The organism is Bacteroides faecium (assembly GCF_012113595.1).
Taxonomy (GTDB): domain Bacteria; phylum Bacteroidota; class Bacteroidia; order Bacteroidales; family Bacteroidaceae; genus Bacteroides; species Bacteroides faecium.
In genome coordinates this window covers 5,478,787-5,536,457 of record NZ_CP050831.1, presented here as the reverse complement: position 1 = coordinate 5,536,457, position 57,671 = coordinate 5,478,787, and the positions used below count along the sequence as shown (strand labels likewise).

Genomic DNA, 57,671 nt, shown 5'->3' with positions numbered 1-57,671 from the left:
TCAAGAAAATCTTTATCAGCGGGTAGTTTTCTTGCTGCAAGAAAGTCATCAATACTCGTATAACTGGTCTGGAAGGCAGCGCCACCATTAGTCTTTATATCATAGCGGTGAATTGCAAAATCCCACTCCTCGGGAATTTGGCTTTCGTATTCTTCCCCGATTGGTACGGTTGTTACCTTGCGGTTGGAGAGGTCAATGTATGCCCATTCTGTATATTCAACGGTCTTGACCTGTGAGAAACTATTTTCCTTGATTTCCATCTCAGTTTCGATGGGGGCGTCATAAATATTTTCAAATAATCCATTACAAGCTGAGAGCGACATAGCCGCTCCCAGTATTATTGTATATTTGAAAATAGCGTTACTGCTTCTTTTCATTTCTTTCATTTGAATTGTTTATTCTGCACTTGCTGTATTGCTTCCTGTAAAGACTGCGGAAATAGCCATTGGCATACTGCCCGGTCTGAAATCAGTGTTGATGGTAGCTGTACCGTCTGCTGCGATTGTGCCGCTCAGGCTTTCTCCTGTGATAGCCCTTTCAGTACTGTCGGTAGATTCATATTCTCCCAAGCTAAGTGAATAAGTTCCGTTGGCTTCGGCTGTTACATTTACCCCGCTGATAGTGAAATCACCTAAATTCATACCACTACCACCACCTGTTAAATTAGCAAAGCCATTCAGAGTAATGTCAACCGTTGTGTCCGATGCACGTTTGATAACAGCCTTGCACTCATCGGTCGAACCGTAGGATGAACCCATAACACTGATAGATAATGAACTGTTATACTGATAGGTGGCAGCTATATTATAAGTTATCGGTGTTTCTCCCTGCACGAACACGATTTCCATCTTTCCCATAGGTACCGGAATATCTACATTAGCTTTCAAGGTTAATACCTTGGATTCATTTACACTACCTTCCAGTGTGTAATCATAGCTACTACCTGTGCCACCGCCCATTGACATCGCAACTTCACCCGAACCACTGAATGATTTGGAAGAAAGTTTTAAATTATTCAAGGTGAAATCTCCTGAACCGGATTTATATACCAAATTGATGGTACCGTCTTCGTTCGCAGTTATTGTTGCGGTAGATTGATTGCCCAATAAATAATCAGAGAACATATTACATTCACCGACCGAATATCCATTATAAATGCCGGCAATCTCTTTTGCAAGATTGGTATCATCGTCGTTGTCACTGCAAGAAACAAATGTAGTTGAGAATGATAGTGCCATGATGGCGACCATCCAAAAGTTTAAGATTTTCATACTTAATTTTGATAGATAATGATTAATTAAATTTCCGGTTGCAAAGTTACAGGGAAGTGTAAAGTGATAAAATACCTAAAAGAAATGAAAAAGAGTTGGGCTGTTAATCATATGTAGGTATTATGAAAAAGTTTGAACCAATTCTTTTGCAGAATGTTTTCTAAGTAAAGAATAATAGCTGTATAATATGGAACCTCATCATCATCACGAACATAATCATCGGTTGACATCGCTCAATAAAGCCTTTATTATAGGTATCGCTCTGAATATTGCTTTCGTCATAGTAGAATTCGGAGTCGGGTTTTATTATAATTCCCTCAGTCTGCTTTCCGATGCCGGGCATAACTTGGGCGATGTAGCAAGTCTTGTACTTGCCATGCTGGCTTTCCGGCTGGAAAGAGTTCACCCCAATAGCCGCTACACTTACGGATATAAGAAGAGCACCGTGCTTGTTTCTTTATTAAATGCAGTGATATTATTAGTTGCTGTCGGCATAATTATCGCCGAGAGTATAGACAAATTATTTCACCCGGTTTCCGTCGATGGTTCTGCCATTGCCTGGACAGCCGGAGTAGGGGTGATAATCAACGCGCTCACCGCCTGGCTTTTTATGAAAGACAAAGACAAGGACCTGAATGTGAAAGGGGCTTACTTGCATATGGCAGCGGATGCGTTGGTATCTGTCGGTGTAGTTGTCTCCGGGATTATCATCATGCATACGGGATGGAGTATTATCGACCCGATAATCGGACTCGTGATAGCCGTTATCATTATTATTTCTACCTGGGGACTGCTCCGTGATAGTCTCCGCCTATCATTGGACGGCGTCCCGGTAGGCATTGATGCACAAAAGATTCAGCAATTGATAATGGAGCAACCCGGTGTAGAAAACTGCCATCATTTACATATCTGGGCGTTGAGCACCACAGAAACCGCATTGACTGCCCATATCGTCATTGATAACGTCACACAAATGGAAGAAATAAAACATCACATCAAAGAAGCGCTCGAAGGGGCAGGCATCCATCATGCCACGTTGGAATTTGAAAATGAAGAAGCCACTTGTAAGATGGAATGTTGTGCGGATTGAAATAAAATCCGTACCTTTGCGCCCTTAAAACTAACTAACCTTTATTTTTATGTTTACTGACTTGTTGCACTCCTCTTATTTCTCCCTTTTCCTGATTGTCGCGTTGGGATTTATGCTGGGAAGAATTAAAATTAAGGGGTTATCTCTCGATGTGTCGGCGGTAATCTTTATCGCGCTTCTTTTCGGGCACTTTGGCGTCATCATTCCCAAAGAACTGGGAAATTTCGGTTTGGTACTTTTTATTTTTACCATTGGTATTCAGGCAGGGCCCGGATTCTTCGATTCTTTCCGCAGCAAGGGAAAGACGTTGATTCTCATTACCATGCTTATCATCTGTTCCGCCTGTCTCACGGCAGTGGGATTGAAGTATGCGTTCGACATCGACACTCCCAGTGTGGTAGGTCTGATTGCCGGAGCATTGACCAGTACACCGGGTTTGGCAGTCGCTATCGACAGCACACATTCATCTTTGGCTTCCATCGCTTACGGTATCGCATATCCGTTTGGAGTTATCGGTGTGATTTTGTTTGTCAAACTGCTGCCTAAAATCATGCGGGTGGACTTGGATAAGGAAGCACGTCGCCTGGAGATAGAACGCCGCGGACAATTCCCGGAATTGACTACCTGCATCTATCGTATCACCAATTCAAACGTATTCAACCGTAGCCTGATGCAGATTAACGCACGTGGTATGACGGGAGCTGTTATTTCCCGTCTGAAACATAGTGACGAAATATCTATTCCTACCGCCTCTACTGTGTTGCACGAAGGAGATTATATCCAGGCAGTAGGTAGCGAAGAATCACTCAATCAGCTTGCTGTATTGGTAGGCGAACGCGAAGAGGGTGAACTTCCTTTGGACAAAACACAGGAAATAGAATCCCTGTTGCTGACCAAAAAGGATATGATAAACAAGCAACTGGGAGACTTGAACTTACAGAAAAACTTCGGTTGCACAGTGACCCGTGTCCGTCGAAGCGGTATCGACCTGTCCCCATCGCCAGATTTGGCATTGAAATTCGGTGATAAACTGATGGTTGTGGGAGAGAAAGAAGGACTTAAAGGCGTAGCCCGTCTGTTGGGAAACAATGCAAAGAAACTGTCCGACACAGACTTCTTCCCGATTGCAATGGGTATTGTGCTGGGAGTATTGTTCGGCAAAATAAATATCTCTTTCTCTGAAAGCCTGTCATTCTCGCCGGGATTGACGGGGGGAGTCCTGATGGTAGCTCTCGTACTGAGTGCAATCGGTAAGACAGGACCTATCATCTGGTCTATGTCAGGGCCGGCGAATCAGTTACTGCGCCAATTAGGTCTGCTTCTTTTTCTTGCCGAAGTAGGAACTTCCGCCGGAAAGAATCTCGTAGCCACTTTCCAGGAAAGCGGATTATTGATGTTCGGAGTAGGAGCTGCCATTACGTTGGTGCCGATGCTTGTTGCAGCCATTGTAGGACACTTTGTATTTAAAATCAGCTTGCTTGATTTGCTGGGAACCATTACCGGTGGTATGACCAGTACACCCGGTCTGGCTGCTGCCGATTCGATGGTAGACAGTAATATCCCCAGTGTGGCATACGCAACCGTTTATCCGATTGCTATGGTATTCCTGATTCTCTTTATACAAGTGATAGCGTCAGCCGTATATTAACAGTATTCTGTAGAAGAATTGATTGTTAAAAAAATAGTTTGTATCTTTGCCGTCCCAAAGTAAAAATGAGGTGAAACGATTGCTCCTGAATATAACACGCTATTTCTTACCGATACTCTTTGTGTCGTATCTGGTAAGTCTTACATTCTTTGCCCACGTACATGTGGTCAATGGCGTGACAATCGTCCATTCGCACCCGTTTAAGAAAGGGGCGGCACATCAACATTCAACAGTCGAACTGATACATATTCATTTCCTGTCTCATCTGACGACGGACGGTGCGGCTGTTATTTTTGCTCTTTCCCTTTTCATCCCTTTTTTATTATGCCTGTTGCTTGGTCGTCCGCAGCATACACATTCTCATGCTCCTTATCATGGGGTGACTGCACTCCGTGCTCCACCTGCCATTCGTTTTTCCACTATTTGATTTAACTGATGACATTCTGCCTTGTTCGAGGCAGGGTATTATCTGCTTTTTCACGTGAATGCTTAACGAAGAACGAATTACAAACGAAAAATGAAGAAATACATCTTTTCGCTTGTCTTCTTGTGCTGTGCACTGTTGCCTGCCCTCGGAGGACAAGCTCATGAACATCCCAATCATCCGGAATTGCGTAAGTCGGATGCCAATATTATCGGTCATATCCTTGATAAAAACACGAAAGAACATTTGCCATATATCACAGTGGCATTGAAAGGTACTACCATCGGAACCGTAACCGACGCGACCGGACATTACTTCCTGAAGAATCTTCCCGAAGGAAATTTTGTCCTCGAAGTGAGTTCTGTCGGCTATAAAACGGTAAGACGCAACGTGACACTGAAAAAAGGACGTACTTTGGAAGAGGATTTTGAAATAGAAGAAGACGCTGTGGCATTGGATGGTGTGGTAGTATCTGCCAACCGTAATGAAACCACCCGTCGCCTAGCTCCGACATTAGTCAACGTGGTTGATTTGAAAATCTTTGAGAATACCAACTCCACAACTTTGGCTCAGGGACTGAGCTTTCAGCCCGGAGTGCGTGTGGAATCCAACTGTCAGAACTGCGGCTTTCAGCAAGTACGTATCAATGGGCTGGACGGTCCTTATACACAAATCCTACTGGATTCACGCCCTATCTTTAGTGCTCTTTCCGGTGTATATGGCATCGAGCAGATTCCCGCCAGTATGATTGAACGTGTAGAGGTGATGCGTGGCGGTGGCTCGGCACTGTTCGGTTCGTCTGCTATTGCGGGCACAATCAATATCATCACCAAAGAGCCGATTCGCAACTCAGGCATGTTGTCTCATACGATAACGGGAATCGGTGACGGAGATGCTTTCGACAATAGTACTGCCCTGAATGCTTCATTGGTGACAGACGACCAACGTGCCGGTTTATATATCTTCGGACAGAACCGCCACCGTTCCGCCTACGACCACGACGGAGACGGATACTCTGAAATCCCCAAAATACATGGGCAGACAGTCGGTTTCCGTTCTTTCCTGAAAACAAGCACTTACTCCAAACTGACTTTCGAATATCACCATATGGAAGAATTCCGCAGGGGAGGAGACTTATTAAACCGTCCGCCTCACGAAGCAAATGTAGCTGAACAGACGGAACACTCGATTAATGGTGGAGGTGTGAAGTTCGACTATTTCTCACCAAATGAGAAACATCGTTTCAATGTGTTTGCATCTGCACAGCATATCAATCGCGACAGCTATTATGGTCCAGGTGACAGAGACCCTTTGGATGCTTACGGAAACACCACTGACTTGAACTGGATGGCAGGCTCACAGTATGTCTACAGCTTCGGCAAATGCATCTTCATGCCTTCCGACCTGACTGCCGGAATAGAGTTCAATCAGGACAAACTGGAAGATAACATGTGGGGATACAACCGCACGGTAGACCAAAAAGTAAATATCGGTAGTGCTTTCCTTCAGAATGAATGGAAGAATGAGCATTGGGGATTCCTGATTGGCGGTCGTCTGGATAAACATAACCTGATTGACCATGTGATATTCAGTCCGCGTGCCAATCTGCGTTATAATCCGACGGAAAATATCAATCTTCGTTTCAGCTACTCATCCGGCTTCCGTGCTCCGCAGGCTTTCGATGAGGATTTGCATGTGGAGAATGTAGGCGGTAATGTGGCGATGGTTGAACTGGCCGATAATCTGAAAGAAGAAAGATCACAGAGCTTGAGTGCTTCGGCAGATATTTATCATCGTTTTGGTGCGTTTCAGGTTAACTTCCTGGTAGAAGGATTTTATACAAAGTTATCAGATGTATTTGCCCTTACCGACGGAGAGGTAGTGGATGGAATCCTGACACGTACACGCTACAATGCACCGGGAGCCCGTGTAATGGGACTGACATTGGAAGGAAAGATGGCATATCTGACTAAAATCCAGGTTCAGGCGGGAGTCACTCTGCAACAGAGTCATTACAGCGAACCGCATGTATGGAATCCAGACGCTCCGGCTGTGAAGAAAATGATGCGTACACCGAATACTTACGGCTATTTTACGGCAACTTATACCCCGATAAAACCATTATCCATCGCCCTTTCGGGCACCTATACCGGTTCGATGCTGGTTCCTCACGAACCCGTTCCGGGATTCCTTGAAAATCCGATAACGGTGAATACCAAAGACTTCTTCGACATCGGTTTGAAAGCTGCTTATGACTTCAAACTTTACAAGTCGATGAACCTCCAGGTGAATGCCGGCATACAGAATATTTTCAATGCCTATCAGGACGACTTCGACAAAGGAGCTGACCGTGACTCCGGCTATATCTATGGTCCGTCACTTCCGAGAAGCTTCTTTGCCGGGGTGAAGATCAGTTATTAAGATTCGGTTAAGATTTAAAATCGTTATAAATAGGGATTGTTTTGCATGGAGACAATCCTTATCTTTGCAAAAAAACAAACTAAACCCTGACTTTACTGCACAGAATAGATGTGCAAGATTACCGGATGAAACAATTGTACCTACATATAATGAAGTGGTTTTTGCCTGTACTGTTTATCTCGTACATGGCAGGAATCACTTTATTTACTCACTCCCATGTAGTAAACGGGGTAACGATTGTCCATTCGCATCCATTTAAAAAAGGCAGTGAACATAGCCATACGACGGTTGAATTCCAACTCATTCACCTGTTGAATCATGTATTGGTGACAGACAGCGGATTAATACCTACATTCGCGGTCGCTGCTTTATCTCTATTATGTATCCTGTTTATCCGCTCGCAAGTTGAGCCATATCACCGTTCTTGTCCGGGCGTCATATCTCTTAGAGCACCTCCTGTCGCTTAGTCTATCTTTTCGGGAACAGTATTCATCAGTTAGGAACAACGATTAATGATCGCTGCTTCCCTTTTCCTTATTCTTATTTTTGATTTTAAACATTAAAAGACTAACGACAATGAAGAAATATCTTTTAGTCCTGGTCGGCCTGTATTGTGTCCTGTCATACGCATCGGCTGAACATCCGGACTACCCTGAACTGAAAAAATCCGATGCGAACATCATAGGCCATGTACTGGATAAGAAAACGAAAGAGCACCTTCCTTACATCACCATTGCACTGAAAGGAACAACGATAGGAACCGTGACCGACGCTACCGGACATTATTTTTTGAAGAATTTGCCGGAAGGTAACTTTATACTGGAGGTTAGCTCGGTCGGCTACAAGACCGTGACCCGCAATGTGACTCTGAAAAAAGGAAAGACACTGGAAGAAGATTTTGAAATAGAAGAGGACGCGATTGCTTTGGATGGGGTAGTGGTTTCCGCCAACCGGAGTGAAACGACGCGTCGTTTGGCTCCTACTTTGGTAAATGTCGTCGATCTGAAGCTATTTGAAACGACTAACTCTTCCACTTTATCGCAAGGGCTGAACTTTCAACCCGGTGTACGTGTAGAGACAAACTGCCAGAATTGTGGCTTCCAGCAAGTTCGCATCAATGGATTGGACGGACCGTATACGCAGATTTTGATAGATTCCCGTCCCGTATTCAGTGCCCTTTCCGGAGTGTATGGCTTGGAACAGATTCCCGCCAGCATGATTGAACGCGTAGAAGTGATGCGTGGGGGAGGTTCCGCCTTGTTCGGCTCTTCCGCTATCGCGGGGACAATCAATATCATCACCAAAGAACCTTTGCGTAATTCCGGTCAGCTATCGCATACCATCACTTCCTTAGGCGGAAGTTCCTCATTCGATAACAATACCTCCCTGAATGCTTCATTAGTGACGGACGATCATCGTGCCGGACTGTATATCTTTGGTCAGAACCGTCACCGGTCCGGATATGATTATGACGGAGACGGATTCACCGAACTACCTAAATTGAAGAATCAGACAGTGGGCTTCCGCTCTTATCTGAAAACAAGCACTTACTCCAAACTAACCTTCGAATATCACCACATGCAGGAATTCCGTCGGGGAGGGGATATGTTGGACCGTCCTCCTCACGAAGCCCATATTGCAGAGCAGTTGCAACATTCGATTGATGGTGGAAGTTTGAAGTTCGATTATTTCTCGCCAGATGAAAAGAACCGTCTAAGTATCTTTGCGTCAGCCGCCAATACAGATCGGGACAGTTATTACGGACCGGGTAACGATCCTCTGAAAGCCTATGGAAAAACAACGGATTTAACCGCTATGGGCGGCGCGCAGTATGTACATACGTTTGATAAGTGTTTTTTTATGCCTTCTGACCTCACGGCAGGACTTGAATATAACCGTGATCGTCTGAAAGATAATATGTGGGGATATGACCGCCACACGGATCAGACGGTAAATATTTACAGTGCTTTTCTGCAGAACGAGTGGAAGAACGACCGTTGGGGCATTCTGATCGGTGGTCGTCTGGATAAGCATAACATGGTAGATAATGTCATCTTTAGCCCCCGTGCCAACTTGCGTTTCAACCCGACACAGAATATAAACCTGCGTTTGAGCTATTCATCCGGATTCCGTGCTCCGCAGGCTTTTGATGAAGATATGCATATTGAAAATGTGGGCGGAACAGTGGCAATGATTGAGCGTGCGAAGAACTTGAAAGAAGAGAAATCCCAAAGTTTCAGTGCGTCCGCAGATATGTATCACCGTTTCGGAGTATTCCAGACGAATTTCTTGATCGAGGGCTTTTATACAAGACTGACAGATGTCTTCGTGTTGGGCGAACCTTATGACCGTGGCGATGGGATATTGGTAAAAACACGCAGTAACGGTCCCGGCGCGAAAGTGATGGGGCTAACGCTGGAGGGCAAAGTGGCTTATCTTTCCATCTTGCAAATACAAGCGGGACTCACTTTGCAACGCAGCCGATACGATGAACCTCATAAATGGCATGACGACGCACCGGCAGAAAAGAAAATTTTCCGTACTCCCGATACATATGGTTACTTCACAGCTACTTATACTCCCATCAAACCTTTATCCATTGCCCTGTCAGGAACTTATACCGGGAGAATGTTAGTGCAACGCATGGATATCACCGCCGAGAACGCCGAACTGGGCGCAATGCCCGAACGAAAGGCGGAAGCCATCCGTACACCCCGTTTCTTCGATTTGGGAGTGAAACTGGCTTATGACTTCAAGCTATACAAAACAGTCGATTTGCAACTAAACGGCGGAGTTCAGAACCTCTTTGAGTCTTATCAGAAGGACTTTGATAGAGGAGCTAATCGGGATTCCGGCTATATTTACGGGCCTTCTCTGCCGAGAAGTTTCTTTGCCGGAGTGAAGATTAGCTATTAGGTTGTTTCTATACGATTTTGCAGACTTGTCGAGTTTTACAGGGTGTAACTAGTCGGTTTCTCGTCAAGATTCATTAACTTTGTCGGGAAAATAAATGCTAAGCAATGGATATACCGGCTTTACACACACTAACAAACGGCATTATTATCGGAATATGTCTGTCTATATCTTTCGGTCTTGTCTGCTTCAAGCAGATGGCGCACGCCATTAATCCCAAATACAGGCGTGCATGCCATTTCTTCATCGCTGCTTCTCTCATTATCGCTGCCGGTCATTTGGCGGAGTTGCTGGTTGACGGGTTCGGCGTATACCGGTCGTTGGACTTATTCTCAATATTGGTGTTGGTGCTTGCTTCTTCGCAGGCGTTGATGTTCACGTTTATGTTGATATTGCTGTTCGACAGCAGATACGTCACTTTTGCCAATGTGATGAAGCATGCGGCGCCTTCGCTCGTTTTCATTCTGCTGTATGTGGTGAGTTGCTGCATTGAAGCGGACGTCTGTGTATATTCTTTAGCAGAATGGCGTGCGTGTGTCGTTCACAATCTCCCGTTGGCAGTGCGGACCTTGTTCGGTGTCACCTATACCGTACAACTGTTCGTTTACGTCCGCCTCTTTTTCCGTAAAAAACACCGCTACATCACGCATTTAAAAGAATTGACCGGAGAGTGTATCTCAAAACTGGAACTCCGGTGGACGATGCGCGCTTTCCTTTATGCGTTGAGTATCGGCATTGGCGCATGGGTTTTACTTGTCTGTCCGGGACCGATACCCGAGTTTAGTTTCAGTTTCCTTATCGTGGTTTTCTATCCTGCTTTTGCATGGCTGTACACTAACTATCATTACACTTACGAGATGCTACGCCGTTTTATCGTTGAACAGGATGGGAAACTGCCCCAACCACCGCTCGAAGCCGATATGGGCGACCTCATCTGTTACCTGCAATCCGGCGATAGCAACCACTTGTTTGAAGAGCTCGAAGCCTATCTGCAGAAAGAACAACCGTACCTCGACTACAACTTCAAGCGTGACGACCTGATTAAAGCTCTTGGCACAAACGAGCGTAATCTCTCCGCCGCTGTGGGGCGTGCCACAGGACTGACCTTGCAAAATTATCTTCTCCGCCTGCGCATCCGTCATGCCATGGACTTGCTCCTGCTTCCGGACTACGCGAACCACACAATTGAAGACATTGCCGGAGCGTCGGGCTTCAAGGCAATGCGCACCTTCAACCGCAATTTCCGCGAATTGGTAAAAATGACTCCTACCGAGTTCCGCCGACAAAAGTCTGTACTTTAAAGGAGAAGGCGATACTCTTTTATCATCAAATGCTGTTGTTTCCATCAATGCATAGGTAGAAGTTTCTCCGAACAATGGAATTTCCGGCAATCCTGCAAGATTTGCAGGATTTTGGCTATACAATGCAGGATTTTGGCTATACCTTTTCGTTGTTGCATATTACTTTTGTCCGAAAAGAGAACACGATTTATTCACCCTTTTAGAAAGACAAAAGAAGTATGAAACAACTAAGAATCTTTTTCCTCTGCCTTATGGCAGCAACGTTGGCAACCGCCTGTGGCGACGACAACAATGACGACAACTCTGTGCCCGTAGAGAGCATCACCCTCAATCATGAGACTCTGACCCTGAAATCGGGAGCGACCGAAACGCTGGTTCCCACCATTGTCCCCGACCGGGTGACTGCCGAATCCGTAGTATGGAGCAGTGACAAAACTTCCGTAGCCACCGTAAGTAAAGACGGACTGGTGACCGCCGTAGCTGAAGGAACAGCTACCATCACCGCCACCGCACGCGAAAAGTCCGCCACCTGCCTTGTGACGGTCAGCAACAAGACGCTTGTCACTACCGCAGCCGAACTGAAAACCGCTATTGAAACGGCAGACGGCACTGCGGATGCACCAACACAAATCATCCTCGGTAAAGGCTTTGAGGTTGCTGCGGATGCAGAGCATTTTGCCTTTTCAATAGACGGCAAACACATTGCTATCGACGGCGGAAATAATCCTATCAGCGGCGATAATTATAATATTTCCCGTACCGCTAGCGACAAAAGCCTTTTTGAGCTAACAAACGGCGCGTCATTGAAGCTGACCAACCTCAACATTTATGGAAATGCTGCTGCCCATTCAGCTGATGAAGTCGCCTGCATATTTGTTAGGGCGTCTTGCAAACTAACGCTGGGTAACGGCTTCGAACTATATTCCGGCAATGGGAATGATAATGACCAGCTAATTGGTATCTCTGTCGGTGATAATGCCACGCTCATTATGGAAGGCGATGCTGAAATCTCCAAAAGCATAAAGGGGCAGGAAGTGCTTGTTGCCCCTACAGGAATACTGCAACTGAAAGGCGGAAAAATAAAAGCAAGGGAGGAGGGAATGTATGGGAGTGAACGGAGCCTCTGTCTGCAAGCTGCGATTAATGGCAATCAAGTGACCATCCCCACCGTTACGGTTGAAAACGAACTTCCGGCGGATTCTGATTTTAGATTAGATCTATATGATTACGTGTTGAATAGTTTCACTGTCCGGCCAGGAGCCGAAACCGTTGTTAAGGGAACCGACAGCTACACCTTGACTGACAGTGATCTTATGAAGTTCCATCTGATGACTAATACTACTGGGGGCATGACATATTATGACAGTTATTTCGAACTTTATCTGGACGGTAATGCTATCAAGATACGTGCGAAATGACAAGCAGCACAGAACGTAACTAATAAATAGATATTCACTTTCCTTAAAACAATCATTATCATGGCAACAAACGAAAAAATCACGCTCAATGTTGACCTTTACGACAACATCATGACCGAACAAAAAGGCGACTACACCGGACGCGCACGCATCACAGGCAGTCTGCACAACAAAGAAATCGCAGCACGCATCATCAAGGAGCGTACCGAGTACCGGCAGGAAACCATCGAGAACATCCTCGACCTTGCCGACCAGAAGAAGGTGGAAGCCATCGCCGAAGGGAAGAGCGTGGTAGACGGTGTGGGACAGTACATCGTCACCGTACGCGGTTCGTTCCTCGGGGAGAACGCCCAGTTTGACGCCACGAAGCACTCGCTCGGTGTGTCCTACACACCGGGACAACTGCTGCGCGACCAGCTCAAAGCCGTAAAAGTAATCTGCAACGGGCTGGCACAGACGGGGCCGGTCATCAACTCCATCACCGACTCCGTGACGAAGAGTATCAGCCAGGTCATCACTTCCGGCGGTCCTGCCGTTATCAGCGGAAGCAACATTAAAATCCTCGGTGACGACCCTTCGGTCGGCATCTATCTCACCAAAGACGAAGAGGGAGCCGTCCCGTTGAAAGTGTCCGTCATCGTTCACAACGCACCGTCACAACTCACCATCATGCTACCTGCCATAGAAGCCGGAAAGCTCTATGCGCTAAGCGTCACGACACAATATAGCGGAAGCAACAAGGCATTGAAAACGCCACGCTCTTACCGTTTCCCGATTCTGCTGGGTGACGAAAACGCGGGTGGCGGCGGTGGCGGCGAAGCGCCCGACCCTGAAATCCCCGGAGGAGGTGAAACCCCCGACCCGGCTGCATAAAGAAGCAGGTCACGAATGAGGGCGGACAGTCCGGCTGCAGACAGCGCATCCGTCCTCATGGCAAACAAAAAAGGCGGCAGCCTTTCATAATTTACCATTTTAAAGAAAACAGAAAGACGCATGAAACAACTAAGAATCTTTTTCCTCTGCCTTGTGGCAGCAACGTTGGTAACCGCCTGCGGCGGCGACGACAAAGACAACTCTACACCGGTAGAGAAAATCACCCTTGACAAGGAAACACTCCTGCTGAATTCCAACAGCTCGGAAACACTGACCGCCACCGTAACTCCTGCCGGCGCAACGGAAAACACCGTGACATGGAGCAGCGATAAGACCACCGTGGTCACCGTAGACCAAAACGGGAAAGTGAACGCCCTGACCGAAGGAACCGCCACCGTCACGGCAACGGCAGGCGGTAAGTCGGCAACCTGTGTCGTAACGGTATCGGATGCTGTAATTATCAATACTCCCGAGCAACTACAAACTGCGTTCGAAGATGCTTCCACCAACCCCGATAGCCCTACGAAAATCAGGCTGGGAGCAGGGTTTGAACTCGGACTCTGGTGTGGAGAGTCTTCAGACCCGCACCGGTATATCGAACTGGATGGCGGTGGATTTACTTTGTCTAATGTAACAGGCTCAGACGTCATCGCTGTAGAATCAACCACCCTGAAACTCAGCAATATCAAGATGAATACCACTGATGACTCAAATTGTGTGATAGCGCTTTATCGGACGAATTCGAAGTTGATACTTGGCAGCGGGGCAAAGCTTGATAATCCTACCGGCCGGGCTGTTTATGTCTTTGAGGGATGCCAGCTTATTATGGATGAAGGTTCTTCCGTGAACGGGAGAATCGTATTGCAAACAAATGAATATAACAGTGATGAAGGCGGCAGCTTCTTCTACAAAGGGGGGACATGGGAGAACGCCGAGCTTATGTTCTCCTATGATAACGCAAGCACACTGATGCCGATGACTCTGACCAAAGCACTTGCCAACCCGTACAAACTGACGTTTGTGGCTCAATGGGTGATGCGGCCATCCCATTTTCCCGAAGGTGGATTCACGGTGGTGAAAGGAGACGGATACACCTTAACTCAACTCGATCTTGAGAAAATCACCTCATTGGAAATGGACGTCACCGGTAGTTATGTAACCTCTGAAAACTGCGAACTGGTACTGGATACAGCCGAAAATGCCATCAAGCTGCGTATCAAAGCAACAGCCTATTGAATACGTAAAACCGGAACGGCGGAAAGGGATGTGTGCCGCAGTAGGTTGGGGAGACGTGCCGCAGCAGGCTAGGGAAGCATGCCATAGCAGGCTAGGGGAGCATGCCACAACAAGTTAGGGAAACGCACCACAGCAAGCTGTGGCAATACACCCTAATTTCCCGGCTACGACAGCACAGAACACGCAAAAAGGCAGCAGTTACTCACAGACGAGAGCAACTGCTGCCTTTTTCACGTGTCACAACCATATCCTTGTCTACTTCAAGCAAGTGGCGTACGCTGTTAATCCGTTTCGATTTTCCAGTTTCCAATCGTTCTCGTGGTACTGTCGAAGTTGATGCCGACCTTCACCACTTTCCGGTGGTCTGCCTCATAAGGAATCGCATACCCTTTGCTGTTAATCTGCGCTAAAGCCTCTTCTGCGGTGCCGTCCATTTTAAATTCAAGTACATAAATGACATCCTGCATTTTGATAACCACATCCGCTCGTCCGACAGCGCTTTTGACTTCGGTATCCACATATTGTCCCATCAAGCGGAACAGAAGATAGAATATAGTTTGATAATGTTTTTCCTCTTTGTTGTTCAGGTCGTTCGGAATAGAGGAGAAGAAAGACCGGGTGCGTTCAAGGCAAGATTCAAGGTTTCCCTTCATTAAATCACGCACAAAGGACACTACATAAAAGTTACTTTCGCGCGTTGGTTGGTAAAGATAAGAAGGGATGAGCGACTCGATAAAGCCGATTCTCACTTCCTCGTTCGGGTAGCCTAATGTATAGGTACGGAAGAAAGTATCGTACGACTTGATTGTGAGATAACCGCTTTGGTAGAGCACTGGAATGGGGTCGGTGAGACAATCCGTAGCCTTGTCGAAGTCTTCCGGCTTGGCGTCCATACGGTCGAGCAGACGGATGTCAAAGTTCATTTGTTGCAGGAGTTCTATCAGAAAGGTAGGGGTACCGGTAGAAAACCAGTAGTTCTCATAGCTCTTTTGGGCAAAAGCATTAATCAAGCTGAAAGGGTTGTACACGTCCACACAGGATTTACTGAAATGATATCCGTCATATTGCTTCTTCAAGTGGGCACACGCCTCTTCATACGTTTCATCGTTGGCTTGTGCCATCTGTTCGACATCAATTTTCATCTGTGTCAGCAGTTCCTGTTCGGTGATACCGCAGATAGTGCTGTAATTATCGCTCATGCTGACGTTCTGAAGATTATTCAGTTCGCTGAATATGCTCATCTGGCTGAATTTGCTGATGCCCGTCAGGAAGAGGAAACGGAGATATTTGCCTGACTTTTTCAAAGGACTGAAGAAGTCGCGCATGATACCGCGGATTTCACGTTGCAAATCATGGTTGTTGTTACTGTCCAACATTGGGGCATCATATTCGTCCACCAATACGACAACCTGCTGCCCGGTTTGTTCATAAGCGCGGCGGATGATACCTTCGAGTCGCAAACTAAATGTGTCTTCGCCTTCCTGACGTCCGTAGATGTTTTCCCAAAGTAACAGCTGAACATTGATAGATGCGCGAAGTGACTCTGCTTCCATATATTTACTTCCGCTAAAGTCGATATGTAATACCGGATACACTGTCCAGTCTTTCTCCAACTGCTCCATGTCGAGCCCGTTGAAAAGTTCTTTCTTTCCCAGAAAATAGGCTTCGAACGTAGAGATGAGCAGACTCTTTCCGAAACGACGGGGACGACTCAAGAAATAAACAGTGTTTGTACTGACAAGTTGATAAATCAATGCAGTTTTATCAACATAGATATATTTATTGTTGCGCAACTGTTCAAAATCCTGTATCCCGATAGGATAGCGCCTGAATGTTCCTTCTTCCATATCAAATTTTTATTAAAATGTGAACGATGAATGCAAAGTTAAGAAAAAGAAGCGGAATAGCTTTCTTTGTTGCCGAAGATTTTCACGTGTCACACCATATCCTTGTCTACCCCGAATTTCTCATCCGTCTGACACTCCCCGGCAGGTTCCACATGCACCAAAATATCATAGACATTATCAATCGAGCTTTCGATACTTTTCTCCACCGCTCCGGCAATCTCATGCGCCTGTGTAATCGTAATCTGCGGATTCACCTCTATATCGAGCGTAATTATATACCGGTTTCCTATCATTCTCGACCTGACCCGGTGCGGATTACTTGCTCCCGGCACTTTCTCGACAGCTTCGAATATCTTATTATACACATTGACATCCTTCACGCCATCCATAAGCTCCACATTCGAGTCGAGGAAAATGCCGATGGACGACTTGATGATAAAGAGGCTGATTATCAATCCCGTTATCGAATCGAGTATCGGCAATTTGAATATAAAAGTAAAAATCAACCCTAATAAAACTCCTGCCGAAATGACAACATCATTACGCATATTTATCGCATTCGCCGTCAGCATGGAACTGTCTATTTTCTTTCCCTGCTTGTACTGGTACGAAGCCAGCAGCAGTTTGCCGACGATAGAGAATATAGTCACATAAATAGCGATAGCCGATGGGATTTCTTTCACTTCATCCGAAAAGATGCTTGTGACGGACGACAGTAACATTTGCATACCGGCATAAAATATCACAAGCGACAGAATCTTCGTCGCGATGCCTTCCGCTTTCTCATAGCCGAACACGTATTTCTTTGAAGGCGGGCGGCTGATGACCCGTGCCGTGAAAATCATGACGACAGAGATAATGACATCCGTTGCCGAGTCGATACCATCGCCAAGTACCGCCAGACTTCCGGCTAACAAACCAATAATGATTTTTGATGCAGACAGGATTGCATTACCTATGGTGCTAATCCATGAGGTTTTGATTAAGATATTCTCTCTTGACATTTAAGCGGGTCTTTATCCTTATTTGTAGTGATAATTGGGTTCAAAGATAATCATTTATGGCAATTTGTGAACCCAAGACGCAAAAAAGTTTTCATTCCCTTTTAGTAGTTTGCCTGTTTTAGTTGTATTATATATAGATAGTCAATTAAAAACAGGACAAATCATTTATTAAATAGTTAACCTCATGTTCAAACAACTAAGTACCTCTCTGCTGATTGTATCAGCTTGTGTGTTTTCTGCTTGCACGTCTGTTGTCAAGCAGGAAGTCGCAATTTTGCCTACCCCCGTAAGTCTGACCGAGCAGTCGGGCGCTTTCGTTTTTAAGGATGAAATGAAGATAGGAGTGTCCGACCAGTCCCTCTTTCCGGCAGTCGGCTACCTGCAAGAGATTCTTCGAAACGTAGTGTCGTCTTCTGTCGAAGTCACTGCTGATAAAAATCAGGTAGATGTCTATTTCCAGTTGGGGAATACCGGAAATGCCGGTAATACCGACGGGAAGCCCGGTTCTTACAAACTCCAGTCTACACCGGAATTTATCCGGGTGGAAGCCAATGATTATTCGGGTATTATTTCCGCCATTACTACTATCCGCCAGCTACTTCCCGCCGAAATAGAAATACAGGGTGCGAAGCAGGCTTACTCCATTCCTGCCGTACAGATAGAGGACGCTCCCCGTTTTGAGTGGCGCGGATTTATGCTGGACGCTTCCCGTCACTTTTGGAATAAAGAGGAAGTGAAGCACGTGTTGGACTTGATGTCTTTATACAAACTGAACAAATTCCACTGGCATCTCACCGACGACCAGGGCTGGCGCATAGAGATTGAGAAATATCCGTTGCTGACGGAAAAAGGAGCATGGAGACAGTTCAACAAGCACGACCGTGGCTGTATGGCACGTGCGATAGAGGAAGACAATACGGACTTCCTGATTCCTGAGGACAAGCTACGGATTGTGGAAGGCGACACGTTGTATGGCGGTTATTACACACATGATGATATAAAAGAGATAGTGGCTTATGCTGCACAGAGAGGGATTGATGTGATACCTGAGATTGATATGCCTGGACATTTCCTGGCAGCTATCAGCCAGTATCCGGATTTAGCTTGCGACGGACTAATCGGATGGGGTGAGATATTCTCTTCTCCCATCTGTCCGGGCAAAGATGCGACTTTAGAATTCTGCCGGAATGTCTTCAAGGAAGTTTTCGAACTTTTCCCTTATGAGTATGTGCATATGGGTGGAGACGAAGTGGAAAAGAACAACTGGAAAAAATGCCCCCGTTGCCAGAAGCGTATCCGTACGGAGAAACTCGGTTCGGTGGAAGAACTTCAAGCATGGTTCGTACGTGATATGGAGAAATTCTTCCATGCCAACGGAAAGAAACTTGTAGGCTGGGATGAAGTGGTGAAGGACGGATTATCTTCGGACGCTGCCATTACGTGGTGGAGAAGTTGGGCGAAGGATGCATTGCCCACGGCAACAGCGCAACAGCAAAAAGTGATTGCCTGCCCGAACGAATTTTTCTACTTCGACTACGCCCAAGACCAAAACTCAGTAAAGAAAATACTGGCATTCGACCCGTATGCAGACGACAGACTGTCGCCGGAACAGAAAGAATATATCTGGGGTGTACAGGCCAATCTTTGGGCGGAATGGATTCCGACGATGAAGCGCATCGAATACCTGATTGTTCCCCGCATGATAGCATTGAGCGAAATAGCCTGGGCAGAGCCGGCAGCCAAACCGGGACTTGACGAGTTCTACCGTCAGCTTGTCCCGCAATTCAAACGCATGGACGTGATGGGAGTGAACTACCGTATCCCCGATTTACAGGGATTCTACAAGGTGAACGCATTTATTGATGATGCTACGGTGAATCTGACTTGCCCGCTGCCCGGCACTGAAATCCGCTACACAACGGATGGAAGCATGCCTGATAAGCAATCGTCTCTTTATGACGGCACCTTGAAAATAAAGGAGACAACGGACTTTACTTTCCGTACTTTCCGCAAGGATGGTTCTCCTTCGGACGTGGTACGTACCAAATATGTCAAAGCCCCTTATGCGGAAGCAATAACAGCTCCGGCTTCTTTGCAACCCGGACTGAAAGCTGTATGGCACAACTTCCGCGGAAATCTCTGCGCGGATATTGACGCGGCTCCCGTAAAAGGAGAATACGTCGTAGAATCCGTATCTATCCCCGAAGGAGTGAAGGGAGACATCGGTCTGGTACTGACCGGCTATCTGGAAGTTCCTGCCGATGGCATTTATACATTTGCCCTTCTCTCGGACGACGGCAGCACGTTGAAACTCGACGGCGAATTGCTGGGAGATAACGACGGCGCACATTCTCCGGTAGAGATTATCGTGCAGAAAGCATTGAAAGCCGGATTGCATCCGATGGAAGTACGTTACTTCGACTGCAATGGCGGTGTGCTGCAAATGGAATTGGTAAACGATAAAGGTGAAAAGACTGTTCTTCCGAAAGAATGGTTGAAACATGAATAAAAATGTTCTCTAATAATCAGTTTTCATTAGTTTTGTAATATTAGGTCAAGTTTAGGTTAGGTCAGAAGCGGGTGAAAGTAGTGATACTTTTATCCGCTTTGTTCTTTTCATCGTAATCCGCAGGCTGATAAATAGCTATAAATAAGGAACGGATACTTATAGAATCAGTATTAATAGGTATTGCCCGGAAGCGTCGTTTGGACTACTTTTGTTGCGTTATATATTCACACTGACTCTATGCAAATCTTAAAAGGAGATATACAGGAAAAAATGATACATGCAGCCGAAGAGGTATTCTTGGAACGAGGTTACAAGGATGCCTCTATGCGTGAAATTGCATCGAGGGCGGGAGTGACGGTCAGCAATATCTATCATTATTTCACTAATAAGGACGAGATATTCCGTACGATTCTGAAACCGGTATTGAACGAACTGTATGCCATGATTTACAATCATAATGCCGAACAGATGACAATAGATGTCTTTATCAACCAGGATTATCAGAAGGCATCCGTACAGGAATATATCGAACTGGTTTCCGTACACCGGGAGCGCCTGCACCTGTTGCTTTTCCAGGCACAAGGTTCATGCATGGAAAACTTCCGCTCCGAATATACAGACTTGATGACGCGTACGATTTCAGTTTTCTTTCAGGGAATGAAGCAGAAATATCCGCATATCAATATAGCGATAACCGGCTTCTTTATTCATCTGAATACAGTATGGCTCTTTGCCTTACTGGAAGAGTTGGTATTGCATCACATAAAGAAAGAGGAGATGCAGAAATTTATAACAGAATATATAGCCTTTGAAACGGCTGGTTGGAAGGAGCTCATGAATGTATGAGCTCCTTCTTTTTTTGAACGAATCGGAATATTATTCCTTTTTAAAAACTTAGATATATGATGAATGAAAGAATGAAAAAGAAAAGTGGTGTAGCCCGTTTGTTCGAGATAGCGGGTGAAAAGAAAGGGTTGCTGGTACTGGCCGGGATACTCTCGGCGGCTAGTGCTTTATGCATGTTGGTGCCTTATTGGTCGGTGTACCAGGTGTTGAGAGAACTCTTATTGCATGGCAGTAAGATTAGCGAACTGGATAGCGGGATTCTCGTCCACTGGGGATGGGTTGCGTTTTCCGGCCTGGTAGGAGGATTGCTTCTGCTGTATGCGTCATTGATGGCATCCCATGTAGCGGCGTTCCGTATTCTTTACGGGTTGCGTATCCGGTTGTCGGAGCATATCGGACGCTTGTCTTTGGGATATCTGAACGGTACTGCAACAGGAACCATTAAAAAGATAATGGAACAGAATATCGAGAAGATTGAGAATTTTGTTGCCCATACCATTCCTGATTTGGTAAATGTGCTGGCAACAGTTGTTTTGATGTTTATCATCTTCTTCTCCTTGAATGGATGGATGGCGGTGATTTGTGTGGTATGCATTGCTTTGAGTATCGGTTTGCAATTTATGAACTTCTTCGGTAAGAATGCGAAAGAGTTTACGAAAATCTATTATGATACACAGGAGCGAATGAGCGCTTCGGCTGTGCAATATGTACGTGGGATGCCCGTGGTGAAGATATTCGGTCAGAGTGTGCGTTCGTTCCGGCGATTTAATGCCGAGATTGAAGCATATAAAAGCTATGCGTTGAGAGTTTGCGATACCTATCTGCCGGCTATGGTTGCTTTTACCGTATTGCTGAACTCGCTGATAACTTTTATCTTGCCGACAGGCTTATTGCTTTTGAGCAGAGAACCGCAGAACATTGGTCTGGCTGCCATTTATCTCTTTTTTATCATTATGGGACCCGGAGTTGCTTCTCCTATTTATAAGTTGATGTATCTCGGTTCGAGTACCAATGAAATCGACGAAGGGGTGAAACGTATCGACCGCATATTCGATGAACAACCACTTGCCGAACCGGAAATCTCACATTTGCCTTCGTCCTATGATATTGAATTCCGTCATGTCTCATTTGCTTATGAGAATAAAGCGGAAGCTACACGCACTGAAGCATTGAAAGATTTGTCCTTTACGGCACGCCAGGGCGAGATAACCGCTTTGGTAGGTCCGTCCGGTTCAGGAAAGTCTACGGTAGCTAATTTGATTCCACGTTTTTGGGATGTCAATGAAGGAGAGATTCGGATAGGCGGAGCCAATATAAAACAGATAGCGAACGGAGACTTGATGAGTCTCGTGTCTTTTGTCTTTCAGGACAACTTTCTCTTCTTTGACACGCTTTATGAAAATATCCGCGTGGGGGATGCTTCGGCTACACGGGAGCAAGTGATAGAAGCTGCACGTGCTGCGCAATGCCATGAGTTTATAGAGAATCTGCCGGCCGGCTATGATACCCGCATCGGTGATAAGGGTGTATATTTGTCGGGTGGAGAAGCACAACGTATCTGCGTGGCAAGAGCCATTCTGAAAAATGCTCCTATCCTGGTTTTGGATGAAGCGACGGCTTTTGCCGACCCGGAAAATGAATATAAGATGCAGCAGGCCATTCAGCAACTTATCAGGAATAAGACAGTCATCATTATTGCTCACAGGCTTTCATCCATCATCTCTGCGGAACAGATTCTTGTATTGAAAGAAGGGAAACTGGTGCAAAGCGGACGTCACGAGGTACTGAGTACGACAGAAGGAGTTTATAAAAAAATGTGGGATGCCTATACCAGCGCATTCCGTTGGCAATTAACTATCAAGAAGGAGGAAGTAAAATGAATGCAATTAAAAATATAACGGTGGGACATACCGAACGTTTACGTAAACCGGTAGGATATACGATGCTCGCCAATTTCGTGAATATTATCCCGTTTTGCCTTTCTATCGAAGCTGTCAATGTTATATTCCGTACATTCGATGGTAGCGGTATTCCATTGGATACCAACAGGCTTTGGATGATTTTTGGTATCTTGGTGGTATATATGTCGGTGATGGCTGTTGCCGAATGTGCCGCTTATAATGCCAATTTCCGCGGCGCTTATGAAATGAGTGCCGAAGGACGTATTAATCTCGCCGAACATCTGCGTAAATTATCATTAGGATTCCTGTCCCGTCGCGACCCGGGCGACCTTTCTTCGATGTTGATTACTGACTTTACGATGGCCGAAACGGGTATTTCGCATCATTTACCCCAATTGATGGGGGCATTGGTGATGCCTATACTTGCCTTCCTGGGCTTGCTTTGGATTGACTGGCGCATGGCGGTGGCTATGTTTATCGCCCTTCCGCTTGCGGTTGCCGTTCTTTTGCTGAGTAGTGCCATTCAGCATAAATTGAGTAGCCGGCAGATAGAAGCCAAGATTAATGCGGGCAATCGCCTGGAAGAATACCTGCAAGGTATCCGGGTAATGAAAGCGTATAATTTGATAGGCGGTAAGTTCGAACGGTTGAAGAATGCCTTTAGTGAATTGCGTCGTGCCTGTATCCGGCAGGAAGCGCTTATCGGGCCTTTTATACTGTTCTCGGTCACGCTAGTCCGTGCCGGATTGACATTGATGATACTTTGCGGTACTTATCTGCTGATTGGCGGTGAACTTTCATTATTGACTTTCGTCATGTTCCTGGTAGTAGGTTCGCGTGTATTTGACCCTTTGACGTCTGCTCTGACTAATTTTGCCGAGTTCCGTTACTTCTCCATTGCGGGTGGCCGTATCCTTACCCTGATGAATGAGCCTGAAATGAAAGGTACCCGTGAAGTGTCCGAAAGCGGGGACATTACATTTGACCATGTATCATTCGGCTATCAGGAGAAAGAGATATTGCATGATATTTCCGTAACGCTGAAAAAAGGTACGCTCACAGCTTTGGTGGGGCCTTCAGGAAGCGGCAAGAGTACGATGCTGAAACTTTGCGCACGCTTCTACGACCCGCGGAAAGGTGCGGTCTATTTCAATGGAATGGATATGAAGGAACTGGAACCGGAATCCTTGATGAAGCATTGTTCCATGGTCTTTCAAGATGTATACCTGTTTCAGGATACGCTGAAGAACAATATCCGTTTCGGCAAGACGGATGCTACGGATGAAGAGATTATAGCGGCAGCCAGGAAAGCCTGTTGCCATGAGTTTATCATGCGGCTGCCAAAAGGGTATGATACGATGGTAGGAGAGGGTGGCTGTACGCTTTCGGGTGGAGAGAAGCAACGGATTTCCATTGCCCGTGCTATTCTGAAAGAAGCTCCGGTCGTTTTGTTGGATGAGGCTACTGCTTCACTCGACCCGGAGAATGAAGTGGAAGTACAACAGGCCATTAATACTTTGATAGCAGGACGAACGGTAGTTGTAATTGCCCATCGGCTGAAAACGGTTAAGAATGCTGATAAGATTATCGTGCTTGAAGAGGGGAGAATGGCCGAACAAGGTACGCATGAAGAACTGTTGAGCCAGCCCGGACTGTATGCCAGGCTTTGGAATATACAAGAACAGACATTGGGATGGAAATTGTAACTAAAGAAAACGTCCGGCTTTCACAAGCCGGACGTTTTTGCCTCTTTTAGAATATGTCATCTATTCATATTCCAAAATGAATACATTATATGGTTTTTTCAACTTAACAACCAAATAGGGGAAATGCGGGTGAATCACTTCGGCCGATTCCTATGTATTTTTAATGTGGCTACGTAATATAATTATGACTAATTAATTCAATTCTGATACTGCAAAGATAGGGGCTTTGCGCTGCTCCCGCAATCCCTAGAAGTGGGTATTCTTATAAGACTTAGTAGCTATATATAGGGTGAGAACCTCTCTTCCATCTCTTAGTAAAGCTATTTCGCAATTAGTTTCAACCCTATTTGAAACTAATAGTTTCACACCGAGAAACAAAGTGTTTCACTGCTTGAAACGAAGTGTTTCACACCGAGAAACGAATAGTTTCACTAGGAGAAACAATTTTGAAACTAATTGTTTCCAGGTGAAGAGGCGGTGAAGTTGCCACCCTGCACCCGCAAACCCTTTATTCATCGGAGAGACAGAGAAAAGGTAAAAGAGGGAGATAGAAAGATTGAAAATAAATATCCAGCGGGAAAATACATACAGTTCTGTAATGATTATGTACCGTGCGGATAAGAACTAATTTAATTCATTTCCATACAGGATAAGCTCATTTCACATCGTTTTGATTTTATCTCTAAGAGTGGAAGTCAGCCGTTTGCGTAGCTATGCATTCCGCCTAAGACATAGTTGACTCCAAAATAAGTCATCAGGACTGTAAGGAAAGCTATTATCATATAGACATGGAAGAATAAAGGTTTGCGGAAAGCTTGCAGGCTTTGCGAATGGAAGGCTGCTCCATACACAAGGAAAGTGATTAATGCCCATACCTCTTTCGGGTCCCATGCCCAATAGCGTCCCCAGGATACGTTTGCCCAGACTGCGCCGAGGAAGATTCCCGCACCCAGGAAAAACACGGCAGGATAGAGTAACAGGCGGCTGAGTATAGTCAGTTGTTCCACCCGGTCATTTTGCCTGGTGTGGCATAATGCCAGTATTCCGTTCAGCATAATGAAAGCAAACAGTGCGTAAGACATCATAATCAATGAAACATGGATACTTAACCAGGGAGAGACGAGAACTGGCATCAGAGGGGTTATCTGGGGATTCATTTGTCCCAGATAGGAAACCAATAAGGCAAAGCCGGAAAGTAGGAATCCGAATGGAAGCATGAACGTGAATTTCCGGTAGAGCAGACAGGCTACCAGGAGAATACAAAGTGCCATAAACTGCATGGTTTCATAGCCGTTGCTCAGTGGAATTCGTCCGCCGATGTACCAACGCAGGCAGTATCCTGCCAGATGGAAGACAAAGACTGCATAGAGTGCAATAGAAAAAGAAACTCCTGCTATGCGTGAGGCTTTCTGTGCTTTCGGTGAAAGTGCGTTTCTCCGCAGGCTGTTGTTAAGTAAAAGTAGAAAAGCCGATATTCCCAATGCCAGGTTCACCATAAAGAGAATCTTGCTGAATGGGATATGATTGTAAAGCAGTTCGGCTTTCACTTGCCGTTCAGAGAGTGGCTGCACACTGCCGTCGGTGGGTAGCGGATGAATCAATGTTCCTTTTTCCAACATAAGAATCAATCCCACTTTCTCGTCAGTTTCCTGAATGGCTTTTGCCAGTTTGCTTTGTTTGCCCTGTTCACGTTGCCAGTGTTTCTGCAGGCGGTAAACCGAACCGTCGAACAAATCGGTCAGGCGTGCATGGGATGCCGGCAGGTTGAGCAAATGACGTAGTTCTGCATTCTTTATATAGATTAACGGTTCGTTTCTCCATACTTCGGGATAAAGCAGCCAGCCGCCTATTATCTGTTCGGGAGTCAGCCCTTTGTAGAAGGCTTCTCCGGTCAGTTTTTGGATAAAGTCGCGGGCCAGCGTATTGAAAGGCACTACCCGGTCATGGTAAATCACTTGTTCCCGTGCCAGACTGTCCGCTTGTATCCGCTTTAGTGCGGGAAGTTGTTTCCTCTGTGCTTGCGCTGTGCCTGCGAGACAGAAAAGGAACAGGATAAACACGCTTCCTTTTTTTAATAAAGGATGATTCAACAGGCGGCGGAATTCACCGCTGCGGGAGAATAGTAACCAAAGCATGGAGATTCCCAGCAGGATATATCCTGCATAAGTCACTCCTGTCCCCCAAGGGTCGTAATTCACACTCAGCCAGCTTCCCTGCCGGTCTTCATCGAAAGAAGATTGGTAGAAACGGAAACCTTGTGCGCTGAATATCCGGTTCATTGAAATTTGCTCATGTGATGGGGTGTTCCCGTTGTCGGTGGGAGAGCAGGTGATATAGCTGACATAGTCTGTCGGAGCTTCCGTACCCGGATAATATTCGATACGAAAACTATCCAGTTGCATGGTAAATGGCAGGTCTATGCTTCTTCCGCTTTCCGGTTCCTGAAAACTATTCACTGCCGTGCCGGGAACTAAATGCATATATCCTTTTTCGCTGCTGATGAATGTAATCATGGCTCCCACCAGAATAACGAGAAGGGAGCCATGAAACAACAATATGGGAAGCCGTCGCCACAAAGCGCGTCGGATGAGAGCAACGGATGCTATCACGGCTATTACTCCCCATAAACAACAGAACCAACTTGTATGATATATATTCTTTTCTACAAAATCTGTCCCGTTCGCCTGTTCTACAAAAGTAGTCGTAGCGAGCAGTCCCACCAGACAGATATATAAAATGATAAGCAACCTTTTCAACGGTACAATCTTTTAATGATACTCAATTTTAACGATACTCAATCTTAATGCTCCTAAATTTAATGCTCCTAAAATGGAGCATACTCCTTGTTCTTATAGTCTTTCACTCCCATGCATTCCATCTCTATCAGCCATCCGGGGCGACACACCGGAGCATGAACAAATACTTTAGGCATCTGCGGGAAACGCTTGTCATACATGTCTTTAACGATAGTATAGTCGGCAATGTCACGCAGATATACAATCATATGTCCCAAGTCGTCGAAGGTGCAGTCCGCTTCTTTCAGCAGCATTTCTACATTTTCCCACATCCGTTCCGTTTGCTTGCGGATGTCGCCGGGATGCACTACTTCGCCTTTATTATTGATGCTTGCCGTCCCGGAGATAAATACCTGGCGACGGTCGGCATAATCCACATACGTACCACGTTCAAAGCTGACACCATATTCGTAGGTAGGGTTGAGGTGGGTAGGGGCGTAGAGGAAATGAATTTGTTCCGGTTTTACTCCGGTTACTGCGTATGTATCCATCTGCACGAGTACTTTCGGGTCGGCATGACGTCCGCCGATACCTGTACTGGAGATATAATGTGTCTTTTCCGTCAGGTTTTGGGTGACGAAGACTTCATTGCGTGCTTTCACTACTCCGGCATAGTTGACGTCCACGTTTTGCACGAAGAACCAGGTGCGGATACAATGTTCTGCCAGAGTGCAGCCTTGTTCCATCAGTTGCATCACATAATCGTTCAGTAGCAGGCGGGTCTGGTATTCCGAATTGGCGGCGCGGTTGAATGCGCTGCCGCCCCAGAAGTGGCGGTAAGCACTGCGTCTCACTTCGAAAAGACCGTTGTGCAGGACTTGCGTCTGCACGTCGGTCAGCAGGTAAACCCATAAAGCAATTTTTGTCCCGTCCAGTGGCGGTTGTTCCACGATGGAGAGGGCGCAGTCCGAACCTTCGGTCGTCAATGCCAGTAGCGTGTCTGCCTGGTTGGCGGCATCGCTCAGGAAGTAACGTTTGAAGACGGCGACTGCTCCTTTCAGTTCTTTCGCAAGCAGGTCGTCGTAAGTATTCAGTACAGCATTCAGTTGTTCTTCGTATGAATCTTCCGGTCGGGTGGAATGAATCATGATGTGATATTCCGAAGAGCCTTCTGCTGCATGATAGTTGAATATTTCAGTTAGAGTCTTTTCAGACTGAATGTTCTGTTGTTCTTTGTTGTTCATATTATTTTTATAAATGACTATTTATTCTTGTGCGCCGTTGTCAATCCAGTCGTCGATAAGAGTCAGCGTGTGAGGCTCGGTTATCATATTGGAGTGGTCGGTTTTCCAGCCTGTCGTATGCAGAATCTGATGTAGCACACTTTCTTCCGCACTGCCGGCTTTCACCCGCAGCAGTCCGGTTGCTACCGTCGAGGAATGTCCTACCAAATTCTGATAACTGTTTCCTTCTAATAAAGTCAGCCCTGCCGCGGCACTGGTGGCTATTCCGTGGCAGCCTATGCAGCCTTTATTGAACACGTTTTGTTGGATAGCGCTGTACATGCTTACATTCACAATGCCTGTATTCATCCGCAGGGTATCATCATCCGTTGTAAGGTCATCCATCGACTGGAAGCTGATTATCCGTCTTCTCAGTTTGTCGATAGCGCATAATTCGACAGTGCTCACCTCATCACTGATACCGGTCATCGTGACCTTAATCTCTTCACCTTCAGTGGCCGGAACCGGGATTGTTTTTGTGACAACGGCATACTCGCTCTCATCACTGAAGCCTGCCACTACGATGCTATAACTATCCGGCCATTTATTGATACCATTGATTGTCCCACTCATCTTCAGCGTGCGCCCTTCTTCGGATATAGTGCCTGTTTTCTCGTAAACAGGCCCGTCGTCACAGGAGACGAGCACTGCGGATAGCAGCAGGTAAGCCCCCAAAAGAATATATTTTTTCATAAACAAATCCTTTCCTGTTCTATTTAGAATGTGTACTGAAGCAAGATTGTGGCCGAATGTGTGGCCAGACCTAAATCGTCGTTGTCACGGTCGAGCTGGGTGTCGTGTCCTTTGCGGGCGATATACTGGTACATCGCCTGCAACTTCAGGTTACAATTCCTGAAGAAATAGTTCATACCAACGGCTGGCATATTCAGGAATCCATTGGTGTCCATCCCGTTACGATTGAAGAAATCATAGCGCGCGGCGGCTTGCAGGCGGGGAGCTACAAAGTAACCGCCTTGTACGTAGCCGCCCAGGTAATTGTATGACTCGGAAATCTTCTGTCTTTTGGTGAAGCCTACATTCATATAATACATCTCAGCTCCCAGGTAAAGTTTGTTCTTCAGCATCGCAAACTCCACTCCGGCACGATAATCATTGGTACTTTCATTTTCGCTCTCCACATTGATAGAGGTGGAAATGCCGAACATGATTTTATCTTCATTCAGCCGGTTCGGATTTCCCTGCGTAGCAGGCATCACGCCTTTGGGCATATACGTGAAACGTCCGGCATATAGCAGGGATGGAATGTGCCAGTCGTCACTGAATGTTTTTGTGGCTGTATTCACCGAAGCTCCCGTGCCGTTGAACAAGCCGATTTCGTATCCGAACTTGTCGGCTATCAGACCGTGAATTTCCACACCTAAGTCGAATCCGGTACCAATATTCGGTGTTACCGCATTCAAGGAATAGGGGAGAATAACGGGGGCAGTCAGTGAGACGGGCAGGCTGGGCATCATCGTTTCTCCCAACGTTGTCAGGTAAGCGTGCGAGAACGGAGTCTTGAACTTACCTACCCGGATGGCGAACTGCTTTTTCAGTTGCACGTCGAACCAGGCTTGTTGGAGCAACGCCCCGCCACTGGCTGCGGCATTGATAGAAAGGTTGAAAGTTACTTTGTCGAAAGCCTTTCCTGTGAAGCCGAGTACGGCATAAGGAACGGAAAAACCGGAATTGGCTATGTTGTCCTGATTGTATGCTTTGTCCAGTCCTTCATCGTCATACCAGTTGAAGTTTCCGCAAGTCTGTACGAGCAGATAGGGCTTGAATACAAAATCCCCTTTTTTGGTTCCGATGGTGAATCCTTCTCTTCCAGCCAATGATACTACTCCGTTTTCCGTATCTTCTTCATGTTGTGCCATAACGACTAAAGGCATCATGGCAGCCAGCATGGTAATGATTATAAGTCTCTTCATAATTACTTTGTATATACTACTTTTACTTTAAAGTGAATTTAAAAATGCGAGTAATGCGTCACGGTCTTCCTTATTCATGTTCTTGAATAAGTTCTTCGATGCTTCGCCTTCTCCGCCATGCCACATGATCGCTTCCGTCAGATTGCGTGCACGTCCGTCGTGCAGGAAATAAGTATGCCCGTTCACCTTTTCCTGCAGGCCGATTCCCCAAAGAGGCGTGGTGCGCCATTCGTTTCCACGCGCCAGGCCGCTGACGTAATTGTCGTTCAAACCGACTCCCATAATCTCGGAACCCATATCGTGCAGCAGATAATCGGAATAAGGATGAATCGTCTGCCCGCCCAGCCACGGGAGTTGGGTATTGTTCAACAGAACGCTGCCGCGCTTCTTCGTGTGAAGGGTACTCACATGGCAGAGATGGCATTTGGCCTTATAGAAGTTTTGTTCCCCTTTGATTACTTGCGGGTCGTTTACATTACGCCGGGCGGGGACTCCGAGACTCTGCATATAGAGGTCTACATTCTCCATCTCTTCCGTGCTGACATCCAGTTGGTCGTAAGAAAGTCCCATCATGCTGCCTTGGTTGACTTGTATCTGTCCCTCGCAGATTTCTTCCGGGTAGCGGCTGTTCGTTATCCCCATATCACTGGAGAAGCCTAATTCTACCGTCAAATCGGCATGCTGCGCTTTATTGCCGGACAGTCCCAGACATTTGACCCCACGTTCCATGATGTAGTTGCAACGTCCGCTGATTCCGTATTCGGGATAATTGCTTTTTGCTGCGAGCGCTTCAATCTCGATAGGGTCTAATGCCATCATCTGCCCCATGCCTACGTGGCGCAGGGGGATGCGTACGGTACAGAATAAGTCTTCCGGTTTGATTTCTTCGGCATACCATTCGGAGATGGTATAATTCGGTTTGCAGAGTGTGTATGGTTCGCCGTCCGGGAAAGAAAAATTCTCGTAGGTATATTCTACGGATAGTTTTCCTTCCGGTTGTACTCCGTAGATTGCCTGGTCGTGGAGTACACGCCCGTAGTCCTGGAAGAAAGCCCCGTTTTTGCGGGATATGTAGATGAGCATCGAAGAGAAACCGTAGCTGCCCGAACCGCCTTCTGTCCATAGGGAAGGTTTGGTGCGTCCGGCATTCCGGTGGCAACTGCCGCACGAATAGCCGGCATAGACAGGTCCCAGCCCGCCGCCATGACCATTGTTGCTTGTACGTACATCGTCATAAAGCCTGTCGCCCCGGGTGAAACGGATGTCATTAGCTCCTGTTATCCAGTCGGCCGGAGTGTCATAGGCTACGGATGAACTCAGGAAAATTGTGGATGTGCCGGCGGACAGGGCATACCCTTCCGGGACTTCTATGTCCAGTACATCAATTCCTTCATCATCGCAGGCTGCACACGCCAACAGGCAAAAGATAGAGAATGAATATTTTAGAAAGTGATTCATTGTTTATTGGCTTAATTTCAATAATATGTTTTAAACATGCCAAAGAAGTAAAGGGGAATTAGATATCCCGCCTTTACTTCTCAATGGTATCTTAGTAAGATAAATCCTTATTGCACTACCCGGGGTACACCGTTTTTGTAGAGTAAGAATTCTAATGTATGGAAGCCACGTACATTCTGAGCCGACTCTACAGCAGCATCGTCGTCGTCATCGCTCCACTCAAGGTCGCTCCAGCTTTGAGAATTCAGAATCTGTACGATTGCGTTCTGGTCCAAAGGCCAACTGTCCATGTTAGGGTCAAGTCCCATTTCATCTACCGGGCCGAACAGGAATGCTTCGCTCTTTTCCCATGGTTCACGTGCGGTAATCCAGGCAGTGCAAGCAGTTGCGAAAGCCGTGTTGGATGGGTTATCGGCAAGAGCTATCACCGCATTGTAAAGGGCGTCGTTCTTTTCTTTCAGGCTTTTGTAGGTCGGTACTACCACTGCGTCGACATATTGTGTGACCACCGGATTAAGTACTGCATCGCTGTTGATATTGTTAGCATTATTTGCGATATAAGATTTCAAATCATTTTTCAATATGCTTTCCAAGTCTGCGCAAGCGTCCATCGCTACTACTGTTTCATTGCTGGCAATGTGATTGCGGAAAGGTTGTGGAATGTCCTGAATGGCTTCCGCCGCTGCTTTGATGGCATTCTTGATGTTGGTGTCTAATGTCGGGTTGACGCCGGCAATCACTGTTGACAGGGAATTAGCGTTGATTGTGCCGTCCAGAGAACCATAATAAGCATTCCGGATAGAATAAATGTTATTCGTATAGTCGTCACGGGAGTGCCAGCTATACCAGGATTCTACGGCGTATAGTGCTTCTTCCGTGTTTCCGGCTTTGTACAAGTTGTATGGGTCGCCAATTTTGGCAGTACCTACTTCATTGGCAATTTCCGCGCATTTGTCTACGATTTCTTCTACACAGCTCAGGGCACTTGAATAAGACGAATTGTTATGCGCTTTGAAAAGAGCGGCATAACTGGTTCCGCCTTTATAGCTCGAATTCCATGCATCATAAAGATTGGTTGCATCTGTTTTTAGGAGAGCAGCAACGTTTCTCATGTAATTATGCCAGCTTGAAGCGTTTTCGGAAGTGTAGTCGATATTTGCGGGGTCTACTGTAGGATTATCATCATCACTACTACAAGAAGTTGCTGTAAATGCCAGTCCCACTATCAGGGCTGCAACATAAAAGAATTTTGTTTTCATCATCTATAAATTATAAAATTAATTATTTCTTTGTTCTCTCTTATTTCTTTGTCATTTCTTGATAAACCATCCTATGTAGGCTATTCCGATAGAGAATTCGTTTTCGCTGTTGTAGGATTTTGATACGCCGAAAATCTTGTTTGTCCCGATTTGGCGTGTCGCGTAGTCTGCTTTTACTACCAGGTTGGGCAAAGCGTACCAGTTCAATCCTGCCATCCACATGCTTACCTGGCAACGTTTTTCCATCGTTTGTCCTTTTTCTCCTTTCTCCTGTGGATTGTAGTATTCGTAACGGGCAAACGGGTAGATTACCGGAATCTTCTTACTGCCGCCGAATACGGAACGGATATTGATGCCGGCTTCTGCCGCATAACTTACCGCATTCTTTGCTACCGGAGCCAAACGGCTATAAGGTGATTTGTTGGATAGCTTGACATTCGCCTGGCTCACTCCCAAGGAGTTTCCCAAGTTTCCATATACGACATTACCGCGTGCAATCACATATTTATTGCGATACTGTGCGTCCGCCGTATAGATTCTTACCGGAATCTTTCCGTAGCTTGAATAAGTCTGCTCTTTATCAGAATTGGAACCTGCATCTGCGCAATAATAGAAAGACGCGCCTACACGTAATCCCGGGACTCCTTTGTAATCCAGACGGAATACGTAAGCAGGAGAAGTGAAGTTGTCTTCTTCAAAGATTCCCTGTTTGCCGCTGCCTACCCATGTGTTACGGTCGAAACCATTGGGATTCAGACCTGCTACGACCATAGCCTGGTAATCGAAACTGGCATATCCTTTCCCGAAAGAACCGAAGATTTCCAGTCCGTTCTCGTGCCAGGTAGAGGGCAGGAGGGTGGTTTCACCTTCCGGGCGCGAAGTTCCGAAGAAATTAATCGGCTCATGGTGGGCGTTGGTCAGTCCTACAGGAACGATGATATGTCCGGCACGTACATTGATAGACCGATGAATCAGTCGTGTGATGTGGAATTGTTCGATAGCCACTTCACCGCCTTTTTCCACTTCGGTTTCGTATTCGCCGTTTTCTGTATTTTCCAACTCGAAAGCAGTACCTGTTCCACCGGATTCAAATTCAATTTCGGCACCGAGTATCCACTTGGAATTGAATTTATAATCAAAGGCCACTACGAAACGGGGAATGGAGATTGTGTTCCTTTTTTTATTAGGATTACCATCATTGCCCCCATAAAAACGGTTGATGCCGTAGTCTTTGAAGTTAGCGACCATTTCACCATATCCCCCAAAGCGGAATTTAGTATATCCTTCCGTAGAAGAAGATTTACTGTCTTTGGAATTATCTGTTGTTTCCTGTGCTGAAAGTGTGAGAGAAGATAGGAAACAAAGAATAACGATTGCAGTTATTTTTCTCATCTTTTTAATAATTTTATCGACTGCAAAGTTAGGCGGTGTTAAAAAGTGTGGCAATACCTAATAGTAGGCATAGTTGTTTCTTAAATTCAATATATGTAGGTAATTTTAAGCTAAAAGAGGGGAACTTTGAGAGTGAAAGGGAAGAAAATGGACAAAGGCGCATATCAGTAAGAAGAAAATTACTGATATACGCCTTTATATATGATAGTGGGTGAAATTGTCCGGGTTTAGTCGATGGCTATCTCTTGCTTCCAGGTAATTCCGCTGACATCAGTCAAGATTAGTTCATACCGACCTTCTGTCAGATTTTTCAGCATATTGTCTCTTATTGTCAGAGTAGCCTTGCTGCCTAATGGAATGATAAGGCTATGTTTTCCCGGGGCTACTTTGGCTACATAATCATTCGTTATATTAGTAAGTGGAAATTGCGCCAGTTCTTCTCCGTCTTTTTGGAGCAATACTTTTCCATTGGCGTCTTTTAGAGTAATACCTATAAGGAATGAACCATATACATCGGCACCTTCTACACGATATACTTTAAAGGTTAGCGCATCATTTTGAATACCTGCATTGGAAATCTCAATTTTGGGTTTCACGGATTTGTTATGCAGCGGTCCCCATACACCATTATGAAAGACCTGATTAGTATATAAGGCAACTATGAATAATACGACTGCGCCGCCGATTGCCACTTTACTGAGTCGTTTCATTGATAATGGAAGTTCGCCGGAAGTGATCCATACTAACCATTTGTTTTTGGGTAGCTTAGATTGTAATAGATAATCTAATGAGTATTTCCCGCCGCCGGAAAGAAAGATGGTGAATCCTGCCGACACGCCCAGGATACCTATTTGCCATTCATCAAGGCAGGTAGTTCCCAGCCAGCCGGAGCCTAACAGAATACCGAATGCAAGACTGAATACGCCAATGCTCATCAATCTTGTAAAGAAGCCGAGCATATACAATAATCCGACAATGCCTTCGACGATTGTGAAGATAACCATTGCCCACCAAAGTAAATCGGGAGTACTGACGAGATATTCAATGACAGGTTTGATTCCCAGTGAGTTGGGAAGGAAATGGTTGAACTTTTCTCCGATATATCCGGCAGAATCCGGGATTAGTTTGTTTTCGAGAACTAGCCTTCGCCAAAAAGCTGAAAAATAAGTCCAACCGACAATAAGTCGTAACGAAAGGGTGAAAATACCGGCTAGTGTGTAGGCGGTGAGTTGTTCTTGTTGCTGCTTCATTGCAATGTTTGATTTTGTTATAATTGAGTGAATCGTTTCTTGTATAACAAGTTTCCATCGGAAAATGTTCTACGGGAAACCTGTTTTTTGAAGAAACGATTCCACTCAAGACAAACTACATACAAACAAAGCTTAAACTTATGCTAAGGTTATCGCTTACCCTGCAATCTTTATACCTTCTTTTTTATTGCAATAACGTTTACATTGCTGGCAAAGGTCATATCCCAGCATGGCTCCCAAGATAAAATCTTCCTCAGCGGTCAGTTGGTTTAAAGGGCGAATGATGATGTGCCGCATTGCTTCCATACATTCGGGCTTTCCAAAAAACAGGTTGATTTTATTCGTACCTACTTCTTGTATCATATAACTGATTTTTTGGTTTTTCAACCGGCGGACGGCAAATTCTTCGTGCTCCCTGCTCATAGTGTAGAGTACCATGTTGCGTACGCCTTTCTTAAACTCATAAATGTGATTAAGGAAAATCCTGATTTCACCGGGAATGATTCTTTCAGTAGCCATGATGCAAACTTTTGTTTATATTAAGGTGAAGGTTTAGCTGATTTCTTGTTTTACTTGTTCAGCCCATGCGCTGATACGCTCGTCTGTCAGGTTGTCTTCGTTGACTTCGTCAAGCGGAAGCCCTACGAATTTGCCGTCTACCACAGCGATGGAAGAGTCGAACGTATATCCTGCGGTATCTACTGCTCCGCAGAACTTGCAACGGGTATCTTTCAAATCTTCATAAATAATTCCGATGGCGTCGCAGAATGTATCGGAATAAGAATCCGAATCACCGCAACCGAACAAGGCTACGGATTTGTGAGATAAATCACATTTCTTTAAAACTTTCACGCCGTCGTACCAGTCGTCCTGAAGTTCGCCTGCTCCCCATGTGGAAGAGCCAAGCACCAGCACATCATATTCATTTACTAATGCTTCTGTTAGTTTGGATACATCAAATACATGTCCTGAAGAAACATCTAATTTCTCTGCAATCCGACGGGCAAGGTCTTCTGTCGTTCCGGTAGTGGAACCATAAAATACTCCAATTTTATTCATCTTGATTTTGTTTTAAATGTAATGCCGCAAAGATAGGGTGTCCTTTAGAAATAGGAAATCCCCATTTATAATGGAATAACGGTCTCGTACTCATTATAAATGGGGATATATAAAATAAGAAGTTAACTTTAACATTGGTAAAAGTTGGGATTAACAACTGTAAATCTTCACTTTTATAGGGAGTTGTTTTTTAATGGTGGAACAAACGGATACCTGTAAATGCCATTGCCATATTATACTTGTCGCAAGTACTGATAACATGATCGTCACGTACGGAACCACCCGGTTGCGCAATGTAACTGACACCGCTTTTGTGTGCTCTTTCGATATTATCTCCAAACGGGAAGAAAGCATCCGAGCCTAAAGCTACTCCTGTCATGGTATCCAACCAGGCACGTTTTTCTTCGCGAGTCAGCACTTCCGGCTTTTCAGTAAAGAACTGTTGCCAAACGCCGTCTGCCAATACGTCTTCGTGGTCTTCTGAAATATATACGTCGATGGTATTGTCGCGGTCAGCACGACGGATTTTTTCAATCCATGGCAGGTTCATTACTTTCGGGTGTTGGCGTAAATACCATATATCTGCTTTGTTGCCCGCCAGGCGTGTACAGTGAATACGGGATTGCTGACCTGCACCGATACCAATTGCCTGACCGTCTTTTGCATAGCATACGGAGTTGGACTGCGTATATTTCAAAGTGATTAAGGCAATAATCAAATCACGTTTGGCATCAGCCGGAATTTCCTTGTTGGCTGTGGGCATTTCTTTCAGAAGACTTTCATCAATCTTCAATTCGTTTCTTCCCTGTTCGAAAGTCACGCCGAAAACATCTTTGTGTTCGATAGGAGCCGGGCGGTAAGCAGGATTCATCTTGATTACATTATAGGTTCCTTTTCTTTTATTCTTCAGAATTTCCAATGCTTCGGGAGTATAATCCGGTGCGATGACACCGTCAGATACTTCACGGTTGATGATACGTGCTGTTTCTTCATCACAGGTATCGGACAATGCGATAAAATCTCCGTAAGACGACATTCGGTCCGCACCACGTGCACGTGCGTATGCTGTTGCCAATGGTGACAGTTTCACATCATCTACAAAATAAATCTTTTTCAATGTATCGCTCATTTCTACTGCAACAGCAGCACCGGCAGGGCTGACATGCTTAAAGGAAGCAGCAGCCGGTAGTCCGGTAGCTTCTTTCAGTTCTTTTACTAACTGCCAGCTGTTGAATGCATCCAGCAAATTGATGTAACCGGGACGGCCGTTCAGTACTTCGATAGGGAGTTCACCTTCTTTCATGAAGATACGGGCAGGCTTTTGGTTAGGGTTGCAGCCGTATTTCAATTCGAGTTCGTTTGCCATTTTATTAATTATTACGAGTTATTAATTACAAATTGATAGCGACAAAATTACTAAAAAAAGAGATGCTCGCCTAGACTTGGGACACAAAATAGTAGCATGTAATTAGTATTTAGCAATTTGTAAAGAATCAAAATACCTATAAATGATGATTGTATATCCGTGAAATATTCCGTTTCTTTGCAGTCTCTAATATAAAGTAGGTATCGATGGATAATTTACAAAAATATAAATCAACTGATAAGATGATTGATCTTATCAGTGACGACTATTCTTTATTGCAAGTGATGAGCCGCTTCGGGCTGTCATTAGGTTTCGGAGATAAAACAGTAAAAGAAGTCTGTGAACAGAACGGAGTAGACTGCCGGACTTTTCTGATTGTGGTCAATTTCATAGCTGAAGGCTTTTCACGGTTGAACGGTGATAAAGATAATATTTCCATACCGGGATTAATTGACTACTTGCGACAAGCACATAGCTATTTCCTTGATTTTTCTCTTCCCGCTATACGGCGCAAACTGATCGAAGCTATCGACTGCTCACAGGATGACGTCGCTTTTCTTATTCTGAAGTTTTTCGATGAATACACACGCGAAGTACGTAAGCACATGGATTATGAAGAGAAAACTGTATTCAAGTATGTCGATGCGTTGATTGCGGGGAATGCTCCGAAGAATTATCAAATCAGTACATTCTCCAAGCATCATGACCAGGTAGGAGAGAAGTTGACGGAACTGAAGAATATTATTATTAAATACTGTCCTGCCAAGGCCAATGAGAACCTTTTAAATGCGGCTCTTTTCGACATTTATGCTTGTGAGGCCGGTTTGGAATCTCATTGCAAGGTAGAAGATTATATTTTTGTTCCTGCTATTCTGAACTTGGAAAGGAGGATTAGAGAAAATGAAAAATAACGAAGTTATCCGAATAGCGATTGCTGAAACCTCTGTGATTATTCGCGGCGGATTGACTGCCGCTTTGAAACGTCTTTCTAATGTAAAGATACAACCCATCGAATTGCTTTCTGTCGAAGCGTTGCATGATTGTGTCCGGACGCAGTATCCTGATATGCTGATTGTCAATCCGACTTTCGGTGATTATTTTGATGTGGGTAAGTTCCGGGAAGAAACATCCGGCAAAAAAATACGTGTGATAGCTTTGGTTACTTCCTTTGTAGACGTTTCTTTGTTGAGCAAATACGATGAGTCTATTTCTATCTTTGATGACTTGGAAATTCTTTCCAAGAAGATTGCAGGTTTGCTGAATATGGTTTCTGAGGAAGAAGAAACAGATAGTCAGGATGCACTCAGCCAACGGGAGAGAGAAATTGTAATCTGTGTGGTGAAAGGAATGACGAATAAGGAAATTGCGGAAAAACTGTTTTTATCCATTCATACAGTCATCACTCACAGGAGAAATATTAGCAAAAAATTGCAAATACACAGTGCAGCCGGTCTGACTATCTATGCTATTGTAAATAAGCTAGTTGCGCTGAGTGATGTGAAAGATTTATAGTCTAATGAAATGTTATTAAATATAAAACCGTTTGCGTGCACGGAAATTATTCGTACCTTTGCAATGCAGTTGGGAAATTGCTATTAGTTTATAAGGTAAAAGAAAATATGAAGGTATTAGATTAGACAATAAATTTAAGGTATTAAAGTTTTTAGTTCAATAGGAAAGTTTTTAATAGAAGGTAAAAGGATAACAATAGGTAAGAAGTTTTAGGGTAAAAAGAAGATTAGTTTTCAGGAAAAAAGAGGTAAGGAAAAGAAAAGCCTTTAAGGCTTTTCTGATGCGAGGCGAGTGGTTCCATAGGGGAATTGGCTCGTTTTTTTATTTGTTATGGAATAAACCTGGCTCAGTCTGCAAACCTGCGGTTATACATATCTTATCCCGATAGGGATTATAAATTGTCATTTAAAAACAAAATCCCGACGAAATCGCTTCGGCGGGATTCTATTTCATTTTTACTTAAATGTGGCTACGTAATAAAATTATGACTAATTAATTCAATTCTGATACTGCAAAGATAGTGCGTTTCAGTATGTGCCACAATCACCTATATAAGGTATATTACGCAGCTATTCTCATTATTTATGGTTACCGATAGGTGTTTTCTCTACTTTCTCCCATTCTTTTGTTTCAAAATTGTACGCTTTGATGATTCTTGCAGGGCATCCCGCACATATGGAATAGGGAGGAACGGAATGACTGACTACACTTCCGGCAGCCACTACGCAATGTTTACCTAAAGTGACGCCCGGAAGAATCACCGAATTGGCACCTACCCATACATCATCCTCGATAACAACCGGTTGTGTACTCACCCCCTGTTCATCAATCATCTTTTCCGCATCCTGATAATTGTGGTTGAGTCCGGTGACAGTTACGTTTTGAGCCAGGTTGACATGATTACCAATAGTAACGGGGCCTATGATTGTATTTCTTAGCCCGATACGGGTATAATCCCCGATTGCCAAATCTCCAACTGCATTGTTAAGACAGGAGAAGTCTTCCACCACTGAATATCTTCCTAAAGAGAATCGATTGAAAGGAGGAAGGTCTTTGCGTACACTTCGGTAGATAACAGAACCTTTTCCGCGTTTCAGATAGATGAAATCGAAAAGACGTATCCACCAGTTAGGGCGTGTCTTGACGGGATGCATGATGAAACGATGAATAGCTTGCTTTAAGCCGGGATTTCCTTTAATTCGCTGTTTAAGTGTCTTTTTCTCCATATTGAATGTTTTTTCTTCTTCTTATCTTCTACCAAATAATCAGGAATCGCCAAACTGTATGCGATTAGTAAACCGAAGAGTAGAATCCACCAGCCAAATGATGAAGTCCAGTCATATCCTGTAATCAATGTAGCCCATATAGCTACGAAGATACACAATTTTAGTGGAGAAGGTATCAATTGCTGTATAATCCGGTTGAAGAAGCTCCAGTTTCCTTCTAATAAAGAAGGGAGCAGATAGGAAGCCATCTTCCGAATGCGTTTCCGATATGGGCAGGCAGGGGCGGATTGGCAGTAAACGATTGCGTCCGGCAGATAATCTATATAAATATTCTGTCTGAGTAACTTCCGTTCAATGTTAGTTCTAGAGCTTTTCAGATTCTTTTGCAACCATCCCAAGTCAATAGCCATATTAGTCCCGAGTAAATTGGATGACAATCCAAACTGAGTGTTTCCTGCTCTGCAAATACTGTTTTGTATTTCATCACACAGGATGCGAAAACGGTTTCGAAAGCCTTTGCGGTTTTCGGTAATTGAATGTAATTGGATTGCCTGTATGCCTGAATCGTAGGCATCGTATATCTTGTCCATCAATCGTGGTGACAAGGCACAAGTTGTATCAGACAGAATAAGTACCAGGTCATACTGTTCTTTGTCCAAACTGTTGATGCGTTGGTACAAGTCGTTATAGGTGATAAACTCGTAAGGCTCTTCTTTATAGATGGTTATAAGTGGACTACCTTCCGGGATAAGAATCGCACAATGGTACTTCTTCTTGGCTTTTGAATAGATGATATGCTTGAAATGTGACGCCACTGCCAATACAAAAAGATATATAAATAAAACCCCTGTAAAGAAGAATATCAAATCATCTAGTATGTAGATATAGGAGTCCATCGTCCGAAATGGAATTATACGTTCTCTTTTTGAATAAATGCAGTGACTGTCTTCAGGATGATTTTTATATCCAGCCAAAAAGAGAAAGTCTTTGCGTAGGTGATGTCCAACTGCTTACGCTCTTCGGCGGAAAGTTTACCGGCTTCTCCTCTTTTTTCGACTTGCCACAGGCCTGTTAGCCCTGCCGGACCCATAAAGCGGTCGATATGTTCGTCGCTGGTCAGCAATTCAGCTTCATAGAGCGGGAGAGGACGGTTACCTACTATGGACATATCCCCCTTTAATATATTAATGAGTTGTGGTAACTCATCAATACTATATTTGCGGATGAAACGCCCTATTTTCGTGATTCTGGGATCGTTCTCCAGTTTCACGAAAGCATTGCTCTTTTCTTTGGATTTCTTGTGAATATAATCTTCTTCGGTGATAACGAAGTCGTCAGATATCAAGAGAATTTCTTCTTCGTCGGCATTTTCATTGAGTTCCGCTTCCTGTTCTTCTTCCTCTCCCCAAATATCCTGTTCTTCTTCCTGATATTGGTTGAGAGCATTGAAGTCTTTTAGATGCTTGTCGGCATCGGTGTACATTGAGCGGAATTTGAGAAAATCGAATATCTGATAATTGCTTCCTACACGTTTGGATTTGTAGATAATCGGTCCTTTGCTTTCTATCCGGATGGCTAATGCCGTGAGTATTAAAAGAGGAGAGAGGCATAGGATTGCCATTCCCGAAAAGAATATATCAAAAGTTCTTTTCCATAATGGCAACTTGAAAGCATTTATATTTTGCGCTTTAAGTTGAAGAGCTTTTATTTTCTGTTCTTTCCTGCGTTTGAGGAAGGTTGATAAGTCAGTCAGAGCTTCGTGTGTAGTCTCGTATTTGACTGTATTATTAATTCCTGCTTTAAGATACTCTGACGCTTCCTCTTTGGATAACGAATCAATGACTAGTACCATATAAAGCCCCGGATACTTTTTGCGCATATAGCGTATATCAGCAATATCTTTAGATAGATTTACCTGCTCAAAAAAAAGAGCAACGTCATATTTCTCCCGTATCTTATCCAGTACTTTGATAGCTTTGTTACAATTCGATACCGCATAGAATACCCCTATACTTAGTTTAGAGAACAGCTCGATTGTTTTACTATCTTTGCCAATGTAAACAAAATATTGCATGTGGAAGCCCCGATATTAGTCGATAATCTTTTTTATTCGAATTTTGAGTTCCAATGGATTGAATGGCTTCAGAATATAGTCTTCAGCTCCTTCTTCCAGTAATCTGATTCTCTCTGTTGTACTCTCTTCACTGGACAGCATAACGATAGGAATTGATTTGAATAACTCGTTATTCTTCATGTACTTTAAAAATTCATCTCCCATCATAAGTGGCATACGGATATCCGAGATGATAAGATCGGGCATATTTCCTTCATTAAGCCACTCTATAGCTTTAATAGGATCTTCCAGATAGGTAAAATCATAGTCTTTTCCTAAATAAACCCCTGCCACTTTCCCGATTGTCGCCTTATCGTCGACTAGTAATATTTTTTTCTTCATACGAATAGACCTTTCTATCGCTTGCTTTGTTATTTGATTTATAGATTAGCTTGCTGTCACATTTAATTTGTGACGCTGTGCAAATATAGATATTATTTTAGAATAATCTCTCAATATAGGGAGCTAAAATTCGTGATATGTATAATTTTCTCTATAAAAAGCAAATCAGCGAGAGTTTCTATGAAAAAACACGGACTTCACTTTTCATGAAATCCGTGTTCATAATTAATGTTTAGTTTTTATTTGTATACTCTAGAGGAATCGAAAGTCTTCCACCAGTCTTGATTTTTACTACCGCCACTTGTCACCCAGCTTTCAAACAGGGAGTAGGCATTCTTTATGTTCATATATTCCAAAGGCCATTGGAATTCGGTCGGAACCATAATTCCCCATGCCAGATTCTCTTTACTGATGTAATATCTCTTACGTGAAGTAGAACTGTCATCGTTGTTTCCACCAAACAAATCAGTATTTGCCAGTTTGGTTGGCTGATAACCGGCAACGTGAATTTCTTTACGATTGTTTCTGTTTCCTTCTACGAAGATGAAAACATTCAGCTTATTAATATTGAGCTCGTCTACAGAAATCGGATTACTGAACTTAATCGTGAAACTAATATTCTTTGGACTTTTATTGTTTGAACTGTTTTTGATGGTATTAATCTGTTCGTAGCGATTAAGCCCTAACGTTTTGTGGGCATCGTCAAACAATGGAATTACAGCATAATCCTGTCCGTTTTCAATTTGATTATTATTCACATTGAAGTTTTGGATAAGCGAATTGTCGCTGAATTCTACCGGTTGTGTGATGGCACTGGCAGGGATACCGTCAAACATGATGGCAGCTCCGATGCTCTTTGTAGCTCCGGCTGCAGATAGATCAAGGCTTAGTTTGAACTCCTGTGCCTTATTATCTTTATTAATCGAAATCTTTCTTTCTTTGATAATCAGAACCACGTCATTCATATCATAGTCTCCGTATAGCGGCCATTGATCTTCGAATAAATAAGCATAGTTGCGGGTATCATCCACTATGATCGGGTAGTCAGGGTCTTTAGGATCTTCACCTTCGTTTCCGCCATTCTTAGTACCTGTACAAACTTCAATTATAGCTTTGGAATCTCCTATTTTAGTGATGTATGCACCGTTTCGTACAAAATAATTTTCCCACCATTGTTCTTTCGCTACGTGGTTGTCAGATTCAATGGCCAAATTACCGTCATATGTGAAACCTTGTCCGGTTATTACCGGAGATTTTATCATAGAAGCATTTTCACCTTTTCCATAAAATTTAGCATAGCCGGCCGGTATGGCAAGGCTTGTAGTTGCATCCAGCATTGAACCATTACTCAGATTGACCACACCATTTTCAAATTTCATAGTAGGCGCTTTGAGGTATCCCTGATTAAAGTTAAGTGTAGCCCCATTTTCATGGAAAGAGATGGTAGCTTCCATACTACAAGAATTGTTGATAGTAGGATTGGTGAAAGTCATCGTCTCAAATACCATTATATTAGTGTTAGTAATAACAGCGTTTGAGTTGGCGATTATTTTTTTACCATAAATCTCTCCGTTATTCTCCATTGAGAAATTGGAAGGAAGATTGAATTCCCCTTCAAGCTCAATCTTGTTATCATTTACAATTTGCGTATTAGAATTGATTGAGATGTCTTTACTTGTTATAGTTCCTTTATTATAAAGTGCCGCACCGGAATGTAACGTAGCTTTGTTTGTTACTGCCAGTGTACCCCAGTTTCTTAATGCAGCAGGCTCACCATTCGTGAATGATATATTCTCAGTTGTCACGCTACCCTGATCCATAATGGTCAACATAGAATTTCTGATAAATGTCATTGTTCCTGATGCCTGGATTTTAGCACCGTCCATAACGATGATTTCAATACCGTTTTGGAATTGGAATGTGGATGGAATTACCCAATTTGCATCTACATAGATTCTGGTAGTAACTGCACCGTCATACCCATAATAAGTAAATGTACCATTATAATCCGATGTAATTTTATAAGAAGAATTAGGCTGTAAAGCACTTCCGTTCATATCTGCCAATTCTTTAGCATCACCCGGTATAGTAGAATAATCTGGCTTTTCAAATGAAATACCTCTTGTTGCGACAGCGCGACTCATTAACGCTCTATTTTGTGCAGCGGATTCTACATAATAGAGTTTGCAGGTCATATTATCACTGTTTTCCGGTACGTCGAACTGATATACCTGTTCACGGCCTCTAGGGTCGGTCTGTTTGATATAAATACCCTTTTGGATTGGAAGCAGGCTGACGGAAGCTGTAACTTTGAAGTTGTTACCTTTGTTAGCTGTTCTGGTAGCGAGTGCGGAAGCACTTTCATTAGCAAGAGGATCATCTGCGTATATTTCTACTAAATAAGCATAAAGACCACCTTCTTCATCTTTCACTTCGACTGATACATTTTTGGTTGTCATCATGTTCCAATCGAAACCGTCGGGAGCGGCAAAGCCATCGCCCATAGGATTAGGTGTTTCATAAGACGGATCATACAAATCCTTTCCTGAATCGACACAACTAGACATGGTACCTGCCATTGCTATTGCAATGATTGGCACGAATTGAATTGTTTTTTTCATCATAACTGTTATATTGCTTGATTGTTTGTAACCAAATCTCACACAAAAATAGCTGCATATTTTATATATAAGCTGCATTTCATGCTGTTTTATTTAAGGAAAACAAATGTACTTCCGGTTTGGTTTTGTATTGGCTCCGTTTGGTTTGATTGAAGCTTTGCGTAAAAGAGAAGAAAATCCCTTAATCTTCTCTTTTACAGGAATCTGTAAGTTTGAAAATTAAGGGATTGTAATGAATATATTTGTATCTTATCAGGATTTGGTGATTTCTCCTATTAAACAGGAATTCATTTTGTATCGGATGTCCTGATTGGACAATCCGTGTCCCAGTAGAAACATAAGTTTGGTAATGGCGCATTCGGGGGTGCTGTCATATCCGCTAATGACGCCGGCTTCCAATAGATGTATTCCTGTCTCATAACGTTCCATTTCTACCGCTCCCGAAGCACATTGGGTGATATTTACGATAATAATCCCCCGTTCGGTGGCTTCCTTCAATTGGCGGATAAACCACTCTTTTTGCGGCGCATTTCCTGATCCGAAAGTTTTCATTACCACAGCTTTCAATCCGGGAACATGTAGGAGAGAAGTTACTATACTTTCTTGGATACCGGGGAAAAGCGTCAGTATAACCACATTCGTGTCAAATAGATAATGCGGTTTTAAAGGCTTGGTAAGGTCGGGCCTACGGATAAGGTTAGGCTCATATTTGATATGAATGCCTACCCGTGCCAGTGGCGGGTAGTTGAAAGACCGGAACGCGTTGAAGTTTTCCGCGTTTATTTTGGTGGTGCGGTTACCACGCATCAAGTGATTCTCGAAGAATATACACACTTCGGGAACGATGGCAGTACCGTCCGGGTTTTTGGCGGCGGCGATTTCAATAGCGGTAATGAGATTTTCTTTTCCATCCGTCCGTAAGGTGCCGATAGGAAGTTGCGAGCCGGTGAGAATGACGGGTTTGCTTAGGTTCTCGAGCATAAAGCTTAAGGCAGAAGCAGTGTATGCCATGGTGTCTGTTCCATGAAGGATAACAAAACCATCAAAATAATCATAGTTATAATTGATAATCTTCACTAGTTTGGCCCAATAAGCAGGCTCCATATCCGAAGAGTCGAGAGGTGGTTCGAATTGATAGGAAGAGATGCGATAGTTGAATCTTTTCAGCTCGGGAACATGCTTGAGCAGATGGTCGAAATTGAAATTCTCTAAAGCACCAGTTTCAGGATTTTCTATCATTCCGATAGTTCCACCCGTGTAAATTAACAAAACAGAGGGAGTATCTACTTTCATAACCGTTGAATTTCTGTTAAAACGCTGACAAAGATACCGATTAATTGGATATTATGAATAGTATATGATGAATTTGTTTGTAGATTAGATTAAAATGTTTTAAACCTGAATATTTATACGGCTTTATCCGATGATTTAAAAGAAAAAGTTCCTGTATCTTTAAAAGTAAGTAGCCAAAGTCCATAAGACTGTGCGATAATAGCCAGCCTGATTACTTTAACTACTTACTGTCGGCTATCATTATTTTTTTAGTGCTTCCTTCAATTTGAGGATAGCTTTCTCCGGGTCTTTTTCTTCTTCGAGCAAAGTGACAAATTTGCTACCAATGATTGCTCCCGAAGCATGTTCGCAGGCTGCCTGGAAAGTCGCTTTGTTCGAGATACCGAATCCCACCATCAATGGATTGTTCAGATGCATATCTTCTATCTTTTTGAAGTAAGACCGCTTCTGTTCGTTGAAGTCCTGTTGTGCTCCGGTAGTTGCTGCGGATGAAACCATGTAGATGAAGCCGTCTGTATGCGCGTCGATTTCACGTACGCGCTCTTCACTGGTTTCCGGTGTAATAAGCATAATAACTTTGATGTTATAACGTTCGGCGATGATGCGGTATTGTTCCTGATAATCACGGAAAGGAAGATCGGGAATAATCACTCCGTCGATACCACATTCCACACATTGGCGACAGAAATTTTCAAATCCGAACTGCATGATCGGGTTCAGATAACCCATAAATACAAGTGGTATTTTCACATCCTTGCGAATATCTCGCAATTGTTTGAAAAGGAGTTTTAGGGACATACCGTTGCGCAGTGCCTGAGTAGCAGCATTTTGAATAACAATACCATCTGCCATCGGATCACTGAAGGGAATCCCGATTTCAATCATACTGACTCCGTGCTTTTCGAGTGTACGGATTACATCGGCAGTGCCGTCCAATGTCGGATCGCCTGCACAGAAATAAATGGAAAGTATATCTTTCTTATTGCTATTGAAAAGTTGATTAATTCTATTCATGATTATTGGAAATTTAAAATTATGATTTTAGTTCATTGAGGAATGTCCGGATACGTTCCGTATCCTTCTTTCCCGGTTTTAATTCAAAACGGCTGTTGAGGTCATATCCGGCAAGGCGGGGATGCTTGAATTCTTTCAGCGCATTGGCGCTGTAAGGATTGATACCGCCGCTTAACAGAAAAGGTACATGCCCGTTATACGTATGCAGGATACTCCAGTCGAACTGATTGCCCGAACCACCATACTGTTCGCATTTCGTATCGAACAGGAACAGGTCGCACACTTTCTCATATTCATATACCTTTGTCAAATCCTTGGGGCGGGCTACTGAAAAGGCTTTGATGATTTTCAATCCCGCAGCATGCAGTGACCGGCAGTATTCCGGAGACTCATTTCCGTGCAGTTGCACATAGTCCAGTCCGAAACGATCCGCAAACATACTGACCATCTGCTTGTCTTCATTCACAAAAACTCCGACACGGTGGCTATGAATAGGGAGATAAGCCGGAAGTTCGTAGACATATCGGGGAGATTTGGGATAAAAGATAAATCCCAGCATATCGATGCCTTCAAGTGATTCTATGTCCCGTATGTTTTCAGCTTCACACATACCACATACTTTGATAATTTTTCCGTTGATCATAGGGCTGTCCGTTTTGAATAATTAGTTTATTGTATGGCTTGCAGGAAATTCTGTAAAGTTTCTCCCGGTTGCTCAGTTTTCATAAATGTTTCACCAATCAGGAATCCACGGAATCCGGCTACCCGGAGACGTTTTACGATTTCAGGATCGGAGATACCGCTTTCGGATACCAAAACCGCGTCTTGGGGAAGTTGCCCGGCCAATCGGAACGAGTTTTCCACATCGGTGAAGAAAGTTCCCAAGTTACGATTGTTGATTCCTACCATATCTATCTTTTCATTAATATACGCCAATTCTTCCGAACTGTGGATTTCCAGTAGAACCTCCAGTCCCAGAGAATGGGCTTTCTCTGTAAGTTCATTACATTTTTCCTGTTCAAGCGCGGCTGCGATAAGAAGCACAGCGTCCGCACCGACAATTTTTGCCTGGTAAAGTTGATATTCGTCAATGATGAAATCCTTTCTTAGAATAGGAATCTCTACCAAAGGGCGCGCAATACGAATATCTTTCAGACTTCCCCCGAAAAACTTCTCATCGGTGAGGATAGAGAGGGCAGAAGCACCTGCTGTCGCATAGGAGAGAACTATTTCTTCCGGGCGTGCGTTCTGCTTTATCCATCCTTTAGACGGAGAACGTCTTTTAAATTCTGCAATCACGCCCGACTTTGAAGAAGCCAATGCCTGTTTCATGGAGCGAATAACCGGAGCCTCACTGATACCTTCCTGCAACTGTTCGATAGAAATAGCCTGCTTTTGCAGGTCTACTTCAAATCGTTTGTTGGCTATAATTTCGGATAATATATCTTTCATAATTTAATTGATATTCATGATTTTGGGCACGGATTACGCGGATTACACAGTTTGGTTGATTGGAGCTACAAGAGCCGCGTAATCCGTGTAATCCGTGCCTGATCTTTATATTTAACTGTTTAATTCAATGAATTTCTTCAAAGTTGTTAATGCCCGCCCACTTTCCAGTGACTCTTTAGCCATGGCAATACACTCCTCAATCGTTTTCTCCGGACAAACTACATGGATGGCGAAAGCCGAGTTGATAACTACCACATTCTTCTGGGCTTCGGTCGCCGTATTATTCATGATGTTATCGAAGATTTTAGCAGCGTCTTCCGGTGTCTGTCCGCCATCCAGGTCGGTATCTTTGTAGCGGGAGAATCCGAGACTTTCAGGAGTATAAATTTTTTCGTTGGCACTGGTTGCCACCTTAAATTCATTAGTAAGGGAAATTTCATCATACCCGTCCAAACTATGAACAACAGCGAATTTCGTTTTACTTTCCTGATAAGTATAAGTATAGAGACGAAGTAGGGGGAGATTATAAACTCCTAAAAGCTGATAAGCCGGCAATACCGGATTTACCAACGGGCCGAGCATATTGAAGAAAGTACGTACGGCAAGTCCTTTGCGAACCGGAGCGACAGCTTTCAAAGCCGGATTGAATAGGGGAGCATGCAGGTACGCAATATTACACTGCTCCATGCTACGACGCAACTGCTCCACATCACTGGTAAACTTTACGCCATGCTGCTCCATCACATTACTGGCACCACTGACTGACGTTGCTCCATAATTACCATGCTTCACCACCGGAAAGCCTGCCCCGGCAACCGTGAAACAGGAAGCTGTAGAAATGTTGAACGTATTTTTTCCGTCACCGCCTGTTCCTACAATATCTATCGGAGCAAACTCGCTCAAATCTACCGGAACACGCATCTCAAGCAATGCATCGCGGAAACCGCATAATTCTTCAACGGAAATATTGCGCATCAGGAAAACCGTGATTAGCGAAGCCACCTGTACATCATTATATTTTCCTTGTGCGATGTTTTGTAAGATGGTACGGGCCTCATCGCGTCCCAAATACTGATGCTCAAAAAGCTTATATAGAATCTGTTTCATAACTTTAATCGTTTAAGAAGTTCTTGATAATTTCTTTTCCTTGCGGAGTTAATACCGATTCGGGATGGAACTGTATGCCATGTACGTCATAAGTTCTATGGCGCAATGCCATGATTTGTCCTTCCTTGCTTTCTGCCGTTATTTCCAGGCAATCGGGAAAACCTTCCCGGCTCACTACCCAGGAGTGATATCGTCCGACGGGAATTTCCTTCCCCAATCCTTCGAAAAGTATATCCCGGCTAAGGATACTGACAGGAGTCTGTACCCCATGATATACTTCTGTCAGGTTTTCCAGACGTGCTCCGAAAGCCTCGCCGATAGCCTGATGTCCCAAGCAAACACCCAAAATACTTTTTGTGGGCGCGTACCTTTTAATAATAGGTAATAGCAATCCGGCTTCCTCGGGGATGCCCGGTCCGGGAGACAGGATGATTTTATCGAACCGTTCTACTTCATCAAGCTCTATTTGGTCATTGCGGACTACTTCTACATCCGTAGCTCCCAGTTCTTTCACTGCGTGCAGTAAATTATAGGTGAAAGAGTCGTAGTTATCTAAAAGTAATATTTTCATTTTTTTCTAGTCTTTGTAAAATTGTTGCTCAAATCGTTTTCCTTGTTTTCGCTTAATTCTTTAATTTTACAGCCAAATCGATTGCTTTCTTCAACGCTCCCAACTTATTATTCACCTCTTGCAATTCATATTCATCCTGACTGCGTGCCACGATGCCACCTCCGGCTTGGAACCATAATTCATTGTTACGGCTCACAAACGTACGGATGGTAATAGCCTGATTCAATTCACCGTCCAGCCCGATAAAACCGATACATCCGCCATACGCTCCCCGGTTGTGAGGTTCGATTTCGCTGATAAGTTGCATGGCACGAACTTTTGGTGCGCCGCTCAGTGTGCCGGCGGGGAAAGTGTCGATGAATGTTTTTATCTTATCCGCCCCTTCATTCAACACACCGCTCACACGGCTCACCAAATGGATGACATGACTGTAGTATTGCGGCTCTTTGTAGAATAGCACCCGCACATCATGGCAATTTCGGGAAAGGTCATTTCTTGCAAGGTCTACCAACATCACGTGCTCCGCATTCTCTTTAGGGTCGGCAAGCAATGCTTCCGCCAGTTCACGGTCTTTTACAATATCTCCGGTACGACGGGTAGTTCCTGCAATCGGGTCGATATACGCCCGGCCTTCTTCAATCTTGCAGTGTGTTTCAGGTGAAGAACCGAAGATACGGTATCCGCCGAAGTCGAAATAGAAAAGATAAGGAGAAGGGTTAATACTGCGGAGTGCGCGATAAACTTTGAAATCATCTCCGGCGTAAGGCTGAATAAATCTTCTGGAAAGTACGATTTGGAAAACATCGCCACGCATGCAATGGGCAATTCCTTTACGGACATTCGCTTTATGCTCTTCATCCGTGATAGGGCTGGTGACGGGGCCAGTCACCGAGAAATTGTAAGAAGCATAATTCCTGTTTTCGATGGCTGCTTCCAGTTCCGGCAGACCGCTTTCTTCTCCCTCAGCCGACATCTCTACTAATGTCAATTCATTCTTGAAATGGTTGAAGACAATGATATACTTATATAATATGTACAGTAAATCCGGTGCGTCGTTCTCTTCATCGTGACTTTCTTTCACCGGGATATGCTCGAAATACTTCACGGCGTTGAAAGTGGTATATCCATAAAGCCCGCATACATTTTTGTTTTCTCCACTCACCTTGAACTGGCTGATAAAGCGGTTCATGGCTTTTTCCACGGTGAATGTTTTAGTCAGCGGCTCTTCTGTACGGCTGCCGTCCGGGTAATTGGCTGTAACAATGCCGCTGTTTACGCCGATATTTGCCAGCGGGCAAAGGGCGATAAATGATAAAGAGTTTTCTCCGGCATGATAATCGGAACTTTCCATTAATGCAGATTGCGGATACATATCGCGCACTTTCAGGTAGATGCTGACGGGAGTATGCATATCTCCGAGCACCTGTTTGCTATGGGTAGTATAATTAAATGTTTTCATCTCTGCTTTTATTAATTACAAGTTATAAATTCGATTTGGCTGGTTCTCCTATTGCTCTTCGTTGAAAGATAAATAAGTCTCGATGTCTTTGTCACCTCGTCCCGAAACCGTGAGTACAACCACATCTTCCGGTTTAAACTTCAGTTTCTTCAAAGCGCCTAGTGCGTGTGCCGATTCCAGTGCGGGGATAATTCCTTCCAGCTTCGTCAGTTCGTAGGCAGCTTCTATGGCTTCGTCATCGTTGATGGCCAACACGTTGGCGCGTCTTTGTGCGGCAAGGTTGGCATGTATCGGCCCGATTCCCGGATAATCCAGTCCGGCAGAAATGGAATATGGCTCTTCAATCTGTCCGTCTTCGTCTTGGATGACGTATGTACGTGCTCCGTGGATGATTCCCATTTTTCCTAGTTGGATGGTGGCGGCAGTCATTCCTGTCTCTATCCCCTTACCCCCGGCTTCCGCCAGGATGATGCCTACCCGTTCGTCATTGATATAGTGATAGATAGTTCCGGCAGCATTGCTTCCACCGCCTACACAGGCTATCAGATAGTCGGGAAAATCGCGTCCTTCTTTTTCCTGAAGTTGTTTCTTGATTTCTTCGCTGATGACGGATTGCAGACGTGCCACCATATCGGGGTAAGGGTGAGGCCCTACGGTAGAACCGATGATATAATAAGTGTCGGCAGGATGACAGCACCAGTCACGAATCGCTTCGTTAGTGGCATCTTTCAGAGTCATGTTTCCCGAAGTGACAGGGATGACAGTGGCTCCCAGCATTTTCATTTTCTCTACGTTGATATGTTGGCGTTCTACGTCCGTCTTTCCCATATAAACGATGCATTCCATATCCATCAGTGCACATACGGTAGCGGTTGCCACTCCGTGTTGTCCGGCACCTGTTTCGGCGATGATACGTTTCTTTCCCATGCGGCGTGCCAACAGGATTTGCCCGATAGTGTTGTTGATTTTGTGGGCGCCCGTATGGTTCAGGTCTTCCCGTTTCAGATACAGTTTGCAACCATACTTTTCCGAAAGGCGTTTCGCCAGATAGAGTGGGGAAGGGCGTCCTACGTAGTCACGCAGCAATTGGTCAAATTCTCTCTTGAAGTCTTCACTTTCAATTACTTCGAGGTACTTATTCTTCAGTTCCTCTACACATTTGTGGAGAATCTCCGGTACATACGCTCCACCGAATTCTCCGTAATAGCCATCCTGGTCAACTAAAAAACTTTTCATAATCCTATATTTTAATGTTATTATTTGATTCTTGTTCAAAAACGGGCAAATAAAAAGAGCCCTGTCGCAAGCTGCGACAGGGCTCTTTCAAATCTGTTATATCTTTAATGAGGTATATACATACGAGCACTGCTCCCTTACGACTGTCGGAGTTGTAACGGGCGCCACCACCAATATGTATTTACTAACATTGTTCTCATTGTCTTTTGTTATTTTATGGGGGCAAATATAGACACTTTGTTTGAAACTGCAAACAAAATATTACTTTTTTTCTCTTTTGCCTTCATTTTTCTGATTATAGAACAATTTCAGAGCTGAACTGTTCTTATAAATATTGAATTTTTAAACAAAAACAAGTATGAAACAGAGAAAAGTCTTAGTAGGCATTGCTATTGCCATTTTCGTAATATTATTGCTTTATTGGTTACTAGTGGCAGAAGATATGAAACCTTGGCTGTCGGCTATGGTTCCTTCCGTTGCGCAACAATTCATTGCCTGATTCTGAAAGGTTTCGGATAATTCGAGTATCTTTGCAAGGATAGTAACTAATAAACAAAATAAGAACAAGAGACAAGATATGGAAAATTTTATTTTTCAGAATCCCGTGAAACTGATAGTGGGTCGCGGGATGATTGCCCGGTTGGCTAAAGAGATTCCGTCCGACAAACGTATTATGATTACTTTTGGCGGCGGAAGCGTGAAGAAAAATGGTGTGTACGACCAGGTAAAGGAAGCATTGAAGAATCATTTTACCGTAGAGTTCTGGGGGATTGAACCCAATCCTGCCGTTGAAACTCTCCGTAAAGCGATTGCTTTGGGAAAAGAAGAGAAAGTGGATTACTTACTGGCCGTTGGCGGCGGTTCTGTGATTGACGGCACGAAACTGATTTCAGCAGGTATCCTGTACGACGGTGATGCCTGGGACTTGGTGCTTGCCGGACGCCGTGTCACTCATACTGTGCCGCTGGCTACTGTTTTGACTCTTCCCGCCACTGGTTCGGAGATGAATAACGGAGCAGTTATCTCCCGTCATGAAACAAAGGAGAAATATCCTTTTAACGCTAATTATCCGCTATTTTCGATTCTTGACCCGGAAGTAACTTTTACGTTGCCACCCCATCAGGTAGCATGCGGACTGTCAGACACCTTTGTTCATGTGATGGAGCAATACATGACTACTCCCGGACAGAGCCGTGTCATGGATCGCTGGGCGGAAGGCATTCTTCAAACATTAGTAGAAATAGCACCGAAAATCCGTGAGAACCAGCATGATTATCAACTGATGGCAGACTTTATGCTTTCGGCTACCATGGCATTGAACGGTTTTATTGCCATGGGAGTATCTGAGGATTGGGCGACTCATATGATTGGTCATGAAATCACCGCATTGCACGGACTGACACATGGTCATACACTGGCAATCGTTCTTCCTGCTACCCTGCAAGTGCTTCGTGAAGCAAAGGGAGATAAACTGGTACAATACGGTGAAAGAGTATGGGGAATTACTTCCGGCACGAGAGAAGAACGGATTGATAAAGCGATTTGTTGTACGGAAGACTTTTTCCGTTCACTGGGACTGACTACCCGCCTGCATGAAGAAAACATAGGGCAGGAGACTATCCTGGAAATTGAACGCCGTTTCAATGAACGCGGAGTTAAATATGGTGAGAACGGAACTGTGACGGGAACTGTTGCCCGTGAGATATTGGAGACTGCTCTTTGATCCTTCTTTCTCCAGTAAAACACTGGGGATACGGCTATGGATACCTTATTCCCAGTGTTTCTAAGACTTTCCGTTCAGTAGTAATCGTTTCCGCATGGATTGCCACCCCCTGATATTGCAATTTGTCACATACCAGTTTCTTAAGTTTGTCCGCTTTCGTTTCCGGTATCACTTCCCATCGTGTTACTTCTCCGAAGTCATACGAAAAGAGCGGAGTTCCTTTTAATGTCAAGTCTGTATTTTGCTTGATTTTCTCTATTGTGGCCAGTTTGAAATAGTCATTTCCCTGCTTGTTGGTGCAACATAAGATATACGGTTCCCCATTTTCGATAGTCGCAAATATCAGACGCATATCCTTGTTTACGCCATTTTTATAGGTATAGCTTCTTTTCTTTTGCAACAATATCCTTAATGGTACGCGATTCACGTATGCATTATCATAACACAACAACAGGCTGCCACCCACTTCGGCCTCATTGATAGCCAATGTAAGGACGGCATTGTCAATATGCGGAATTTCGTCTGTCAGCATATATCCCCCGTTTTCCAACAGGGTCAGATAGGTGGCGATGTAGATTCCTTGTGAAACGGGACGCAGAGATGAAGTCGGTATCTTGTTTATCTTTTTTGCCGGTTGTTGCTCTTTCTCCTTTTTCTTTTTCAGGCTGGCGGCAAAGGCTGCGGCAACACTCGTTTGGATTGTGCCGGTATCTAGCAGGCTCTGGTTCACCAGTTCTTCATTCTTCACATCACTCTCACTGGTTTTAATTCTCTCTAATTCCAATGCCTTCAGTTCATTTTTCAGTGCGTCCTTTTTTCGCTGCTGCTGCTTCAGCAACGCATTTCCATCCAGCAATACCGTTGAGTTTCCCTGGCGTTGCCACACCGCCCCGTTCAGTTCTACCAACTTTCCATAACACGGAATTGTCACATGGCAAATTTCCCGTCCGCCATACTTTGGAAAATCAATGTGAATAATGCCGTTGATATCTTTTCCCATTGTCGAAATGATACGTTGCCGTATAAACCGCTCGTAAGCGTCCGAATTGCATACCATATAAGAATAATCATTCACCAGTCCGGTCACATTACCGTTATCAGCTACTCCGATATAGAGTGTGCCGCCATTTGCGTTCAGAAATCCTGCTATCGCGCGTAAAATAACTTCAGACTGTTGCTTCATGTCGGGAAGAGAGCGGTTTACCGGATACACGATTGAAGTCTTGAATTCCACTTCTCCGCTTTCACGACCCAGATTTATGACTTCTATTTTCTCTTCCTCTCCGTCTTTTTTCTCTATCCGGGCTGTCACTACAAACTCGGCCGCCCCGATACGTCTAAGTAATTCATTACGGATAAATAACAATTCATCCGGTTCTAAGGTCTGATGCAGCAAACTGTTGGCAAGTACCAGACGAATGATATGTTCTTTATTTTTATCTTTTGTAGTTGCGATGCCCACTGCCAGATGAGGGTCAAATGTATGGCTGTAAAACTGTTTGAGAATCTGTATACTCTCTCTCAGAGGAGCCAATGACGGAAAACGTACAATATCCTCGTCATTTATTTTTAGGTTGTCAACCCAGTGCGTTTGTCCGGGATGTGTAGCAAAACTATAGATGTTTTCTTCATAGCTCATCCGGGCTGTGACATACTCTTTACAAACTTCATCATTGGTAAAACAAGCTATCAGAAGGGCACTTCCGAGAATGTTGTACCGATCGGCCACTGAAGTTCCGAGGGCAGACGACGCGATGAGTAACCTGGACAGTTCGCGCAACAGTGGCAATTCCAATTGCTTTTCGGTATCAGTCAACTCTTCATCAGCAGTTGTTTCCCAATCCTTTTCATCCCAGACCGA

47 protein-coding genes (2 of these 47 only partly in view) are annotated in these 57,671 nt (G+C 44.4%); 18 read left to right on the top strand and 29 right to left on the bottom strand.

The genetic code is table 11. The features are described from left to right. Together BacF7301_RS20770 and BacF7301_RS20765 are read right to left on the bottom strand one after the other, a co-directional pair. On the bottom strand, window positions 1–377 hold the 5' portion of the coding sequence (locus tag BacF7301_RS20770; RefSeq protein WP_167967268.1) for an HmuY family protein. 301 nt of this gene lie to the left of the window's left edge; only the first 377 of its 678 coding nucleotides appear in the window; the start codon lies at window positions 375–377; its stop codon lies off the left edge, out of view. Window positions 378–395: 18 nt separating this feature from the next. Then, complete coding sequence (locus tag BacF7301_RS20765; RefSeq protein ID WP_167965839.1) at window positions 396–1,271, bottom strand: calycin-like domain-containing protein; 876 nt, start codon at window positions 1,269–1,271, stop codon at window positions 396–398. 187 nt (window positions 1,272–1,458) lie between these two features. Between BacF7301_RS20765 and BacF7301_RS20760 the strand changes: the two genes are divergently transcribed. The 10 genes from BacF7301_RS20760 (at window position 1,459) to BacF7301_RS25975 (ending at window position 14,595) form a co-directional block, all read left to right on the top strand. Further along, window positions 1,459–2,361, top strand: a complete 903-nt coding sequence (locus tag BacF7301_RS20760) for a cation diffusion facilitator family transporter (RefSeq protein ID WP_167965838.1) — start codon at window positions 1,459–1,461, stop codon at window positions 2,359–2,361. A gap of 49 nt (window positions 2,362–2,410) precedes the next feature. Further along, on the top strand, window positions 2,411–4,009 hold the full coding sequence (locus tag BacF7301_RS20755) for an aspartate:alanine exchanger family transporter (RefSeq protein WP_167965837.1): 1,599 nt from the start codon (window positions 2,411–2,413) through the stop codon (window positions 4,007–4,009). Between the two features lie 70 nt (window positions 4,010–4,079). After that, window positions 4,080–4,436, top strand: coding sequence for a DUF8478 family putative metalloprotein (locus BacF7301_RS20750; protein WP_501986044.1), 357 nt, complete (start codon window positions 4,080–4,082; stop codon window positions 4,434–4,436). A 90-nt stretch (window positions 4,437–4,526) separates the two neighbouring features. Continuing rightward, complete coding sequence (locus BacF7301_RS20745) at window positions 4,527–6,854, top strand: TonB-dependent receptor (protein ID WP_167965835.1); 2,328 nt, start codon at window positions 4,527–4,529, stop codon at window positions 6,852–6,854. 125 nt (window positions 6,855–6,979) lie between these two features. Then, window positions 6,980–7,321 (top strand): DUF8478 family putative metalloprotein, encoded by a 342-nt coding sequence (locus BacF7301_RS20740; RefSeq protein ID WP_167965834.1) that lies wholly within the window; start codon window positions 6,980–6,982, stop codon window positions 7,319–7,321. Between the two features lie 109 nt (window positions 7,322–7,430). Further along, window positions 7,431–9,770: a TonB-dependent receptor gene (locus BacF7301_RS20735; RefSeq protein WP_167965833.1), complete on the top strand. Its 2,340-nt coding sequence runs from the start codon at window positions 7,431–7,433 to the stop codon at window positions 9,768–9,770. A 104-nt stretch (window positions 9,771–9,874) separates the two neighbouring features. Further along, the gene (locus BacF7301_RS20730; RefSeq protein WP_117811338.1) at window positions 9,875–11,068 is read left to right on the top strand and encodes an AraC family transcriptional regulator; all 1,194 of its coding nucleotides are present in this window, start codon (window positions 9,875–9,877) and stop codon (window positions 11,066–11,068) included. A gap of 218 nt (window positions 11,069–11,286) precedes the next feature. Beyond that, entirely contained in the window at window positions 11,287–12,486 is a 1,200-nt protein-coding gene (locus tag BacF7301_RS20725) for an Ig-like domain-containing protein (protein WP_167965832.1), read from the top strand. A 60-nt stretch (window positions 12,487–12,546) separates the two neighbouring features. Next, complete coding sequence (locus BacF7301_RS20720) at window positions 12,547–13,359, top strand: DNA-binding domain-containing protein (RefSeq protein ID WP_167965831.1); 813 nt, start codon at window positions 12,547–12,549, stop codon at window positions 13,357–13,359. Between the two features lie 120 nt (window positions 13,360–13,479). Then, the gene (locus tag BacF7301_RS25975) at window positions 13,480–14,595 is read left to right on the top strand and encodes an Ig-like domain-containing protein (RefSeq protein WP_245208274.1); all 1,116 of its coding nucleotides are present in this window, start codon (window positions 13,480–13,482) and stop codon (window positions 14,593–14,595) included. 281 nt (window positions 14,596–14,876) lie between these two features. On the opposite strand, the gene BacF7301_RS20705 is transcribed toward BacF7301_RS25975, so the two are convergent. Both BacF7301_RS20705 and BacF7301_RS20700 read right to left on the bottom strand, forming a co-directional pair. Further along, window positions 14,877–16,442, bottom strand: coding sequence for an ATP-binding protein (locus tag BacF7301_RS20705; protein ID WP_167965830.1), 1,566 nt, complete (start codon window positions 16,440–16,442; stop codon window positions 14,877–14,879). An 89-nt stretch (window positions 16,443–16,531) separates the two neighbouring features. Continuing rightward, the gene (locus BacF7301_RS20700) at window positions 16,532–17,446 is read right to left on the bottom strand and encodes a cation diffusion facilitator family transporter (protein ID WP_167965829.1); all 915 of its coding nucleotides are present in this window, start codon (window positions 17,444–17,446) and stop codon (window positions 16,532–16,534) included. A 184-nt stretch (window positions 17,447–17,630) separates the two neighbouring features. On the opposite strand from BacF7301_RS20700, the gene BacF7301_RS20695 reads away from it, so the two are divergent. The 4 genes from BacF7301_RS20695 (at window position 17,631) to BacF7301_RS20680 (ending at window position 24,408) form a co-directional block, all read left to right on the top strand. Next, window positions 17,631–19,955 (top strand): family 20 glycosylhydrolase, encoded by a 2,325-nt coding sequence (locus BacF7301_RS20695; protein WP_167965828.1) that lies wholly within the window; start codon window positions 17,631–17,633, stop codon window positions 19,953–19,955. 237 nt (window positions 19,956–20,192) lie between these two features. Next, a complete protein-coding gene (locus BacF7301_RS20690) occupies window positions 20,193–20,801 on the top strand; it encodes a TetR/AcrR family transcriptional regulator (RefSeq protein WP_167965826.1) in 609 nt (202 codons plus the stop codon). Between the two features lie 59 nt (window positions 20,802–20,860). Beyond that, window positions 20,861–22,681 carry an ABC transporter ATP-binding protein gene (locus BacF7301_RS20685; RefSeq protein ID WP_167967267.1) on the top strand — a complete coding sequence of 607 codons (1,821 nt, stop codon included), beginning with the start codon at window positions 20,861–20,863 and terminating at the stop codon, window positions 22,679–22,681. Beyond that, window positions 22,678–24,408 carry an ABC transporter ATP-binding protein gene (locus tag BacF7301_RS20680; RefSeq protein ID WP_167965824.1) on the top strand — a complete coding sequence of 577 codons (1,731 nt, stop codon included), beginning with the start codon at window positions 22,678–22,680 and terminating at the stop codon, window positions 24,406–24,408. The genes BacF7301_RS20685 and BacF7301_RS20680 overlap by 4 nt, the downstream gene beginning before the upstream one ends. 695 nt (window positions 24,409–25,103) lie before the next feature. Here the strand turns inward: BacF7301_RS20680 and BacF7301_RS20675 are convergent. The 11 genes from BacF7301_RS20675 to BacF7301_RS20625 form a co-directional block, all read right to left on the bottom strand. Beyond that, window positions 25,104–27,164, bottom strand: a complete 2,061-nt coding sequence (locus tag BacF7301_RS20675; RefSeq protein ID WP_167965823.1) for a cytochrome c biogenesis protein CcsA — start codon at window positions 27,162–27,164, stop codon at window positions 25,104–25,106. Window positions 27,165–27,232: 68 nt separating this feature from the next. Next, complete coding sequence (locus BacF7301_RS20670) at window positions 27,233–28,387, bottom strand: Rid family hydrolase (protein ID WP_167965817.1); 1,155 nt, start codon at window positions 28,385–28,387, stop codon at window positions 27,233–27,235. Between the two features lie 21 nt (window positions 28,388–28,408). Beyond that, window positions 28,409–29,119, bottom strand: coding sequence for a hypothetical protein (locus BacF7301_RS20665; protein ID WP_167965816.1), 711 nt, complete (start codon window positions 29,117–29,119; stop codon window positions 28,409–28,411). A 23-nt stretch (window positions 29,120–29,142) separates the two neighbouring features. Further along, a complete protein-coding gene (locus BacF7301_RS20660) occupies window positions 29,143–30,357 on the bottom strand; it encodes a porin (RefSeq protein ID WP_167965814.1) in 1,215 nt (404 codons plus the stop codon). 27 nt (window positions 30,358–30,384) lie between these two features. Beyond that, window positions 30,385–31,815, bottom strand: a complete 1,431-nt coding sequence (locus BacF7301_RS20655; protein WP_167965812.1) for a di-heme oxidoredictase family protein — start codon at window positions 31,813–31,815, stop codon at window positions 30,385–30,387. 107 nt (window positions 31,816–31,922) lie between these two features. Next, window positions 31,923–33,077 (bottom strand): imelysin family protein, encoded by a 1,155-nt coding sequence (locus BacF7301_RS20650; RefSeq protein WP_209319465.1) that lies wholly within the window; start codon window positions 33,075–33,077, stop codon window positions 31,923–31,925. Window positions 33,078–33,125: 48 nt separating this feature from the next. Next, the gene (locus BacF7301_RS20645) at window positions 33,126–34,466 is read right to left on the bottom strand and encodes a hypothetical protein (protein ID WP_167965810.1); all 1,341 of its coding nucleotides are present in this window, start codon (window positions 34,464–34,466) and stop codon (window positions 33,126–33,128) included. 227 nt (window positions 34,467–34,693) lie between these two features. After that, window positions 34,694–35,716: a TQO small subunit DoxD gene (locus BacF7301_RS20640; RefSeq protein WP_167965808.1), complete on the bottom strand. Its 1,023-nt coding sequence runs from the start codon at window positions 35,714–35,716 to the stop codon at window positions 34,694–34,696. 156 nt (window positions 35,717–35,872) lie between these two features. Further along, window positions 35,873–36,235, bottom strand: a complete 363-nt coding sequence (locus tag BacF7301_RS20635) for a DUF2023 family protein (RefSeq protein WP_167965806.1) — start codon at window positions 36,233–36,235, stop codon at window positions 35,873–35,875. 33 nt (window positions 36,236–36,268) lie between these two features. Further along, window positions 36,269–36,775 carry a flavodoxin FldA gene (gene fldA, locus BacF7301_RS20630; RefSeq protein ID WP_167965804.1) on the bottom strand — a complete coding sequence of 169 codons (507 nt, stop codon included), beginning with the start codon at window positions 36,773–36,775 and terminating at the stop codon, window positions 36,269–36,271. A gap of 190 nt (window positions 36,776–36,965) precedes the next feature. After that, window positions 36,966–38,141: a phosphoribosylaminoimidazolecarboxamide formyltransferase gene (locus tag BacF7301_RS20625; protein WP_167965802.1), complete on the bottom strand. Its 1,176-nt coding sequence runs from the start codon at window positions 38,139–38,141 to the stop codon at window positions 36,966–36,968. Between the two features lie 206 nt (window positions 38,142–38,347). Here BacF7301_RS20625 and BacF7301_RS20620 point away from each other — a divergent pair, with 206 nt between their 5' ends. Together BacF7301_RS20620 and BacF7301_RS20615 are read left to right on the top strand one after the other, a co-directional pair. After that, the gene (locus tag BacF7301_RS20620) at window positions 38,348–39,052 is read left to right on the top strand and encodes a hemerythrin domain-containing protein (RefSeq protein ID WP_167965800.1); all 705 of its coding nucleotides are present in this window, start codon (window positions 38,348–38,350) and stop codon (window positions 39,050–39,052) included. Further along, window positions 39,042–39,653, top strand: a complete 612-nt coding sequence (locus tag BacF7301_RS20615; RefSeq protein ID WP_167965798.1) for a response regulator transcription factor — start codon at window positions 39,042–39,044, stop codon at window positions 39,651–39,653. The genes BacF7301_RS20620 and BacF7301_RS20615 overlap by 11 nt, the downstream gene beginning before the upstream one ends. Before the next feature lie 578 nt (window positions 39,654–40,231). Here BacF7301_RS20615 and BacF7301_RS20610 read toward each other — a convergent pair. The 13 genes from BacF7301_RS20610 to trpB all read right to left on the bottom strand — a co-directional run bounded on the left by BacF7301_RS20610 (window position 40,232) and on the right by trpB (window position 54,087). Beyond that, window positions 40,232–40,879 carry an acyltransferase gene (locus BacF7301_RS20610; protein WP_167965796.1) on the bottom strand — a complete coding sequence of 216 codons (648 nt, stop codon included), beginning with the start codon at window positions 40,877–40,879 and terminating at the stop codon, window positions 40,232–40,234. Beyond that, window positions 40,831–41,775 carry a glycosyltransferase family 2 protein gene (locus tag BacF7301_RS20605; RefSeq protein ID WP_167965794.1) on the bottom strand — a complete coding sequence of 315 codons (945 nt, stop codon included), beginning with the start codon at window positions 41,773–41,775 and terminating at the stop codon, window positions 40,831–40,833. The genes BacF7301_RS20610 and BacF7301_RS20605 overlap by 49 nt, the downstream gene beginning before the upstream one ends. Window positions 41,776–41,789: 14 nt before the next feature. Continuing rightward, window positions 41,790–42,953 (bottom strand): sugar transferase, encoded by a 1,164-nt coding sequence (locus BacF7301_RS20600; protein ID WP_167965793.1) that lies wholly within the window; start codon window positions 42,951–42,953, stop codon window positions 41,790–41,792. Between the two features lie 15 nt (window positions 42,954–42,968). After that, the gene (locus tag BacF7301_RS20595; RefSeq protein WP_022137887.1) at window positions 42,969–43,334 is read right to left on the bottom strand and encodes a response regulator; all 366 of its coding nucleotides are present in this window, start codon (window positions 43,332–43,334) and stop codon (window positions 42,969–42,971) included. 239 nt (window positions 43,335–43,573) lie between these two features. Further along, window positions 43,574–45,958 carry an LruC domain-containing protein gene (locus tag BacF7301_RS20590; protein WP_167965791.1) on the bottom strand — a complete coding sequence of 795 codons (2,385 nt, stop codon included), beginning with the start codon at window positions 45,956–45,958 and terminating at the stop codon, window positions 43,574–43,576. A 249-nt stretch (window positions 45,959–46,207) separates the two neighbouring features. After that, entirely contained in the window at window positions 46,208–47,248 is a 1,041-nt protein-coding gene (locus BacF7301_RS20585) for an asparaginase (protein WP_167965789.1), read from the bottom strand. 240 nt (window positions 47,249–47,488) lie between these two features. Continuing rightward, window positions 47,489–48,262, bottom strand: a complete 774-nt coding sequence (gene trpA, locus BacF7301_RS20580) for a tryptophan synthase subunit alpha (RefSeq protein ID WP_167965787.1) — start codon at window positions 48,260–48,262, stop codon at window positions 47,489–47,491. A gap of 19 nt (window positions 48,263–48,281) precedes the next feature. Beyond that, complete coding sequence (locus BacF7301_RS20575) at window positions 48,282–48,905, bottom strand: phosphoribosylanthranilate isomerase (RefSeq protein ID WP_167965785.1); 624 nt, start codon at window positions 48,903–48,905, stop codon at window positions 48,282–48,284. 26 nt (window positions 48,906–48,931) lie between these two features. Beyond that, complete coding sequence (gene trpC, locus BacF7301_RS20570; RefSeq protein ID WP_167965783.1) at window positions 48,932–49,714, bottom strand: indole-3-glycerol phosphate synthase TrpC; 783 nt, start codon at window positions 49,712–49,714, stop codon at window positions 48,932–48,934. A 111-nt stretch (window positions 49,715–49,825) separates the two neighbouring features. Then, window positions 49,826–50,821: an anthranilate phosphoribosyltransferase gene (trpD, locus tag BacF7301_RS20565; RefSeq protein WP_167965781.1), complete on the bottom strand. Its 996-nt coding sequence runs from the start codon at window positions 50,819–50,821 to the stop codon at window positions 49,826–49,828. 4 nt (window positions 50,822–50,825) lie between these two features. Next, entirely contained in the window at window positions 50,826–51,392 is a 567-nt protein-coding gene (locus BacF7301_RS20560) for an anthranilate synthase component II (RefSeq protein ID WP_167965779.1), read from the bottom strand. Window positions 51,393–51,444: 52 nt separating this feature from the next. Then, window positions 51,445–52,851: an anthranilate synthase component I family protein gene (locus tag BacF7301_RS20555; RefSeq protein ID WP_167965777.1), complete on the bottom strand. Its 1,407-nt coding sequence runs from the start codon at window positions 52,849–52,851 to the stop codon at window positions 51,445–51,447. 48 nt (window positions 52,852–52,899) lie between these two features. Further along, entirely contained in the window at window positions 52,900–54,087 is a 1,188-nt protein-coding gene (trpB, locus tag BacF7301_RS20550; protein ID WP_167965775.1) for a tryptophan synthase subunit beta, read from the bottom strand. A 358-nt stretch (window positions 54,088–54,445) separates the two neighbouring features. Here trpB and BacF7301_RS20545 point away from each other — a divergent pair, with 358 nt between their 5' ends. After that, window positions 54,446–54,586, top strand: a complete 141-nt coding sequence (locus tag BacF7301_RS20545; RefSeq protein WP_167965773.1) for a hypothetical protein — start codon at window positions 54,446–54,448, stop codon at window positions 54,584–54,586. 78 nt (window positions 54,587–54,664) lie between these two features. Next, on the top strand, window positions 54,665–55,810 hold the full coding sequence (locus BacF7301_RS20540; protein ID WP_167965771.1) for an iron-containing alcohol dehydrogenase: 1,146 nt from the start codon (window positions 54,665–54,667) through the stop codon (window positions 55,808–55,810). A 34-nt stretch (window positions 55,811–55,844) separates the two neighbouring features. Here the strand turns inward: BacF7301_RS20540 and BacF7301_RS20535 are convergent, their stop codons facing one another. Next, on the bottom strand, window positions 55,845–57,671 hold the final stretch of the coding sequence (locus BacF7301_RS20535) for an RNA-binding domain-containing protein (RefSeq protein WP_167965769.1). Its footprint extends 2,019 nt past the window's final position; 1,827 of the gene's 3,846 nt are visible here — the last part of the coding sequence; its start codon lies off the right edge, out of view; it ends in the stop codon at window positions 55,845–55,847.

Excerpts from the sequence above, each read along its gene's own strand:
- BacF7301_RS20765 (WP_167965839.1), bottom strand. The coding sequence starts at position 1,271 with ATGAAAATCTTAAACTTTTGGATGGTCGCCATCATGGCACTATCATTC.
- BacF7301_RS20760 (WP_167965838.1), top strand. The coding sequence starts at position 1,459 with ATGGAACCTCATCATCATCACGAACATAATCATCGGTTGACATCGCTC.
- BacF7301_RS20755 (WP_167965837.1), top strand. The coding sequence starts at position 2,411 with ATGTTTACTGACTTGTTGCACTCCTCTTATTTCTCCCTTTTCCTGATT.
- BacF7301_RS20745 (WP_167965835.1), top strand. The coding sequence starts at position 4,527 with ATGAAGAAATACATCTTTTCGCTTGTCTTCTTGTGCTGTGCACTGTTG.
- BacF7301_RS20740 (WP_167965834.1), top strand. The coding sequence starts at position 6,980 with ATGAAACAATTGTACCTACATATAATGAAGTGGTTTTTGCCTGTACTG.
- BacF7301_RS20735 (WP_167965833.1), top strand. The coding sequence starts at position 7,431 with ATGAAGAAATATCTTTTAGTCCTGGTCGGCCTGTATTGTGTCCTGTCA.
- BacF7301_RS20730 (WP_117811338.1), top strand. The coding sequence starts at position 9,875 with ATGGATATACCGGCTTTACACACACTAACAAACGGCATTATTATCGGA.
- BacF7301_RS20725 (WP_167965832.1), top strand. The coding sequence starts at position 11,287 with ATGAAACAACTAAGAATCTTTTTCCTCTGCCTTATGGCAGCAACGTTG.
- BacF7301_RS20720 (WP_167965831.1), top strand. The coding sequence starts at position 12,547 with ATGGCAACAAACGAAAAAATCACGCTCAATGTTGACCTTTACGACAAC.
- BacF7301_RS25975 (WP_245208274.1), top strand. The coding sequence starts at position 13,480 with ATGAAACAACTAAGAATCTTTTTCCTCTGCCTTGTGGCAGCAACGTTG.
- BacF7301_RS20705 (WP_167965830.1), bottom strand. The coding sequence starts at position 16,442 with ATGGAAGAAGGAACATTCAGGCGCTATCCTATCGGGATACAGGATTTT.
- BacF7301_RS20700 (WP_167965829.1), bottom strand. The coding sequence starts at position 17,446 with ATGTCAAGAGAGAATATCTTAATCAAAACCTCATGGATTAGCACCATA.
- BacF7301_RS20695 (WP_167965828.1), top strand. The coding sequence starts at position 17,631 with ATGTTCAAACAACTAAGTACCTCTCTGCTGATTGTATCAGCTTGTGTG.
- BacF7301_RS20690 (WP_167965826.1), top strand. The coding sequence starts at position 20,193 with ATGCAAATCTTAAAAGGAGATATACAGGAAAAAATGATACATGCAGCC.
- BacF7301_RS20685 (WP_167967267.1), top strand. The coding sequence starts at position 20,861 with ATGAATGAAAGAATGAAAAAGAAAAGTGGTGTAGCCCGTTTGTTCGAG.
- BacF7301_RS20680 (WP_167965824.1), top strand. The coding sequence starts at position 22,678 with ATGAATGCAATTAAAAATATAACGGTGGGACATACCGAACGTTTACGT.
- BacF7301_RS20670 (WP_167965817.1), bottom strand. The coding sequence starts at position 28,387 with ATGAACAACAAAGAACAACAGAACATTCAGTCTGAAAAGACTCTAACT.
- BacF7301_RS20665 (WP_167965816.1), bottom strand. The coding sequence starts at position 29,119 with ATGAAAAAATATATTCTTTTGGGGGCTTACCTGCTGCTATCCGCAGTG.
- BacF7301_RS20660 (WP_167965814.1), bottom strand. The coding sequence starts at position 30,357 with ATGAAGAGACTTATAATCATTACCATGCTGGCTGCCATGATGCCTTTA.
- BacF7301_RS20655 (WP_167965812.1), bottom strand. The coding sequence starts at position 31,815 with ATGAATCACTTTCTAAAATATTCATTCTCTATCTTTTGCCTGTTGGCG.
- BacF7301_RS20650 (WP_209319465.1), bottom strand. The coding sequence starts at position 33,077 with ATGATGAAAACAAAATTCTTTTATGTTGCAGCCCTGATAGTGGGACTG.
- BacF7301_RS20645 (WP_167965810.1), bottom strand. The coding sequence starts at position 34,466 with ATGAGAAAAATAACTGCAATCGTTATTCTTTGTTTCCTATCTTCTCTC.
- BacF7301_RS20640 (WP_167965808.1), bottom strand. The coding sequence starts at position 35,716 with ATGAAGCAGCAACAAGAACAACTCACCGCCTACACACTAGCCGGTATT.
- BacF7301_RS20635 (WP_167965806.1), bottom strand. The coding sequence starts at position 36,235 with ATGGCTACTGAAAGAATCATTCCCGGTGAAATCAGGATTTTCCTTAAT.
- fldA (WP_167965804.1), bottom strand. The coding sequence starts at position 36,775 with ATGAATAAAATTGGAGTATTTTATGGTTCCACTACCGGAACGACAGAA.
- BacF7301_RS20625 (WP_167965802.1), bottom strand. The coding sequence starts at position 38,141 with ATGGCAAACGAACTCGAATTGAAATACGGCTGCAACCCTAACCAAAAG.
- BacF7301_RS20620 (WP_167965800.1), top strand. The coding sequence starts at position 38,348 with ATGGATAATTTACAAAAATATAAATCAACTGATAAGATGATTGATCTT.
- BacF7301_RS20615 (WP_167965798.1), top strand. The coding sequence starts at position 39,042 with ATGAAAAATAACGAAGTTATCCGAATAGCGATTGCTGAAACCTCTGTG.
- BacF7301_RS20610 (WP_167965796.1), bottom strand. The coding sequence starts at position 40,879 with ATGGAGAAAAAGACACTTAAACAGCGAATTAAAGGAAATCCCGGCTTA.
- BacF7301_RS20605 (WP_167965794.1), bottom strand. The coding sequence starts at position 41,775 with ATGGACTCCTATATCTACATACTAGATGATTTGATATTCTTCTTTACA.
- BacF7301_RS20600 (WP_167965793.1), bottom strand. The coding sequence starts at position 42,953 with ATGCAATATTTTGTTTACATTGGCAAAGATAGTAAAACAATCGAGCTG.
- BacF7301_RS20595 (WP_022137887.1), bottom strand. The coding sequence starts at position 43,334 with ATGAAGAAAAAAATATTACTAGTCGACGATAAGGCGACAATCGGGAAA.
- BacF7301_RS20590 (WP_167965791.1), bottom strand. The coding sequence starts at position 45,958 with ATGATGAAAAAAACAATTCAATTCGTGCCAATCATTGCAATAGCAATG.
- BacF7301_RS20585 (WP_167965789.1), bottom strand. The coding sequence starts at position 47,248 with ATGAAAGTAGATACTCCCTCTGTTTTGTTAATTTACACGGGTGGAACT.
- trpA (WP_167965787.1), bottom strand. The coding sequence starts at position 48,262 with ATGAATAGAATTAATCAACTTTTCAATAGCAATAAGAAAGATATACTT.
- BacF7301_RS20575 (WP_167965785.1), bottom strand. The coding sequence starts at position 48,905 with ATGATCAACGGAAAAATTATCAAAGTATGTGGTATGTGTGAAGCTGAA.
- trpC (WP_167965783.1), bottom strand. The coding sequence starts at position 49,714 with ATGAAAGATATATTATCCGAAATTATAGCCAACAAACGATTTGAAGTA.
- trpD (WP_167965781.1), bottom strand. The coding sequence starts at position 50,821 with ATGAAACAGATTCTATATAAGCTTTTTGAGCATCAGTATTTGGGACGC.
- BacF7301_RS20560 (WP_167965779.1), bottom strand. The coding sequence starts at position 51,392 with ATGAAAATATTACTTTTAGATAACTACGACTCTTTCACCTATAATTTA.
- BacF7301_RS20555 (WP_167965777.1), bottom strand. The coding sequence starts at position 52,851 with ATGAAAACATTTAATTATACTACCCATAGCAAACAGGTGCTCGGAGAT.
- trpB (WP_167965775.1), bottom strand. The coding sequence starts at position 54,087 with ATGAAAAGTTTTTTAGTTGACCAGGATGGCTATTACGGAGAATTCGGT.
- BacF7301_RS20545 (WP_167965773.1), top strand. The coding sequence starts at position 54,446 with ATGAAACAGAGAAAAGTCTTAGTAGGCATTGCTATTGCCATTTTCGTA.
- BacF7301_RS20540 (WP_167965771.1), top strand. The coding sequence starts at position 54,665 with ATGGAAAATTTTATTTTTCAGAATCCCGTGAAACTGATAGTGGGTCGC.